This window comes from Clostridium phoceensis, assembly GCF_001244495.1.
Taxonomy (GTDB): Bacteria; Bacillota; Clostridia; order Oscillospirales; family Oscillospiraceae; genus Lawsonibacter; species Lawsonibacter asaccharolyticus.
In genome coordinates this window covers 1,510,948-1,568,618 of record NZ_LN866274.1, presented here as the reverse complement: position 1 = coordinate 1,568,618, position 57,671 = coordinate 1,510,948, and the positions used below count along the sequence as shown (strand labels likewise).

48 protein-coding genes (2 of these 48 only partly in view) are annotated in these 57,671 nt (G+C 60.1%); 24 read left to right on the top strand and 24 right to left on the bottom strand.

Going from position 1 to position 57,671, the window contains the following annotated elements:
* From BN1969_RS08375 to BN1969_RS08360, 4 genes are all read left to right on the top strand, one after another.
* Nucleotides 1-351: the end of an ABC transporter permease gene (locus BN1969_RS08375; RefSeq protein ID WP_050623889.1), read on the top strand. 1,788 nt of this gene lie to the left of the window's left edge; only the last 351 of its 2,139 coding nucleotides appear in the window; its start codon lies beyond the left edge, outside the window; its stop codon occupies nucleotides 349-351.
* A gap of 211 nt (nucleotides 352-562) precedes the next feature.
* Nucleotides 563-2,764: a hypothetical protein gene (locus BN1969_RS08370; protein ID WP_050623888.1), complete on the top strand. Its 2,202-nt coding sequence runs from the start codon at nucleotides 563-565 to the stop codon at nucleotides 2,762-2,764.
* 166 nt (nucleotides 2,765-2,930) lie between these two features.
* Nucleotides 2,931-4,115 (top strand): nucleoside recognition domain-containing protein, encoded by a 1,185-nt coding sequence (locus BN1969_RS08365; protein WP_050623887.1) that lies wholly within the window; start codon nucleotides 2,931-2,933, stop codon nucleotides 4,113-4,115.
* Nucleotides 4,116-4,146: 31 nt separating this feature from the next.
* Entirely contained in the window at nucleotides 4,147-4,359 is a 213-nt protein-coding gene (locus BN1969_RS08360; protein ID WP_050623886.1) for a hypothetical protein, read from the top strand.
* A gap of 225 nt (nucleotides 4,360-4,584) precedes the next feature.
* Here the strand turns inward: BN1969_RS08360 and BN1969_RS08355 are convergent, their stop codons facing one another.
* Together BN1969_RS08355 and hprK are read right to left on the bottom strand one after the other, a co-directional pair.
* Nucleotides 4,585-5,532, bottom strand: a complete 948-nt coding sequence (locus BN1969_RS08355; protein WP_050623885.1) for an ROK family protein — start codon at nucleotides 5,530-5,532, stop codon at nucleotides 4,585-4,587.
* A gap of 1 nt (nucleotide 5,533) precedes the next feature.
* Nucleotides 5,534-6,487, bottom strand: coding sequence for an HPr(Ser) kinase/phosphatase (gene hprK, locus BN1969_RS08350; RefSeq protein WP_242850303.1), 954 nt, complete (start codon nucleotides 6,485-6,487; stop codon nucleotides 5,534-5,536).
* Between the two features lie 312 nt (nucleotides 6,488-6,799).
* Between hprK and rpmB the strand changes: the two genes are divergently transcribed.
* Nucleotides 6,800-6,988 (top strand): 50S ribosomal protein L28, encoded by a 189-nt coding sequence (gene rpmB / locus BN1969_RS08345; protein WP_050623883.1) that lies wholly within the window; start codon nucleotides 6,800-6,802, stop codon nucleotides 6,986-6,988.
* A gap of 54 nt (nucleotides 6,989-7,042) precedes the next feature.
* Here rpmB and BN1969_RS08340 read toward each other — a convergent pair whose 3' ends face one another.
* The 5 genes from BN1969_RS08340 to BN1969_RS08325 form a co-directional block, all read right to left on the bottom strand.
* Complete coding sequence (locus tag BN1969_RS08340) at nucleotides 7,043-7,471, bottom strand: CBS domain-containing protein (RefSeq protein ID WP_050623882.1); 429 nt, start codon at nucleotides 7,469-7,471, stop codon at nucleotides 7,043-7,045.
* Between the two features lie 209 nt (nucleotides 7,472-7,680).
* The gene (locus BN1969_RS17910; protein ID WP_242850302.1) at nucleotides 7,681-7,791 is read right to left on the bottom strand and encodes an HIT domain-containing protein; all 111 of its coding nucleotides are present in this window, start codon (nucleotides 7,789-7,791) and stop codon (nucleotides 7,681-7,683) included.
* Between the two features lie 120 nt (nucleotides 7,792-7,911).
* Nucleotides 7,912-8,250 carry a histidine triad nucleotide-binding protein gene (locus BN1969_RS08335; protein WP_050623881.1) on the bottom strand — a complete coding sequence of 113 codons (339 nt, stop codon included), beginning with the start codon at nucleotides 8,248-8,250 and terminating at the stop codon, nucleotides 7,912-7,914.
* Nucleotides 8,251-8,579: 329 nt separating this feature from the next.
* A complete protein-coding gene (rpmF, locus tag BN1969_RS08330) occupies nucleotides 8,580-8,765 on the bottom strand; it encodes a 50S ribosomal protein L32 (protein ID WP_050623880.1) in 186 nt (61 codons plus the stop codon).
* Nucleotides 8,766-8,826: 61 nt separating this feature from the next.
* Nucleotides 8,827-9,327, bottom strand: coding sequence for a YceD family protein (locus BN1969_RS08325; RefSeq protein ID WP_050623879.1), 501 nt, complete (start codon nucleotides 9,325-9,327; stop codon nucleotides 8,827-8,829).
* A gap of 230 nt (nucleotides 9,328-9,557) precedes the next feature.
* Between BN1969_RS08325 and BN1969_RS08320 the strand changes: the two genes are divergently transcribed.
* From BN1969_RS08320 to BN1969_RS08300, 5 genes are all read left to right on the top strand, one after another.
* Nucleotides 9,558-10,526, top strand: coding sequence for an RluA family pseudouridine synthase (locus BN1969_RS08320; RefSeq protein ID WP_050623878.1), 969 nt, complete (start codon nucleotides 9,558-9,560; stop codon nucleotides 10,524-10,526).
* 269 nt (nucleotides 10,527-10,795) lie between these two features.
* Complete coding sequence (locus BN1969_RS08315; RefSeq protein WP_050623877.1) at nucleotides 10,796-12,004, top strand: ABC transporter ATP-binding protein; 1,209 nt, start codon at nucleotides 10,796-10,798, stop codon at nucleotides 12,002-12,004.
* Complete coding sequence (locus tag BN1969_RS08310; RefSeq protein WP_050623876.1) at nucleotides 11,991-12,848, top strand: ABC transporter permease; 858 nt, start codon at nucleotides 11,991-11,993, stop codon at nucleotides 12,846-12,848. Before BN1969_RS08315 ends, BN1969_RS08310 begins: the two co-directional genes overlap by 14 nt.
* Nucleotides 12,845-13,708, top strand: a complete 864-nt coding sequence (locus BN1969_RS08305) for an ABC transporter permease (protein WP_050623875.1) — start codon at nucleotides 12,845-12,847, stop codon at nucleotides 13,706-13,708. Before BN1969_RS08310 ends, BN1969_RS08305 begins: the two co-directional genes overlap by 4 nt.
* 58 nt (nucleotides 13,709-13,766) lie before the next feature.
* Nucleotides 13,767-14,852: an ABC transporter substrate-binding protein gene (locus BN1969_RS08300; protein WP_050623874.1), complete on the top strand. Its 1,086-nt coding sequence runs from the start codon at nucleotides 13,767-13,769 to the stop codon at nucleotides 14,850-14,852.
* 393 nt (nucleotides 14,853-15,245) lie between these two features.
* On the opposite strand, the gene BN1969_RS08295 is transcribed toward BN1969_RS08300, so the two are convergent.
* Nucleotides 15,246-17,339 (bottom strand): LTA synthase family protein, encoded by a 2,094-nt coding sequence (locus tag BN1969_RS08295; protein WP_147577046.1) that lies wholly within the window; start codon nucleotides 17,337-17,339, stop codon nucleotides 15,246-15,248.
* Between the two features lie 489 nt (nucleotides 17,340-17,828).
* On the opposite strand from BN1969_RS08295, the gene BN1969_RS08290 reads away from it, so the two are divergent.
* The 4 genes from BN1969_RS08290 (at nucleotide 17,829) to BN1969_RS08275 (ending at nucleotide 21,585) form a co-directional block, all read left to right on the top strand.
* A complete protein-coding gene (locus BN1969_RS08290; RefSeq protein ID WP_050623872.1) occupies nucleotides 17,829-18,368 on the top strand; it encodes a DUF8052 family protein in 540 nt (179 codons plus the stop codon).
* Nucleotides 18,369-20,114: a carbon starvation CstA family protein gene (locus tag BN1969_RS08285; RefSeq protein WP_050623871.1), complete on the top strand. Its 1,746-nt coding sequence runs from the start codon at nucleotides 18,369-18,371 to the stop codon at nucleotides 20,112-20,114.
* A gap of 171 nt (nucleotides 20,115-20,285) precedes the next feature.
* On the top strand, nucleotides 20,286-20,942 hold the full coding sequence (locus tag BN1969_RS08280) for a lysoplasmalogenase family protein (RefSeq protein WP_050623870.1): 657 nt from the start codon (nucleotides 20,286-20,288) through the stop codon (nucleotides 20,940-20,942).
* Nucleotides 20,929-21,585, top strand: a complete 657-nt coding sequence (locus BN1969_RS08275; RefSeq protein ID WP_050623869.1) for a TIGR01906 family membrane protein — start codon at nucleotides 20,929-20,931, stop codon at nucleotides 21,583-21,585. The genes BN1969_RS08280 and BN1969_RS08275 overlap by 14 nt, the downstream gene beginning before the upstream one ends.
* 65 nt (nucleotides 21,586-21,650) lie before the next feature.
* Here the strand turns inward: BN1969_RS08275 and BN1969_RS08270 are convergent, their stop codons facing one another.
* The 6 genes from BN1969_RS08270 to tsaE all read right to left on the bottom strand — a co-directional run bounded on the left by BN1969_RS08270 (nucleotide 21,651) and on the right by tsaE (nucleotide 25,858).
* A complete protein-coding gene (locus BN1969_RS08270) occupies nucleotides 21,651-22,529 on the bottom strand; it encodes a B12-binding domain-containing radical SAM protein (RefSeq protein ID WP_050623868.1) in 879 nt (292 codons plus the stop codon).
* A gap of 3 nt (nucleotides 22,530-22,532) precedes the next feature.
* Complete coding sequence (hisC, locus tag BN1969_RS08265; protein WP_050623867.1) at nucleotides 22,533-23,600, bottom strand: histidinol-phosphate transaminase; 1,068 nt, start codon at nucleotides 23,598-23,600, stop codon at nucleotides 22,533-22,535.
* Complete coding sequence (locus BN1969_RS08260) at nucleotides 23,597-23,839, bottom strand: DUF951 domain-containing protein (protein ID WP_050625440.1); 243 nt, start codon at nucleotides 23,837-23,839, stop codon at nucleotides 23,597-23,599. Before BN1969_RS08260 ends, hisC begins: the two co-directional genes overlap by 4 nt.
* A gap of 203 nt (nucleotides 23,840-24,042) precedes the next feature.
* Entirely contained in the window at nucleotides 24,043-24,678 is a 636-nt protein-coding gene (upp, locus tag BN1969_RS08255) for a uracil phosphoribosyltransferase (RefSeq protein ID WP_050623866.1), read from the bottom strand.
* Nucleotides 24,679-24,695: 17 nt separating this feature from the next.
* Nucleotides 24,696-25,406, bottom strand: coding sequence for a tRNA (adenosine(37)-N6)-threonylcarbamoyltransferase complex dimerization subunit type 1 TsaB (gene tsaB, locus BN1969_RS08250; RefSeq protein WP_050623865.1), 711 nt, complete (start codon nucleotides 25,404-25,406; stop codon nucleotides 24,696-24,698).
* Nucleotides 25,407-25,426: 20 nt separating this feature from the next.
* On the bottom strand, nucleotides 25,427-25,858 hold the full coding sequence (gene tsaE, locus BN1969_RS08245) for a tRNA (adenosine(37)-N6)-threonylcarbamoyltransferase complex ATPase subunit type 1 TsaE (RefSeq protein ID WP_050623864.1): 432 nt from the start codon (nucleotides 25,856-25,858) through the stop codon (nucleotides 25,427-25,429).
* A gap of 246 nt (nucleotides 25,859-26,104) precedes the next feature.
* On the opposite strand from tsaE, the gene BN1969_RS08240 reads away from it, so the two are divergent.
* The 5 genes from BN1969_RS08240 (at nucleotide 26,105) to BN1969_RS08220 (ending at nucleotide 32,256) form a co-directional block, all read left to right on the top strand.
* Nucleotides 26,105-27,295 (top strand): FtsW/RodA/SpoVE family cell cycle protein, encoded by a 1,191-nt coding sequence (locus BN1969_RS08240; protein ID WP_050623863.1) that lies wholly within the window; start codon nucleotides 26,105-26,107, stop codon nucleotides 27,293-27,295.
* Between the two features lie 33 nt (nucleotides 27,296-27,328).
* Entirely contained in the window at nucleotides 27,329-28,927 is a 1,599-nt protein-coding gene (locus BN1969_RS08235; RefSeq protein ID WP_050623862.1) for an ATP-binding protein, read from the top strand.
* Between the two features lie 6 nt (nucleotides 28,928-28,933).
* Nucleotides 28,934-29,617 carry a response regulator gene (locus tag BN1969_RS08230; protein ID WP_050623861.1) on the top strand — a complete coding sequence of 228 codons (684 nt, stop codon included), beginning with the start codon at nucleotides 28,934-28,936 and terminating at the stop codon, nucleotides 29,615-29,617.
* A gap of 241 nt (nucleotides 29,618-29,858) precedes the next feature.
* Nucleotides 29,859-31,112, top strand: coding sequence for a sodium/glutamate symporter (locus BN1969_RS08225; protein ID WP_050625439.1), 1,254 nt, complete (start codon nucleotides 29,859-29,861; stop codon nucleotides 31,110-31,112).
* A gap of 148 nt (nucleotides 31,113-31,260) precedes the next feature.
* Nucleotides 31,261-32,256, top strand: coding sequence for a TAXI family TRAP transporter solute-binding subunit (locus BN1969_RS08220; protein WP_242850301.1), 996 nt, complete (start codon nucleotides 31,261-31,263; stop codon nucleotides 32,254-32,256).
* A gap of 47 nt (nucleotides 32,257-32,303) precedes the next feature.
* Here BN1969_RS08220 and BN1969_RS08215 read toward each other — a convergent pair whose 3' ends face one another.
* From BN1969_RS08215 to BN1969_RS08185, 7 genes are all read right to left on the bottom strand, one after another.
* Nucleotides 32,304-33,710, bottom strand: a complete 1,407-nt coding sequence (locus BN1969_RS08215; RefSeq protein ID WP_077138732.1) for an alanine/glycine:cation symporter family protein — start codon at nucleotides 33,708-33,710, stop codon at nucleotides 32,304-32,306.
* A gap of 9 nt (nucleotides 33,711-33,719) precedes the next feature.
* Nucleotides 33,720-34,421: an RsiV family protein gene (locus BN1969_RS08210; protein WP_050623860.1), complete on the bottom strand. Its 702-nt coding sequence runs from the start codon at nucleotides 34,419-34,421 to the stop codon at nucleotides 33,720-33,722.
* 193 nt (nucleotides 34,422-34,614) lie between these two features.
* Nucleotides 34,615-38,100 carry a stalk domain-containing protein gene (locus BN1969_RS18220; protein ID WP_050623859.1) on the bottom strand — a complete coding sequence of 1,162 codons (3,486 nt, stop codon included), beginning with the start codon at nucleotides 38,098-38,100 and terminating at the stop codon, nucleotides 34,615-34,617.
* Between the two features lie 480 nt (nucleotides 38,101-38,580).
* Nucleotides 38,581-40,569: a stalk domain-containing protein gene (locus BN1969_RS08200; RefSeq protein WP_147577044.1), complete on the bottom strand. Its 1,989-nt coding sequence runs from the start codon at nucleotides 40,567-40,569 to the stop codon at nucleotides 38,581-38,583.
* Nucleotides 40,570-40,835: 266 nt separating this feature from the next.
* The gene (locus tag BN1969_RS08195) at nucleotides 40,836-43,343 is read right to left on the bottom strand and encodes a stalk domain-containing protein (protein ID WP_050623857.1); all 2,508 of its coding nucleotides are present in this window, start codon (nucleotides 43,341-43,343) and stop codon (nucleotides 40,836-40,838) included.
* Nucleotides 43,344-43,613: 270 nt separating this feature from the next.
* A complete protein-coding gene (locus tag BN1969_RS08190; protein ID WP_050623856.1) occupies nucleotides 43,614-45,578 on the bottom strand; it encodes a stalk domain-containing protein in 1,965 nt (654 codons plus the stop codon).
* Between the two features lie 384 nt (nucleotides 45,579-45,962).
* The gene (locus tag BN1969_RS08185; RefSeq protein WP_147577040.1) at nucleotides 45,963-48,143 is read right to left on the bottom strand and encodes a stalk domain-containing protein; all 2,181 of its coding nucleotides are present in this window, start codon (nucleotides 48,141-48,143) and stop codon (nucleotides 45,963-45,965) included.
* A gap of 362 nt (nucleotides 48,144-48,505) precedes the next feature.
* Here BN1969_RS08185 and BN1969_RS08180 point away from each other — a divergent pair, with 362 nt between their 5' ends.
* The 5 genes from BN1969_RS08180 to cysS all read left to right on the top strand — a co-directional run bounded on the left by BN1969_RS08180 (nucleotide 48,506) and on the right by cysS (nucleotide 54,657).
* Nucleotides 48,506-49,792: an adenylosuccinate synthase gene (locus BN1969_RS08180; RefSeq protein ID WP_050623854.1), complete on the top strand. Its 1,287-nt coding sequence runs from the start codon at nucleotides 48,506-48,508 to the stop codon at nucleotides 49,790-49,792.
* Between the two features lie 113 nt (nucleotides 49,793-49,905).
* Nucleotides 49,906-51,063, top strand: coding sequence for a CobW family GTP-binding protein (locus BN1969_RS08175; RefSeq protein WP_050623853.1), 1,158 nt, complete (start codon nucleotides 49,906-49,908; stop codon nucleotides 51,061-51,063).
* Nucleotides 51,064-51,074: 11 nt separating this feature from the next.
* Complete coding sequence (locus BN1969_RS08170; protein WP_050623852.1) at nucleotides 51,075-52,022, top strand: TIGR03943 family putative permease subunit; 948 nt, start codon at nucleotides 51,075-51,077, stop codon at nucleotides 52,020-52,022.
* A 471-nt stretch (nucleotides 52,023-52,493) separates the two neighbouring features.
* Nucleotides 52,494-53,147, top strand: coding sequence for a serine O-acetyltransferase EpsC (gene epsC, locus BN1969_RS08165; protein ID WP_050625436.1), 654 nt, complete (start codon nucleotides 52,494-52,496; stop codon nucleotides 53,145-53,147).
* Between the two features lie 61 nt (nucleotides 53,148-53,208).
* Nucleotides 53,209-54,657, top strand: coding sequence for a cysteine--tRNA ligase (gene cysS, locus BN1969_RS08160; protein ID WP_050623851.1), 1,449 nt, complete (start codon nucleotides 53,209-53,211; stop codon nucleotides 54,655-54,657).
* Between the two features lie 64 nt (nucleotides 54,658-54,721).
* Here cysS and BN1969_RS17900 read toward each other — a convergent pair whose 3' ends face one another.
* The 3 genes from BN1969_RS17900 to BN1969_RS08145 form a co-directional block, all read right to left on the bottom strand.
* Nucleotides 54,722-55,699: a hypothetical protein gene (locus BN1969_RS17900; protein ID WP_147577038.1), complete on the bottom strand. Its 978-nt coding sequence runs from the start codon at nucleotides 55,697-55,699 to the stop codon at nucleotides 54,722-54,724.
* Between the two features lie 509 nt (nucleotides 55,700-56,208).
* A complete protein-coding gene (locus tag BN1969_RS08150) occupies nucleotides 56,209-56,934 on the bottom strand; it encodes a TraX family protein (RefSeq protein WP_050623849.1) in 726 nt (241 codons plus the stop codon).
* A gap of 410 nt (nucleotides 56,935-57,344) precedes the next feature.
* On the bottom strand, nucleotides 57,345-57,671 hold the end of the coding sequence (locus BN1969_RS08145; protein WP_050623848.1) for a sensor histidine kinase. 1,668 nt of this gene lie beyond the right edge of the window; only the last 327 of its 1,995 coding nucleotides appear in the window; the start codon falls outside the window, past its right edge — the gene reads right to left on this strand; it ends in the stop codon at nucleotides 57,345-57,347.

Below are 57,671 nucleotides of genomic sequence, written 5' to 3'. Positions count from 1 at the left end.
GTGGTCATCCTCTTTACCCGCTGCATGACCATCGCCATGACCAACGCCCGGGTCTATGACGACCTGCGGCATCTGGGGGCCTCCAGCGCCTTCCTCCGCCGCACGGTAAAGGGGCAGATCTCCCGGGTGTTCTTCGTCCCCCTGTGCACGGGCACCCTGCTGATCTACGCCTTCTTCGCCATGATCCTGTACTTCAACAGCGGCAGCTTCACTCCCAGCGAGCTGGCCGGCCTGGCTAACTGCGCCCTGGTGGTCCTCGTCCTCTCTCTGTTCTTATATGGCATGTACCGCTTCACCCTGGGCCGGGTATGCTCCGCCCTTTCCATCCGGTCCTCTTCCCGGCCCCGCTGACCTCCTTCCCCTCTCTCATCCCATCCCATGCATTTTCCCCATCCATTTATCAAAATTTCTCACTGGAAAGCGGCAGTCAAAACAGCTATAATAAAGACGAAAGCGCAGGAAAAATTGTAAATTTTGTCTAATTGCTGTCTTTAGACTCCGCTGACAGCGATGCCCGCGCCCAGCACGCACCAACAAACGAGGGAATGAGGAGGAAATCATCATGCGCAAACGAGCTTTGTCCCTGCTTCTGGCAATGGCCCTGGTCCTGGGCCTGTCTGTGGGCGCCTCCGCGGCCTCCGCCGCGCCCACCGATCTCAACCGGTATCTGCTCTCCCACACCAGCAGGAGCGGCGAGACCCGCTCCCTGCCTATCGACCGCACTGAAGTCAATGAGCACCCCGTCATCGGCTATTACACCTACACCTTCCAGGACGGCGAGGCCGCCGGCCGCTCCTTCAAGCTCTATGTGGGCCAGCACGCCGCCCTCCGCGCCTACATCACCGTCATAGCCCTGCCCGACGGCATTGCGGACCCCTACGCCTTCCTTCAGGAGCAGGGCTGGCTGGAGCAGGCCGACACCTATGGCGAGCTCCTCTTTGTCCTGGAGCCCGGCCAGGGCGGCTGGGGCACCCCTGACAGCGAGGCCGCCTATCTGGAGGCCTGCCTGGGCGAGGTGATCGGCAACGACGCCGGCGGCACCCGCGAGACCGCCCCCGGCGGCGTGGTCCAGACCGGCAAGGTGACCCTCAGCGACGGCACCACCTGTTCCTTCTTCACCGGCCACTCCTGCAACTACTATGTAGGCTACGGCGAGGGCTGCGCGGTGCTGGAGTCCTGGACCGCCGAGAACCCCCTGTACGTCATCAGCCAGGCCTTCATCGGCGGCAAGAGCGTGGGCTCCGGCTATCTGGACGAGGCCGCTGCCCGCACCTATAACGGCTATAACGTGAGCACCTATCACCCCGGCTATAGCGATGAGGACTTCACTGCCACCCTGACTGACATGAAGAACGACGGTGCCATCGCCTCCGCGAATTTCATGACCAATGTGGATGTCCCTGTGCCCACCCTCTTCGCCGGCTATCCCCAGGGGGATGCCAGCGTCAGCTACTGGAAGAACGTCAATGACGCCTATGCTGTCCCCACAGTGGATGGGCTGTATCGTCAAAGCATCTCCTCCAGCTCCTGGACTACCCGCTATGCCAACCAGAACGCCAAGACGTGGGACCCCAATACCCGCTACGGCATCTCTCAGGTCCGGGTGGAGGACGGCGCTGACCTGAACGCCGCCCAGATCCGGGACTTCCTGGCCGCCTACACCCGCTACACCTATCAATTTGCTTACAGCAACAACCTGGCCTACCGTCTGGACTACTATCAGGCCACCAAGGCTGCCCGGACTGCCGCGGAGAGCGGCAAGGCCATCGCCACCTATACCTTCGATGGCTATGACGGCAGCGATGCCACTGTGGAGCTGCGGGCCCTGGAGTCCACCCGGGTCTCCGTCCCCGGTAGCTTGGTGGGCGGTACAGTGTACTCCTGCATCTCCGCTTTCAACGACTATGACAGCAACGGCGTCCTGGACCCCCGCGAGTCTCTGATTTACATCCCCGACTCTGTGAAAAACAACAGTGCTGAGGGTGCTCCTGTCCTAGTGGTCTTCCCCGGCATGACTCAGGCCGCCTCTACCTTTATGGACTGCTCCGGCTACTGGGCCGTGGCCAACGACGAGGGCTGCGTCCTGCTCATCATGGGCGAGTATTGCAACTCCAGCGCCGCCAGCCTGATTTATGGCGATGAAGAGGACAACGTCAACATGACCCGCTCCGCCCTGCTGCTGCTGGACCAGGTGGTCAGCAAGCAGGCTGGTGTCCAGATGGACCTCACCCGGGTGTACGGCACCGGCCATTCCTTGGGCAGCCGGACGGTCCAGACCCTGACCCACAACAGCGAGGCCTACTACTTCGCCGCTGTGGCCTCCACCTCCTTCAACAACACCCAGTTTACCGCTGACAGCATGATGCCCAGCTATCTGCTGGCCGGTCAGGCCGACATCGACAGCTTGGTGGCCGCTCCCTGGCTCTCCGGTGATAACAATTCCATCCATGACTGGGTCACCGGCGCGCAGAAGATGAACGGCCTGGATGTGACCTTCACCCCCAACGACCACACCAGCTTCCTGGCCGCCTGCTCCAGCTATGACGAGAGCGGCCGCTACTACACCTACACCTGGGCGGACAGCAACAGCATCCCCCTGGTCCAGTTCACCCGCACCCTGGCCCGGGAGCACAACTGCTACCCCGAGGAGTTCCGGCTGGCCTGGGACTTCCTGGAGCACTACCGCCTGGCCGAGGACGGCACCCGCTATTACAGCCCCTCCGCCTTTGCCAACAACGACGCTGTGACCATCACTAAGGGCTGAAGCCCCTTCTTCCAACTGAACTGCCCCGGCGCGGTCCTGAGACCGCGCCGGGGCAGTTTTCTCTCCTGTTTCAGAAAAAGGGCATCTTTTTTCTGCCCGCGCATATAGATCCATAAGGGACCGCGCACGTTCCGTGCGGCCCGCTCTGCGCCGGGAGGTGAGCCCCATGGGCCGTCTGTTCTCCAGAAGAAAATACCGGGACCTGATGCTGGGTCTGGCTCTGCTGTGCGCTGTTCTGGCCCTGATGCGCTGGCCCCAGGAGAGTATGGCCGCCGCCCGGGACGGGCTGGCCCTGTGCGGCAATGTGATCATCCCCTCCCTTTTTCCCTTCTTTGTCCTCTCCTCCCTGGTGGTAGAGCTGGGGATGAGCCGCTACCTGGGCCGTCTGCTGGAGGGGGTCATGGCCCCCCTGTTCCGGGTGGGGGGCGCCTGCTCCTCCGCCCTCGCCCTGGGCTTTGTGGGGGGCTACCCGGTGGGGGCCCGCACTGCCATCGCCCTATACGAGAACGGCCAGTGCTCCAAAACAGAGGCAGAACGGCTGCTGGCCTTCTGCAACAATTCAGGTCCCGCCTTTATCCTGGGGGTGGTGGGCACCGGGATCTTCGCCAGCAGCCGTGCGGGGCTGCTCCTCTATCTGGCACATATCGCCGCTTCCCTGTGCGTAGGCCTGCTCTTCCGCTTCTACCGGCCCGGCGAGGGACCCCGGCCGGGACGACATGCGGCCCCCCAGTTCCAGGCAGCCAGCTTCCCCGTGGCCTTCACCCACTCCATCACCGGGGCCCTGTCCTCCACCCTGAACATCTGTGCCTTCGTGCTGTTTTTCACGGTTGTCATCCGGATGCTCTTTCTCTCCGGCGTCATGGGCGCTCTGGCCGGCGGGACGGCCGCTCTGCTCTCCCCCCTGGGGCTGGATCAGGCATGGGCTCAGCGGCTCATCACCGGCCTGTTGGAGCTCTCCTCCGGGGTCTCCTCCCTCACCGGAGCGGGCACAGTGACCGGCCGGCTGTCCATGGCCGCCTTCATGCTGGGGTGGGCCGGCCTCTCTGTCCACTGCCAGGTGCTGGCCTTTCTGGGAGACAGCGGCCTGTCCCTGCGGACCTACCTCACCGGCAAGCTGCTCCATGGCGGCCTCTCCGCCCTTTTCACTGCCCTGCTGGTCCGCCGCTTCCCCCTGGAGGCGCCGGTCTCCTCCTACCTGGCGGAACAGGTGGAGGGCATCGCCAGCCTGGACTTTCAGCGTGCCCTAACCATCTCCACCGCGGCCGCCTGGGGCGTCTGGCTGCTCTTTGTGGCACTGGCCGTCTATATGGTGAAAAAAAGCAGTGGAAAACCCAGGCCAAAGAGAGTATAATGGTCCCAACAACGCATTGGGAGGGACCTTCATGGGCCTGTTTCAAAAAAAGATCGAACCCCGCTGCACCTACTGCGCCCGTGGGCGCGCCCTGAGCGAGGATCAGGTGATCTGCGACCGGAAGGGGGTCATGTCTGCCGGTTCCAGCTGCCGATCCTTCAAGTACGACCCATTGAAACGGGTCCCTCCCCGCCCGGCTAAGGCGGATTTCTCCAGGCTGAAGGACGAGGATTTTGTCCTCTGAACCTGGACGTTCTCAGGAGCCTGCCAGCCAGGCAATGGGCGGAGAGACTGTCATTCCCGAGGTACACGCCCTTGGAAATGACGAAATCAAACTTTTATTCCGTCGCCTGCGGGTGGCGGAATTCCTCACAGGAGAGCTTTTTCCACAAGCCGAGGCGGCCTCCGCATCTGCGGAGGCCGCCCTGTTCTTGTTCCACCGCTGCTCTCCCGGCCGGGAGCCGGGCCCTTACAGCATCTTGTACAGCATGGCAGCCCCTACCACTCCGGCGTCGTTGCCCAGGGAGGCTCTCTCCAGGCGCGGCGGCTTGGACTTGTCGAAGCAGCCCGCCAGCACCAGCCCCCGCAGGGGGTCCAGCAGCAGGTCGTCCTCTGCGTTGCTGATGCCGCCGCCCAGGCAGATGATCTCCGGCTGGAGGATGTTCACCAGGTTGATCAGGCCGATGGACAGCCCCTCAAGATAGCGGTGAAGCACCTTCTTTGCCGACAGGTCCCCCAGCCGGGCAGCCTGGAAGGGGATACGTCCGTCCACGCGGAAGCGGTCCCCCTGGCACAGCTCCCACATCACGCTGCCCGGGTCCCGCTCCATGGCCTCCTGGGCAATACGGATCAGGGCAGTAGCGGAGCCGTACTGCTCCCAGCATCCCCGGTTCCCGCAGCCGCACAGCACGCCGTTGGGCCGGATGATCATGTGGCCCACCTCCAGCCCGGACTGGGCGAAGCCGGTGTACAGCTTGCCGCCCACCACCAGGCCGCCTCCGATGCCGGTGCCCAGGGTGACCACCACTGCGGGGTCGCAGTCCTTGGCCGCGCCGGCCCAGTACTCACCGATAGCGGCGCAGTTGGCGTCGTTGCCCAGATAGACGGGCACGTCCCACTCCGCCTGGAACATCTCCCGGATGGGAGTGTTGTCAAAGGGCATGTTGGGAGTCTGGATCACATAGCCCGTCTTGTTGTCCACCAGACCGGGCAGGCCCAGGCCCACTGCCTTGATCTGATCTGCGGCGAAGCCCCCCACCTCCGCCGCCTGCTGGGCCAGCTGGGCGGACTGGCGGCACAGCTCTGCCGGGTCCCACGCCTTGTTCACCGGACGGCTCACCTTGTTGATGATCTTTCCCGCTCCATTGGTCAGTCCGGCCACCATGTTGGTGCCGCCGATGTCAAGCCCGATATACATCTCATTCATCTCCCACACCCATCTTCCGGGCAAAATGTTGATCCATTCTTCTGGTCAGCTCCAGCGCCGCGTTGTGGCCCATCTTGCGGTTGCGGTTGTTCATGGCCGCCACCTCCACGATGCTGGCCAGGTTCCGGCCCGGCTTCACCGGGATGGTCAGGGCGGGCAGCTGCACCCCCAGGATCTCGGTGTAGGTGTTCTCCAGGCCCAGGCGGTCATAGACTGCGGTGTCATCCCAGGGCTCCAGCTTGATGACCATATCGATCTCCTGATTCATCTTGATGGCCCCCATGCCGAACAGGCGGCGTACATCGATGACCCCGATGCCCCGCAGCTCCATGTAGTGGCGGATCAGCTCCGGGGCGGAAGCCACCAGGGTGCCATGGTTGGTCTCCTTGATCTCCACCGCGTCGTCCGCGATGATGCGGTGGCCGCGCTTGATCAGCTCGATGGCCACCTCGCTCTTGCCCACGCCGGACTCTCCCTGGAAGAGCACCCCCTCGCCGTAGATCTCCATCATCACGCCTGACCGGGTGATCCGGGGAGCCAGATGGTTGTAGAGACTGCCGATGAGAGAACTCATAAAAGCCGAGGTCTGCTCCTGGGTGCGCAGCACGGTGCGCCCGTATTTCTGGGCCATCTCCATACACTCTGGGAACGGGTCGATGCCCCGGGTATAGATCAGGGCAGGCACCGGGTAGGAGAGCAGTCGGTCAAAGCTCTCCCGGCGCCGCTCTTCACTCATGCCGCTGACATAGGTAGTCTCGGTCAGTCCCATCACCAGCAGGCGCTTGGTGTCAAAATGCTCAAAAAAGCCGGACAGCGGAAGTCCGGGGCGGTTTACGTCCAGGGTCCGCAGCGGGATATTCTGGTAGTCCTCTCCCTCGTGGAGGAGCTCCAGGTGGAATTCCTTGATGATCTCGCCCAGACGGACGCTGTTTTGGGTCTCTGTCACAGGGTGCACCCCTCTCCTATATTCTGGTTCTGGATTAGTATAGCTCATTTCCACCCGGCACGCAAGAGAACAGCTGTTTTTTCTTGTCCTATTTTACACAGGCAGGAGATGCTGCCCTCTCCTTTTTCGTCAAAACTGCCAGAGCGTGCCCGTAAAATTTCCAGGGGCGGCCGGCCACAGGCTGCCCCTGCCCTTCCACTCCTGAGAATAAGCGGAGTTTTTGAAAAAAACTCTTGCATTTTCACGCAACATCTGGTATTATATCAGTCGATGCTTCTATAAGCGTACTCTCATAGCGAGGAGGTAAGCAACATGGCTAAATGCGAATTCTGCGACAAGGGCGTCACCTTTGGCATCCAGGTCTCCCACTCCCACCGCCGTTCCAACCGTGTCTGGAAGCCCAATGTGAAGCGCGTGAAGGCGATCGTGAAGGGCACTCCTACCCACGTGTACGTCTGCACCAGATGCCTCCGTTCCGGTAAGGTCACCCGCGCTGTGTGATTGGAATAAGGCTGACAAAAAACCTCTGTACCACACGGTACAGAGGTTTTCTCTTTACACCGGGGATGCCTCCAGCTCCTCCAGATCTGTCCGCTCCACCAGGAAGGCCATGAAGGAGCGCCGGGTGACGATCCCGCAGAAGCAGTTCCGGTCGTCCACGATGGGGATGAAGTTCTGCCGCAGAAGCGCCTGGGCCACCTGATCCGGAGTGGCCCGGATGCCCAGCGGCGGGCAGAAGTCCGGGCGGAGAAGGCCCCCGATGCGGTACTTCTCGTGAGCCTTCCTGTCGGTGGTACCCACGGCCAAAATATGACGCAGGAAGTCCCCCTCTGTGATGCTGCCCAGGTATTCTCCCTGGTCATTCAGCACCGGGATGGCGGTGTATCCATGCTGCCGCAGCAGCTCCAGTCCCTGACGCACCGTGTCCCCTGTATGTAAAAACACGGTCAGAGCCTTGGGAGTCATGATCTTGATGATATTCATATTGGTCTCCTTGCAGTTTCGTATCGATACCCAGCCTGAGAAATCTCCCCAGCCGTTCTCCGCATCTCGGCCTGCGGCCTCTTTCCTTCTATCATAAAGGAAACGGCTCCCTTTTGCAACTGTTCTCTGTAGGATATTCTAAAAAGGGCCTGGGCGGCTGTGCACAGCCGCCCAGGCCCTTTTTACAAAGATCCGTCTCGGGGCTCCTCTCAGCCCGGAGGCCAGGTCATATCCCGGCCGGACAGTACATGGAAATGCAGATGCTTTACACTCTGCCCCGCCTGCTCCTCCCAATGGGGCTGGCCCCATTGGGAACCCATATCTTTATCCTCGGACGGAGTAGATCCGCCCTCCGGGTTTCTCCGCCGCGATGCGGCGGAGAAACTGCGGCGCAAAGGCGCCGCCCCATCTTCGATGGGGCCCCGGGGAGCAGGCTCCTCTCAGCCCGGAGGCCAAGTCATATCCCGGCCGGACAGTACATGGAAATGCAGATGCTTTACACTCTGCCCCGCCTGCTCCCCGATGTTGGAGACGATGCGGTAGCTGTCCAGTCCCAGCTCCCTGGCCACCTTGGCAATGACCTCAAAGATGTGGGCCACCGCCCCGCTGTTTTCCGCCGTCACCTCGGCAGCGGAGGCGATGTGGGCCTTGGGGATGACCAGGAAGTGGGTGGGCGCCTGGGGATCGATGTCATAGAAGGCGAAGCACTGCTCGTCCTCATACACCTTGTTGGACGGGATCTCTCCCGCGACGATCTTACAGAACAGACAATCGGACATTGGGGGACCTCCTTTGTTTGTCATATAGGACCATTGTACCGCATTTCCCCGGGATTTCAAGAAATTTTTCATTGCTCAGCACCCTTTTGTTGTCCCCAGAGTCTGGATCCTCCCAGTTTTCCCCATAGAAAACTGCCTCCCAGCAGGATCTCATCTCTTTTGACGCTTGTCCGGTCCAGCGTCTCCACGGGATCTGTTTCTTCTCTTTCAGGCGTACCACTCCTTCCAAACTTTCCTGCCTTCTCCCCGATGCAAAATCCAGGGGGAAATTTTGTTGGAGCCAGCAGGACAAAAAAAGACGCTGTGTTTGCACACAGCGTCTTTTTTTATTACTGGGCTTCGACCTGGCCGAACTCGCGGCCATTATAGGTCAGGCAGGACTTGCACATCCGGTGGGGCAGCCGATAGGCACCGCACTTGGGGCAGGTCACGATACCGGGAGTCTCCAGCTTCCAGTGGGAGCTGCGCCGCTTATCGCGTCTGGCCTTCGAAACTTTTCCTTTGGGAACCGCCATTGGTGACACCTCCTTCGGTTTACGTGCCCTGCGTTTCTCCCGCAGGCACTTCTCGGACTACTCAGTTTTCATCATCCAACAGCTGCGCAAGCGCCGCCAATCGTGGATCCACTTCAGGTCTGCACCCGCACGGACCCAGGTTCAGGTCTGCTCCGCACTTGGCGCACAGCCCTTTGCAGTCTTCTGAGCAAAGGTTCTTTGTATCCATCGCGAGGACGAAAGCCGTGGTCACCAGCTCGTCCAGATCCACCTCGCTGCCCTCCAGGAGCACGATCTCGTCGTTCTCCTCGTCCTCCAGCTCATCGGCCAGGAGGCAGTCCAAAGGCACCGCCTTTTCCCGGGAAAATTCCTTCCCGCAGCGGTCGCAGGCCAGGTCCAGAAGGGAGCGGGCCGTGCCCGTCAGCTCCAAGGCCCCGGCGTGGTTGGTCACGGTGCCCGCGGCCTCTACCGGCCGGCTGATGGGATGGGAGCCATAAAACTCCAGCTGGGACAGGTCCAGCTGAAATTGGAAGTCCTTGGACGCGCCCGGAACGTGGATGATGTCCTTCAGATCCAGCCGCATATGGAACCTCCCTCCGGGGTATGGACCCCATACTCGCAGAATGGTACAGCGAGTATTATAAACAAATCGGGGAATAATGTCAAATACTTTTTTGCATTTGAGGAAAAAATTTTTTTGCGGCGCCCCGCCGGCCCGCCGGGCGAAATCGGGATTGACAAAAAAACAAGAATATGGTGGAATGGTGGCAGGATATCACACGCTCAATACTGTGGAAGGGACCGACTTGCCCCATGAAGGAATTTATCGTTGGAACGAACGACGCTGGACAGCGCCTGGACCGCTGGCTGGCCAAGACCCTCCCCCTCCTCCCCGCCCCGCTGGCCCAGAAGTACATCCGTCTCAAGCGGGTCAAGCTCAACGGCAGGGGGGCAAAGCGGGACGTGCGTCTGGTCCAGGGGGACTTGCTCCAGCTTTATATCAACGACGAGTTTTTCCAGACCCCCACACCGGAAAACGCCTTTCTCTCCCTCTACCAGCCCAAACTCACGATCCTTTATGAGGATGAGCACATCCTTCTAGTGGACAAGCGCCCCGGCCTGGTGGTCCACCCCGACGAGACGGAGCGGGTCAACACACTCATCACCCACATCCAGGCCTACCTCTACCAGAAAAAGGAGTGGTCCCCCTACCAGGAGGGGGCCTTTGCCCCCGCCCTGTGCAACCGTATCGACCGGAACACCGGGGGCATCGTCATCGCCGCCAAAACGGCGGAGGGACTTCGGGTGATGAACCAGAAGATCCGGGACCGTGAGCTGAAAAAATACTACCTCTGCATAGTCCACGGAACTCTCCCGCGCCCCGCGGGCCGGCTGGAGGGCTACATTCTGAAAGATGAGGCAAAAAAACAGGTCACCGTGAGCAGTCGTCCCAGGCCGGGGGCCAAGACGGCCGTCACACTGTACGAGACCCTGGCCGTCCGGAACGGGCTCTCCCTGGTGCGCTGCCAGCTCATCACCGGGCGCACCCACCAGATCCGGGCCCAGTTCGCCGCCGCCGGGCACCCCCTGCTGGGAGACGGCAAATATGGCAGCGAGCGGCAGAACAAGCGCTACGGCCGCAGCTATCAGGCCCTGTACTCCTACCGGCTGGAGTTCTGCTTCACTACCGACGCCGGGGCGCTGGCTCCTCTGGACGGACAGCAGTTCCAGGTGGAGCAGGTGGACTTCGTGACGGAATATTTTCCCGGCTTTTCCCTGTGATCCCCGCCGGTCCGCCGGGATCTCCCCTCACTCCGGCGCACCCCCAGTTTTCCTTGCTCCGGCCGGGCTTTCCCGGTTTTCCGGCGGGGGGATTTCACCGAGATTTTCGACAAAATCCATTGACATTTTATCGGTAAGCGGATATAGTGTATCTCGCTATCTGTGAATCCCCGCCGGGACCTCCAGCTGTCCCTCTGCTGCGGACAGCGGCGGGAATGAGACCGAGGGAGCTGACAAGCTGTAAGTTGAAAGGAAATGGGGGAGGATACATGTCCAAGGAGTTGATCCGCCTGGTGGACTGCACCATGGCGTTTGACGACGAGGTCGTGCTCGATAACATTACGCTGAATATCCATGACAAGGAGTTCCTCACACTGCTCGGTCCCAGTGGATGCGGCAAGACCACCACTCTGCGCATTATCGGTGGTTTCCAGACGCCCACCGCTGGCGACGTATTTTTTGACGGTGTGAGGATCAATGCTGTCCCGGCGCACAAACGGGCCATCAATACAGTATTTCAGAGATACGCTCTGTTTCCCCACCTGAACGTCTTTGAAAACATCGCCTTCGGCCTGCGCATCCCCAAGGCGAAGGAGGAGCGGGACGAGAAGGGAAAGGTCATCCGTCGTCAAAAAGTCAAGCTCACTGAGAAGGAGATCCAGGAGCGGGTCATGGAGATGCTGGATGTCGTCAACCTGAAGGGGTTTGAGAAGCGCTCTGTGTCTTCCCTGTCCGGTGGACAGCAGCAGCGGGTGGCCATTGCCCGCGCCCTGGTGAACCGTCCCAAGGTGCTGCTGCTGGATGAGCCTCTGGGGGCGCTGGATATGCGGCTGCGCAAAGACATGCAGAACGAACTTAAGCGCATCCAGCAAGCCATGGGCATCACCTTCATCTATGTCACCCACGACCAGGAGGAGGCCCTGTCCATGTCGGACACGGTGGTAGTGATGGACAAGGGGCAGATCCAGCAGATCGGCACCCCGGAGGACATCTACAACGAGCCTCAGAATGCCTTTGTGGCCGACTTCATCGGCGAGTCCAACATCATCGACGGCATTATGCGCACCGATGGCGTGGTGGAGATCTTCAACCGCCGTTTCCAGTGCCTGGACAAGGGCTTTGCCCCAAACGAGCCGGTGGACGTGGTCATCCGCCCCGAGGATGTGGACATCGTGCCAGAGGAGCAGGGCCAGCTGAAGGGGACCGTCACCTCCGTCACCTTCAAGGGGATGCAGTATGACATCATCGTGGACTTCTATGGCTTCAAATGGCTGATCCAGACCACGGACCTGTCCCCGGTGGGCAGCCGTATCGGCATCAAGATCGATCCCGACGGCTTCCACGTGATGAAGAAGAGCCATTACTCCGGCATGTTTGGAGACTACTCCTCTTACAGCGAGGAGTATGACGAGATCAGCGACGCCGCCTATGACCCCGAGGAGGCAGAGGGGGAGGAGGCCGGAGATGAAGCGGAATAAGCTCTCCCTGTTTTCCATCCCCTATGTGGTCTGGATGGCCATCTTTGTGGTCATCCCCATTCTGATGGTGGTGGTCTATGCCTTTTCTTCCGCCGGAGGCGGCTTCACCCTGGACAACTTCGCCCGCATCTGGGACTACGCGGTGGTCTTCACCCGGTCCTTCAAGCTGGCCCTCATCGCCACCGTGATCTGCCTGTTGGTGGGCTACCCCATTTCCTGTTTCCTGGCCCGGGAGGGAGCCGGCTTCCAGCGGGTGGCCATGATGCTCATCATGCTGCCCATGTGGATGAATTTCCTGCTGCGCACCTACGCCTGGATGTCCATCCTGGAGAACACCGGCCTGCTCAACCGTTTTTTTGACGCTATCGGCCTGTTCGACCTCATCAACGGCCTCTTTGGCACGGAGATCGAGTATTTCAAAATGATCAACACCCAGGGCGCGGTGGTGCTGGGCATGGTGTACAACTTCCTGCCCTTCATGATCCTGCCCATCTACTCGGTCATCGTCAAGCTGGACCACCGGCTGATCGAGGCCGCCCGGGACCTGGGGGCCGATTCGGTCACGGTGTTCCGCCGTGTGACCCTGCCCCTGTCCCTGCCTGGGGTCCTCTCGGGCATCACCATGGTGTTCGTCCCTGCGGTGTCCACCTTCGCCATCTCCCATCTGCTGGGGGGCGGCAAGCATCTTCTGCTGGGCAACCTGATTGAGATGCAGTTCAAGGGCTCGGCCTATAACCCCTATCTGGGCTCCGCCGTGGCGCTGGTGATGATGGTGATCGTGGTCATCTGCATGTCGGTAATGAATCGCTTCGGTGAGGGCGAGGAACAGGCGGTGATGCTATGAGCCGTTCCGCCTCTCTCTTCCGCCGCCTCTCCATGGCGCTGGTCTTTGTGTTCCTTTACGCCCCCATTCTGGTACTCATCGTCTTTTCCTTCAACGACTCCAGCAGCCGCTCGGTATGGGCCGGCTTTACCCTGGACTGGTATCGGGAGCTGCTTCGGGATGACCTGATCCTGGACGCCTTCTACACCACCTTGGCAGTCTCCGTCCTGGCGGCGGTCATCGCTACCGTGGCGGGTACCTTCGCCGCCATTGGCTTCTACAACATGAAGCGGCGCTGGCGCGGCCCCCTGATGACCATCAACAATATACCCATGGTCAACGCCGATATTGTCACCGGTGTGAGCATGTGTCTGTTCTTTGTGGCAGCCTTCTCCCTGTGGGGACAGGCTGCGGAGTGGATCAACGCCAGTCTGGGCACCGATCTGCCCACCAAGCTCTATCTGGGCTTCGGCACCATGCTCATCGCCCACATCACCTTCAACATCCCCTATGTGATCCTGTCCATCATGCCCAAGCTGCGGCAGATGGACAAGAACCTGGTGGACGCGGCCCAGGACCTGGGCTGCACCTGGATGCAGGCTTTCTGGAAGGTGGTGGTGCCTGAGATCAAGCCGGGCATCGTCAACGGCCTGCTCATCGCCTTCACCATGTCGGTGGACGACTTTGTCATCAGCTACTTCACCGCCGGCTCCACCACCGCCAACCTGGCCATGCGCATCTACGCCATGACCAAAAAACGCATCAGTCCGGAGGTCAACGCCATCTCCACCCTGCTGTTCGCCACCGTGCTCATCCTGCTGATCGTCATCAACCTGCGGGAGGCCAGTCAGGAGAAGGCGGCCAGGAAGCTCCGCCGCTGATTTTTGCGGCCTTCAGCCGTGAAAATAGAAAACCATAGAATATTGGAGGAATGATCCATTGAAAAAAGCATTTTCCCTCATTCTTACCCTGTCCCTGTCCGCCGGCCTGCTGGCTGGCTGCTCCGGCTCCGGTACCGAAAAGCGGGTGGTCAACGTGTGCAGCTGGGGTGAATATATTGATGAGAGCCTCATCCAGCAGTTTGAGGAGGCGACCGGGATCGAAGTCAACTACCAGACCTCTCCCAGCAACGAGGAGCTCTACTCCTCTCTCACTCTGGGCGGCACCAGCTACGATGTGATCGTCCCCTCGGACTATATGATCTCCCAGCTCATCGAGGAGGACATGCTCCAGCCTCTGGACTACGACAAGATCCCCAACTTTTCCAAAATCGCCGACCGGTTCAAGAACCTGTCCTATGACCCGGAGAATCTCTATACGGTCCCCTACACCTGGGGCACCCTGGGCATCATCTACAACAGCACCATGGTGGACCAGCCCATCACCAGCTGGGACGCCATGTTTGACCCCCAGTATGCCGACCAGGTCCTGATGATCAACAACTCCCGGGATGCCCTGGGCATCGCACTGATGGATCTGGGCTACTCCGTCAACACCGACAGCGAGGAGGAGCTGCGGGCCGCCTACGATCTGCTTGCTGAGGCCAAGAAGGCCGGTGTGTATCAGGCATGGGTCATGGACGAGGTCTTCGACAAGATGGAGGCCGGCGAGGCCGCCGTGGCCACCTACTATGCCGGCGACTACCTGAGCATGCTGGAGAACAATGAGGACCTGGTCTACGTGGTCCCCGAGGAGGGCTCCAACTGGTTCGTGGATGCCATGTGTATCCTTAAGAACGCAGAGAATGTGGATGAGGCTCATGAGTGGATCAACTTCATGGCTTCCACCGATGCCAGCCTGAAAAATATGGACTATATCTGGTACGCCTCCCCCAATCAGGAGGCCCTGGATTCCTATCCCGACTACTACGAGGAGACCTATGGCGAACCCCTGGACATGGAGCGCTATGAGATCATGGCTGCCCCCCAGGAGGTTCTGGACCGCTGCGAGGCCTATCTGGTGCGCCCGGTAGACACCCGCACCCTCTACAACGACCTGTGGACCGATTTGGGCATTCTCTCCTGAGCTCAGCTCCCTTCAAAAAAACCATTGGACCCAGCCGGAAGGCTGGGTCCTTTTTCTTCCATAGCAATTTACAATTCGTTCACGCTTTGTCTCAAATTTCTTGATGTTTTTCCCTCCTGGTATGGTATTCTATGGGTGGTCGGAGCGATCCGGCTTTCCCCTTCCAGAATCCACGGAGGGCTCCATCCCCTCCCAACCCCGAGTATGCGGCCCGTTCTCCCCGGGCTGCGTCTCACCTCCGGCGCACGGCGGTGCGCCCACTGTCTCCCGCACGGACAACAGCCTGCCCGGGAGACAGACCAAAGACTCTCCGGCCCCCATCTATGGTCCGGTTCCCATCATACAAAATGCCCGGCCCGCTCAACGCATTGAGTGGGCCGGGCATTTTGGGATTCAGTCCAGCCAGCCGGAGTCCGGCTGGGGCTCCCGATGGGCACTGAACAGGGAGCCTTCCTCCCTGGGCGGCCCGTTCAGGGCCACCCGGTAGTAGTCGTGGTCCAGGATCATGGCCGAATAGGCCACCCGGTTCTGCACTTCGGCGATCTGGCTCTGCACATACGCCTCGTCCGGCGGGGAGCCGTCCCAGGACCGGAACTCATCCAGCACTGAGTTGTATGCCCCCTCCTCTGTCAGGAAGCTGTAATTCGAGAAGATCACCAACCCGGGCTCGTCAGACAGGATATCCCGCCCCGCCATCAGCCGCGAGTCATACTCCAGGCCGAACAGGTTAGCCAGGGTGGGCATTACATCCAGGCTGGAGCAAAGCTTCTCCACCCGCACCGGCTCCTCCATCTGGGCGTTCCACAGAATCAGGGTGTTCTGGAATATCTCAAAGTTGGGGTCCACTTGACGGCCCAGCAGCTCACTGTACTCCTCGTCGGTCAGTCCGTAGGGGTAGTGGTCGCCTGAAAGGACGATGACGGTGTCATCCAGCCTGCCCGCCTCCTCCAGCTGGGTGAGCAGGCTCTCCATGGCCAGTTCCAGCTCCATCTGACAGGCCAGATATGCCTTGGGCCCCTCGCTGTACGGCAGGCCAGCCACCTCGTCCCAGTGCCTGCGGGACATGGCGTTCTCCTCATAGGTGTAGTTCAGATGGCCGCTCACCGTCAGGCAGTAGACCATAAACTGCTCCTCGTCCACGAACATGGGAACGATCTCTTCCATCATCTCCAGGTCAGAGGGAGGCCAGATCTCTTCCAGTTCTAACCCGTGCCCCAGGGCATAGTACTCATAGCCCATGTTGGGGAAGGACTTATCCCGGTCATAGTAGGTATAGAGGTAGTCGTGGAAGGCCATCGTCCGGTAGCCCAGCTGGCTGAACTGGTTTCCAAAACCGAAGGGCATGTAATTTCCTGCGGACTGGGAGTAGCTCCACACCCCGGACTTTGGGATGAGCCCCGTGGTGGTGGTGTACTCCCCATCCGAGGTGGACACCCCCCACAGAGGGGTGTAGAAGTGGTCAAACACAAAGCCAGAGTGGGCCATCTCATAGAGCACAGGAGTGCGCTCCGGGTCCATGGCCAGGGTACAGAACCCCTCTGCCACGATCCAGATCAAATTCTTTCCTTGAAAATAGCCCGTCCACTCATTTTTTGCTGTGGGCACCTGCTGGGAAAAATAGGTGTGCATCTGGAGCAGGTCCTCGTCTGTCTCCTCCGCTATCAGCCGGTCGAAATCGATGTCCAAGATGTGATAGTCCGCGGAGAGATACTCCGCGGACTCCACCTCTACCGGCTCACTGGCCGGCCGGTAGAGGTGGAGCGCCTGCCCCTTCCGGAGGCTCTGGTCCTCCGGGGTGATCCCGAAGAGCACTCTGCGCAGCTCCAGCTGGTTCTGGGTCAGCATCCCAAAGTTCTGCACCTCCAGTTCCGGCACCGCCGCCTGGAGATAGATGAAGCGCAGGGACATGGAGCCCCCGCCGCAGCACATCACGATGCCCATGGCAGCCAGCTGGACCACCGCCGCCAGCAGGGCCCACCGTACCCCCATCCTTCTGGACATGGGGCCCTCCTCCGGGATCAGACGCCGGCGGAAGACCACCGCCAGTCCGAAGGGGACCGCCATCATGGCGATGGGGAACCAGTTGAGCAGGATCTCCCCAACCGCCATGTCTCCGAAAGCACCGGCCACCATCCCCATCTTAGTCAGGGAGAAAGCTGTGAGGAAGGTCTTGAACAGGTGATAATAGATGCTCTGGGCTCCCATCCACACGGAGAGCAGCAGGGTCATTGCCGGCAGCAGCACCCGCCCCTTTCGTGGGGCGACCCCGCCGCACAGCAGTCCCAGCAGGATCGCGATGGGCAGGGTGAACAACAGGGTGAACAGCGCCCCCACCGGCGTGACGGCGTGGAAACAAAACAGCTTCAAAAACAGTTCTTCATAGTAGATGACCCCAGCAAAAAACAGGGACGGGACCAGCAGCCGCCGCCAACGGCTCCATCTGTTCTCCCCCGCCGGGCCTATAGCAGTCATTCTTTCCCAACTCATGTAGACAACCTCCGCTCGCGGGACTCACTTTTGGGAAGAGCGCCCTGTCCGTCTCCGCGCCTCCCCCTCTCTCCGGGGGCCGGCGCGGCCTGGCGCATGATTTCCCATTGTACTCAATCCCGCACCCGCTGTCAAATCCCCGGAACGTCTCCCCTCTCCCCACGCCCTCCATATTTCCCCTATAAAAAACGGCGGTAATCCTGCACAGCGCTGTCCCTTTTTTTCTTTTTTCTCCCATCCCGCGGTTTTCTGCACAATTTCTTCTCCTTCTTCTTTATTTTTTTGTTTATTCTATCTTAATCAAAAGAATTTGATGGAGGATCTTCATTTCTTTCCTCCCTTTTTGAAGAATTTCCTTGCAAAATATGTGGAAATCTGTTATCATGATTTTAACATTTTATTCATAATTTTGGGGTTTATTTGGGCGGGAGCGGGAATCGGTTTCCGCTTCTGTTCTGCCTATGGCGCCCCATGGAAATGAGGTCCCCTGTGTCTGAACTGCGCGATACCCTCCTCGCCCGCCTCTCGGAGGCATACACAGCCTATTTTGACGTAGAGCCCGTCCAAGACGGTTCCCCCCTGAAAGCACTGTGCGCCTATCACTCCCGCGGCTCTCAGTACGTACTGATCAAAAAGGCGGAGCTGTGGGCGGCGGAGACCCACGAATACCTCTACCTATACTCCCTCCCCCGGCTGGACTTCACCAGCCTGGTGGAGCTTCAGGCCCGCACGCTGGAGGACGGGATGCCACGCATCCGCCCCCATTCCCAGCATATGTGCACCTATCTGTCGGCCGTGGTCCTGTGTGATCAGGCCGACCCGGACGCTCTGGCCCAGCTTCAAAAGCTGAAGAAGCACCGGGACTTTAAGCTATCGCTCCATGGATGGATGGAGTTTCGTATAGCAGCGGTGGACCTGTCCACCGGCGACATCGCCACGAACCGCAGCGGCAAAGATCTGGGGAAGAGCCTGAGTGGTCTTGTGGCCCGCGAGATCCAGAAATTTAAGTTAAGGAGAGGAGAAACTTAAATGAATGCAGTGTTAGTTCTTTCCATTGGCATTGTCATTCTGATCGTAGGTTACATCTTCTACGGCGGATGGCTTGCCAAGCAGTGGGGCGTGGATGACTCCCGGCCCACCCCTGCCCATGAGCTGGAGGACGGCATGGACTATGTCCCCGCCAAGGCTCCGGTGCTGATGGGCCACCACTTTTCGTCTATCGCCGGCGCCGGCCCCATCAACGGCCCCATCCAGGCCGCCGTATTCGGCTGGATGCCTGTGGTGCTGTGGGTGCTGATCGGCGGCATCTTTTTCGGCGCCGTCCATGACTACGGTGCCCTGTTCGCTTCCATCCGCCACAAGGGCCAGTCCATCGGCGAAGTGGTCGCCCTGAACATCGGCGACCGTGCCAAGAAGCTGTTCCTGATCTTTTCCTACCTGACCCTGGTGCTGGTGGTGGCCGCTTTCGCCTCCATCGTGGCCAGCACCTTCCAGGCCACCTATGTGGACGGCGTGCTGGACACCGCCGCCTCTGCCACTAACGCGTCCGTGGCCATGATCTCCCTGCTGTTCATTGTCATGGCCGTCCTGTTCGGCTTCTTTGTCTACCGCCGCGGGGCCTCCCTGGCAGTGGCCACCATTGCCGGCTGCGTGGGCATCGTGATCTGCCTGCTCATCGGCCTGAACTGGCACCCCATCTATCTGTCCAACTCCGTGTGGATGTGGATCATCGGCGCCTACATTCTGGTGGCCTCTGTGGCTCCCGTGTGGATCCTGCTCCAGCCCCGTGATTATCTGTCCTCCTTCCTGCTGTACGCCATGATGGCCATCGCCGCTGTGGGCGTCATCGGGGCCGGTCTCACTGGTGCGGACGCTGCCCACATGGATATGCCCGCCTTCACCGGCTTCTATGACAACTTGGCGCCCACCGGCACCTCCCTGGGCTATGTCTTCCCCGCCCTGTTCGTTACCATCGCCTGCGGCGCCATCTCCGGCTTCCACTCCCTGGTGGGCTCCGGCACCACCGCCAAGCAGCTGGATCACGAGCGGGACGCCAAGCCCATCGCCTACGGCGGCATGCTCATCGAGTGTGCGCTGGCCCTGGTCTCCCTGTGTGCTGTGTCCTTCATCTGGACCGAGTACGCCTCCGGCGAGATCGTCACCCCCACCCAGGTGTTTGCCACCGGCATTTCCCGCATGATCGCCTCCATCCCCGGTCTGGCGGGCACACAGGCCACCGTCAGCTCCCTGTTGGTGCTGACCGTATCTGTCTTCTGCCTGACCTCCCTGGATACTGCCACCCGTCTGGCCCGCTACATGTTCCAGGAGTTCTGGCTGAAGCCCGGCCAGACCTATAAGGAGGCCACCGGCTTCAAGGCCATCCTCACCAACCCCGTGGTCGCCACCGCCATCACCGTGGTGCTGGGCGTGGGTCTGGGCATGACCGGCTACTCCAAGATCTGGCCCCTGTTCGGCGCCGCCAACCAGCTGCTGGCCGCTCTGGCCCTGCTGGCCGTCTGTGCCTGGCTGGGCAACATCGGCAAGAACAACAAGATGTTCTACATCCCCATGATCTTCATGCTGATCGTCACCCTGACTTCCCTGGCTCAGACCATCAGCACTCAGGTGGGCAAGATCACCGCCGGCGCTGCCACCGACTGGGCCCCCTATGCGCAGGCCATCCTGGGCGTGCTGCTGTTCATCCTGGCTATCGTGCTGGCTGTTGAGGGCTGCATGACCATCTTCGGCAAGAAGAAAAACACCGCCGCGAAGTAACCTTCCATCCTGCTTCACGACATCAGCAAGGACCGCAGTGCCTTTTCCGGGCGCTGCGGTCCTCTTCTGTTGACAAGGATTGTATTTTTTTCTCATTCGTGCTACACTGAACGGGACAGCCTTTGCGGAAGGGAGGAGAACATTCTGATTGAGCGGCTCTGCCGGTGGAGCGTGCCGGCTTTTTTGCTGCTGGAGGGGGCGCTCTACCTCTCCTTCCTGGCCCTGGACCTGCTCTCTACTGGTCCTCTGAGCACCGCCCTGAAGTATGCCGCCCTGCTGCTGTGCCTGCTCATGGCCCTGGCGGGGGCTTCCCGGGGCGGAGACCGCCTGGTGGCCGCCGCGCTGGCCATGACCGCAGCGGCCGACCTCTTCCTGCTGGTGCTGGACCGCTGGTACCTCCTGGGCATCCTCCTCTTTTACGGGGTCCAGGTTGCGTATATGGTCCGCATCTGTAAGGCCAACGGAGGCCATGCCCTGCTCATTCCCAGGTTCCTTCTGTTCTCCCTGCTTCTGGTGGCCCTGTACCAGCTGGAGCTCTTCACACCGGAGACCGCAGCCGCGGCCCTCTACTTCTCCCACTTCCTCTTCAACGCCCTGCTGAGCCTGTCTCTGCGGGACGCCGGGGGCCGCCTCTTCTCCCTGGGACTGCTCCTCTACCTCATGTGCGACATGCTGGTCGCAGTCTCTCAGTTCCCCAGCCTCTTCCCTGCCCCCCTCTCTTCCGTGGCCCAGGTAGGGATGTGGCTCTTCTACCTCCCCGGGCAGGTGCTCATCGTCCTGTCCGGTCTGGTCATCCCTTCGGGAGGTGTCCCTGATGAAACAGAGTAAGATCCTGTCCGTCCTGCTGGCCGTCCTTATGGCCTGCCTCGTGCTCTCCTCCTCTGTGGCGGTCCCCATCCTCTGCCGCCCTTTCTATTACGCCCATATCGGCCCTCTGGGGCTGGTCCAGGCTACCGGCCTGACAGAGGAGGCGATCCGCCAGGCCTATGACGAGATGCTGGACTTTTGCCTGGGCGCCCCGGAGTTCTCCACCGGCGCGCTGTCCTGGTCACAGTCCGGCCGGGACCATTTTGCCGATGTGCGGGTCCTCTTCCTGCTGGATCTGGCCGTGCTGGCCTTGTCTGCCGCCCTCCTGCTCCTCTGGTTCCTGCTGGGCCGGCGGATGGGCCTGGTGCCCCGCCCCCTTCTGGGCCGGGGCCCCGGCTTCTGGGCTGCCGCGGGGCTGGGCATCGTCTTCGCCGTGGTGGGCCTGCTGGCCTCCCTGGACTTTGAGCGGGCTTTTGTGGTATTCCACGCCCTGTTCTTCCCGGGGAAGGACAACTGGCTCTTCGACCCGGCGGTGGACCAGATCATCCTGATCCTGCCGGAGGTCTTTTTCCGCAACTGCGCTCTGCTCATCGGGGGGCTGATCCTGCTCTGGTGCGCCATCCTTATCGGGACGGACCTGTGGCTGGGACGCCGCCGCCGCTGAACCGATAAAGACCGCCCCGCCGGAACCAAAGGCTCCGGCGGGGCGGTCTTCACTTTCGGGACATCTCAGATCCCCCGATTCAGGGTCTTGCGCAGGCGGATCTTGCCTTCCAGCGCCTGGTCGATCAGGGAGAGGAACTTCTCCCGGTCCTCCGGCAGCCCCCCCTTCAGGGGCAGGTAGTTGGAGGCGTGGTTGCTGGTGAAGTGGAGGGGGTCCACATCCAGGTGCTCCAGCAGAAGGTGGCACTCCTCCAGGATCTGGTCCGGGGTACACACCTGAAAGCGCCCGGCCAGCACGTCCTCCCCCAGCGGGGTGCCCGCCGCAGGGGCAAAAGTCATGGCTGAGAGGTGGCGGGGCTTCATTTTGTTGATGATGCCGGCGGTGGACAGGACGTGCTCCTCCCAGTCGCCCCCCTGGCCGGTGAGGCCCAGGATGACGATCGCCCACAGGTCGATGCCCGCCGCCACCAGGTTCTGGCCCGCCTGGAGCATCTCCGCGGCGGTGCAGCCCTTTTGGATGGCCTGGAGCACTGCGTCGCTGCCGCTCTCCACCCCCAGATAGGCCCGGGTCAGTCCGGCCTCCCGCAGGGCGCGCAGTTCCTCCGGTGTCTTGCTCAGGGTGCTCCTGGGGCCGGCGTAGGTGGTCACCTTCTGGAGCTTAGGGAAGGCAGCATACAGCTTCTCCAGGATCTGGAGCAGCTGCTCCGTCCTCATCACAATGGCATCCCCGTCCATGAGGAAGACCCGCTCCACATTGGGCCCGTAGTAGCTGCGGGCCATGTCGATGTCCTCCAGGATCTCCTCCACCGGGCGGACCCGAAACTTCTTCTCCTTGTACATGGCACAGAAGGTGCATTTGTTGTGGGAACACCCGATGGTGCACTGGAGCAGATAGCTGCGCCACTCCCCTGGGGGACGGTACAGCAGGTCACTGTCGTATCGCATGGGTCACTGTCCTTTCAAAATCTCTTCCATAGCCCGGCACATGGCCTCCATCTCCTCGTCTGTCCCGATGGACACCCGCAGATGGTCCTGTATCCTGGGGCGTTCAAACCGGCGCACCAGCACGCCCCGGTCCCGCAGCCCCTGCTGGAGCACCCGCCCGGAGTGGTCCGGGTGGGCGATGAACAGGAAATTGGAGCTGGAGTCATGGACCTGGAAGCCCATCTCCCGCAGCCTGTGGGTGACCCACGTCCGGGTCGCCATGATCTTGCCCCGGGTCTCCTCAAAATATGCCGTGTCCCGCACGGCCGCCTCCCCTGCCGCCTGGGCCAGCCGGTCCAGGGGGTAGGAGTTGAAGGAGTTCTTCACGCAGTTCACCCCATCGATCAGGTCCTGGCTGCCCAGGGCGTAGCCGATCCGCATCCCCGCCAGGGACCGGGACTTGGACATGGTGCGGACCACCAGCAGGTTGGGATACTGGTCGATGAGCTCCACAGCGGACTGGGCCCCGAAGTCGGCGTAGGCCTCGTCTACCAGCACCGCCGCTGCCGGGTTGTCCTCCACGATCCGCCGGATGTCAGACAGAGGCAGGGCCCGGCCCGTGGGTGCGTTGGGGTTGCAGATCACCGCGCCGCCGTTCCCCCTCAGAAAGCGCTCCACCGGCAGGGTGAAGTCCTCGTTGAGGGGGATCTCCTCATAGTCCAGCCCGAACAGCTCGGTATAGACCGGATAGAAGCTGTATGTGATGTCTGGGAACACCACCTTCCGCCCGGGGCTGAACAGGGCGTAAAAGCACAGCCCCAGCACCTCGTCTGAGCCGTTGCCGCAGAACACCTGCTCCGGCTCCACGCCATAGTGCTCCGCCAGCGCCCCCCGCAGCGCGGCAGACTCCGGATCAGGATAGAGCCGCAGGCGCTGATCCGCCTCCCGCCGGATGGCCTCCAGCACCCGGGGAGAAGGGGGGTAGGGGTTCTCGTTGGTGTTCAGCTTGATGAACGTCCGGTCCTTGGGCTGCTCCCCGGGGGTGTAGGGCACCAGTCCCTGAATCCGGCTGCTCCAGTATCGTTGATTCATGCCTCTTCCCCTCCTCCTTGGCCGCCCTTTGCCGGGCGCGCCTCCAGTTTGACCTCCGTGCCGTCCCGATACACCTTTCGGACACTTTTCTCCGCCTTGTTCCGGGGAAGCATCACCTCGTGTCCGCAGCCCAGACAGCGCATCCGAAAATCCATGCCCACCCGGAGGACCAGCCACTCCTGGCTTCCACAGGGGTGAGCCTTCTTCATTTTCAGCACATCTCCCACATGGATGTCCATCACATGCTCCTCCATTCCGGCCTCTCTCTGGCTCGGGCCGCTTCCTTTTGCAGTTTTTTACTATTATAGAGGAATTCCGCGCCCCTGTCAAATCCTCCCTCGCCGTCTCCCTTTCATCCCCAGCACCCCAGAAAATGACAACAGTGCAGAGGCGGCGGACCCTTCCTGCCAGAGGGGCCCGCCGCCTTGCCTGTATCCGATACTTATTTAGTGCCGAAAATTCGGTCGCCCGCGTCGCCCAGGCCGGGGACGATATAGCCGTGGTCATTGAGCTTCTCGTCCACCGCGGCCACATAGATGTCCACATCGGGATGGGCGGTACGCACTGCCTGGATGCCCTCAGGGGCGGCCAGGATGTTCATCAGCTTGATGCTCCTGCACTCATAGTTTTTCAGGAACTGGATGGCCGCCACGGCGGAGCCGCCGGTAGCCAGCATGGGATCCAGGACGATGACGTCCCGCTCGGCGATGTCGTGAGGCATCTTGCAGTAATACTCCACCGGTGCCAGGGTCTCCGGGTCCCGGTACAGGCCGATGTGCCCCACCTTGGCGGAGGGGATCAGCGTCAGGATGCCGTCCACCATGCCCAGCCCGGCCCGCAGGATGGGAACAATGGCCAGCTTCTTCCCCGTCAGGCACTTGAAGGTGCCGGTGGCCACGGGAGTCTTGATCTCCACATCCTCCAGAGGCAGATCACGGGTAGCCTCATAACACTCCAGTGTAGCGATCTCGGACACGATCTCCCGGAACTCCTTCACACCGGTGCGCTCGTCCCGCAGGATACTCAGCTTGTGCTGGAGCAGCGGGTGATCCAAAACATGGACTTTGCTGTCAAACATCTGAAACGCTCCCCTTTTTATTTTGATTTAGCTTCCCGCTCCAGCCGCTCCCGCTCCGCCTGAGACAGGCGGCAGTACACGGGGGCCAGCTCCTCTCCGGAGACCAGTCCGCCTGAACGGACCAGCTCCAGCGCCGCGCGGGCCACACCCCAGGCGCTCTGCATCCGCAGATGCTCCGGGGCCATTTTCAGGGTGATACCCTGCTCTGTTAAAGTATTATAGCACAGCCTGGCCCCGTCTCCAACTACAATTTTCTCTTTTTCCACCTTTTTCAGCTCTTCCCCCAGCTGGTCCAGGCCGATGGCCCGGTCGGGCGTCAGCCGCTGGAGGCCCTCCCCTGCGGCCAGGAAGAGGGCGTTGTACACCTGGCTGCGCCGGGCATCCATGGCGCACACGATGACCCGCCCCTCCAGGTGGGCCAAAGGCCAGGCCATGGACTCCAGGGTGGAGCAGGGGGCGCAGGGCTTGTCCTCCGGCCAGGCCAGCCCCTTCGCGGTAGCCACGCCGATGCGCAGCCCGGTGAAGGAGCCGGGGCCGGCCGCCACGGCGATTACCTCCACCTCCTTCAGGGACGCGCCGCAGTTCTTCAGCATGCTGTCCACCAGGGGCAGCAGGGTCCGGCTGTGGGTCAGCCCGCTGTTCTGCCAGCTCTGGGCCAGCAGGGTCCCGTCCTGGCACAGGGCGGCGGAACAGGCCGCCGCCGAGGTCTCAAGGGCCAGTATTTTCATCGTCGATCTCCCCTCTCTGCTCAAAATCCGGCGGGGACAGGCTCCACCGAGATCACCCGCCTGCTCTCCTCCCCGCCCCGGCGGATGTCCACCCGGACAGTGTCCCGCTCCAGCGCGTCCGCCACATTCTCGCTCCACTCCACGGCGCACACGCCGCCCCGGGCCAGGTAGTCCTCCCAGCCGATGTCGAACAGCTCGTCGGAGGAGGTCAGGCGGTACATGTCGAAGTGGAACAACGGCAGCCGCCCCCCTTCATACTCGTTGACAATGGCAAAGGTGGGACTGGTCACCCGATCCCCGATCCCCAGCCCCCGGGCGATGCCCCGGGTGAATGCGGTCTTGCCCGCCCCCAGGTCCCCGGTAAAGGCCACTACATCCCCCGGGGACAGGGTCCGCCCCAGCCGTTCTCCCAGCTCCTCCGTCTCCTCGGGGCTGTTGGTCACAAATTCCATGCTCGCTCCTCTCCCCGCGGACATCGCGGCTCCACGTTCTCGCCTCCGATTATAACACAGGTCCCCCACGCTTTTCCAGTGATGTTTCCGCCGTCCTCATGCTTTTCCCGCCCGCAGCTCCACATGCCGGGAGGAAACGCGGTCCCAACCGCCCTTTTTTCAGAACTGTCAGTTTACTTTTTCACACAAAGGCGGTAAAATAACAATTTGAAAGAAAATATTTCCCCCTACTGAAGAGGTGACAACGTGACCACCCTGTTTTCCCCCATCCGGGAGTTTTTCAAGAAGGGCGATGTGCTCCTTCTGTTCCTATGTCTCACGGCCAGCGGCTACGGCCTGGCCCTGATCTACAGCGCCACCCGCTATCTCGATAATAATAATCGGAACGTGATCGTCCAGGCCGTCGCCATCTGCATCGGCGTGGTCATCTATATCGTCCTCACCTTTGTGGACTTCCAGCTGTTCGTGGAGAAGTGCTGGAAGTGGCTGGTGGCCTTTGATGTGGGCTTCATTCTCCTGCTCCTGACCCCCCTGGGAAAGGAATCGGGGGGCAACCGGAACTGGCTCGCCCTGGACCGGATCATCCCCCACTTCCCCTTGGATCTCCAGCCCAACGAGATCGTCAAGATCCCCTTTATCCTGCTTCTGGCCTGGCAGGCCGCCCGCATCCACCAGCAGGAGCGGGACATCAGCTCCCCCTTCTCCGTGGCCCAGCTCACCGGTCATACCCTGCTGATGGTGGGGCTGATCGCCGTGGTCTGCGGTGACATCGGTATGTGCGTCATCTATCTGTTCCTCTTCGTCACCATCTCCTGGATGGCGGGGGTGAAGGCTCGATGGTTCGCTCTGGGCGGGACGTGCTTCGTGGGTGCCATTCTTGGGGCCTGGTTCACCATCCTCCAGAGTGACCGCTTCGCCTATATCCGCAATCGGTTTATGGTCGTATTGGACCACAGCCTGGATCCGCTGGGGGCTGGCTTCCAGCAGAGCCGTTCCCTGCTGGCCATCGGCTCGGGCCAGCTCACCGGCCAGGGATACCTCAACGGCACCCAGACTCAGGCATCATACAGTGCCGCTCTCCCTGCCCGACAGACCGACTTCATCTTCTCCGTCTGCGGGGAGGAGCTTGGCATGGTGGGCTGCCTCCTGCTGCTCCTGGTCCTGGCCCTCATCATCCTGCGGTGTTACTGGGTGGGCCGGAACGCCAGCTCCCCCTTCTCCGCCTATGTATCCATGGGGATCGCCGGGATGCTGCTGGCCCAGGTATTCTTCAATGTGGGCATGTGCCTGTACATCCTGCCTGTCATGGGGCTCACGCTCCCCTTTTTCAGCTATGGCGGCTCCTCCATCATCACCCTTTACACCGCCATGGGCATCGTCTCCAGCATCCGGGCCAGGACCCTCCCCAGCTGGCTTCGGGACCGGAACCAGCTCTGACCCTGGCCGACCCTCGATCGCGGAGGTGACTCCATGCTGCAAAAGATCAAAAGCCTCTCCCTGGAGCGGCAGCTCTTCCTCAGCTTTTCTGCTGTCTCCGCCCTGCTCCTGATGCTCTCTCTGGGGATCACCCTCTATTTCGATATCGCCCGCCAAAGTCAGAGCATCGACTCCACCATCTCCAGCACCGCCGCCTATGTGGCCTCTATGGATGGCGTGGCGGAGATGCTGGCGAATGGCTATCCCACCCAGGAGGTCACCGGGTCGCTGGATTCCCTGCACCAGAATTTTCCTGGCATTGACATCATTGCTGTCTATGACCGAAACGGTCTGCGCTTTTACCACACCAGCCGCCTGGAGACCGGCGAGACCTTTGTAGCCGGGGAGGAGACTGCCATCCTGTCCGGCTCCCCGCCCTATATCACCACCGGCTACGGCACCCACGGCAACCAGCGGGTGGCTTTCCATGCGGTCCGGGACGGGTCTGGCTCCATCATCGGCTTTGTCACCGTGGCCATCTTCCGGGCCGACATTCTCCAGCGCAGCCTCAATCTCGTGCTGCTCTTCTCTCTGGTGCTGGGCGGCATGTTCGGTGTGGCCCTTCTGCTCGCCCGTGGAATCGTCCATCTGCTGAAGGGCTCCCTCCGCGGGCACCACCCCAAGGAACTGCTGGACCTCTACTTACAGCAGGACGACCTGCTCAACTCCATCGAGGACGGCCTGGTGGCCACCGACCTGCGGGGGCAGGTGGTCTTTGCCAACGACCAGGCCCGGACCCTGCTCCAGTGCGGCTCCCCCCCCCTGGAGGGACAGCCGCTGACCCGCTTCTTCCCGGAGACGGGCTGCATCCAGGTGGCCCGCAGCGGGCAGGCGGTGCACAACCGCTCCTGCGTCATCCAGGAGCGCCAGATCCTGGCCAGTGAGGTGCCCATCCTGGGGGAGAACGGCTCCCAGGGGGTGCTCAACGTCTTCCACGACAAGACGGAGATGCGCAAGCTGTCCGACGAGCTCTCCGGCGCCCGCTACATGCTGGACACCCTGCGCTTTTTCAACCACGAGTTCATGAACAAGCTCCACATCATCCTGGGCTATCTCCAGACCGGCGAGAGCCAGAAAGCTGTCCAGTTCATCATGAACACCAGTCTGGTCACCAGCCAGTCCATCCGGGAGACGGCGGACTGTATCCGGGTGTCCCACCTGTGCGCCCTCATCATCGGGAAGATGATGCACGCCGCCGAGCTGGGCATCCTGCTCACCGTAACCCACGACAGCTTCTGCCGGGAGGAGGACCTGCTCCTCTCCCCGGAGGACTATGCCACCATCCTGGGCAACCTGTTGGAAAACGCCATCGACGAGCTCAGCCGAAGCCACAGCGAGGTGCGGGAGATCAAGCTGTCCATGTACTGCCGCCCTGACTGCAATCTGGTGGTCTGCGAGGACACCGGCGGCGGCATCGCCCCCGACATCCTGCCCCACATCTGGGACAAAGGATTCTCCTCTAAGGGGGAGGGGCGTGGCTTCGGCCTATATCTGATCAGCCGGCTGGTGGACGAGCATGGAGGCTGCATCGAGCTGGAGACCGAGCCCGGGGTAGGCACCTGCTTCACCCTGACCTTTACCAGAGAGGAGTGAGACCGGATGTACCAAGTCATTATCATCGAGGACGACCCCATGGTGGCCGCCATCGACAAGCAGTACGTGGAGGCGGACAGCCAGTTCCGTGTGGTCCGCACCTTCAAGAGCGGCGGAGAGGCTTTGGCCCATTTGCCGGAGCTCAAGGCGGATCTGATCATCCTGGACTACTACACCCCGGGCATGAACGGCACTGAATTCGTAGACCAGCTCCACACCCTGGGGGAGAGCCCCTTCATCATCGCGGTCACCTCCGCCAACGACACCCATATCGTCCAGGGCCTGCTCGCCCGGGGGGTGCTGGATTATCTTGTCAAGCCTTTCCAGTTCCCCCGCTTCCGTCAGGCGCTGGACCGGTTCCTTCAGGCCAGGCGGCTGCTGGAGCAGGGGCCCGGCAGCATGGACCAGAGCGCCATTGACCAGCTGGTCCATCACCGGGAGGCAGTGCCTCCCGGTACGCCCTTGGACAAGGGCGTGAATTTCAGCACTCTGTCCAGGATCCGCCGCTTTTTCGATGAGAACCCGGAGCACTTCTTTACCAGCGAACAGATCGCCGAACATGTGGGCCTGTCCCGTATCACGGTACGCCGCTATGTCAACTACATGGTGGATCAGGGGGAGATCACCAGCTCCATCGATTACCAGACCGGAGGCCGCCCCTCCATCCGCTACCTGAGGCTACACAGCTGAATATCATCCCTATCCCTCCCGGCAGGCATCGCAGGACCGATGCCTGCTTTTTCCTTCCCGCTCAGCTTTCTTTCCGCACAGCCTGATTTTGGAGGCCTATTCAGTTACAATAGTTACAAAAGCCCTTCAATAATTACGATAAATTGACTTCTTCCCCTTGTCTTTATAGAATCTTTATCGTAAAAGGTGTGTGTCCGGCGGACTGCCGGGCAGGAAAGAAAGGAGAGAGATGTGTATGACTTTGGAAAAAATCCTTGGCTATTTCGGGACCTACACAGCTGGTGTGGATGGAGCGGTCAGCTCCTTTCAGTTCGAGTATCTCACCAGCCTTGGTTTCGCAGCTATTGTGATCTTTCTGGGCCACGCCATCGTCAAGCGCTCCGCGCTTCTGAAAAAATTTGCAATTCCCGCTCCTGTGGTCTCCGGCCTGCTGTTCTCTATCGCAGTCGCCATTCTAAAGGCATCTGGCGTGATGGCCTTTTCCTTCGATGTCAAGACCATCCAGGACCTGTGCCAGAACATTTTCTTTATGTGCGTGGGCTTCGGCTTCAGCTGGAAGCTGATCCGGCACGCCGGCGGCAAGCTGTGCATCATGATCGCTGTGGCCGCCTGCCTGCTGATCACCCTCCAGGACGTGCTGGGCGTACTGGTGGGCAACCTCATCGGGATGGACCCCTATCTGGCTCTTCAGTGTTCCTCCGCCTCCATGTCCGGCGGCGTGGGCACCGCCTCCGCTTTCGGCCCCATCTTCATCGATTGGGGTGCCCCTGAGTCCGCCACCACCGTGGGCGTCACCGCCGGCACCCTGGGCAACATCATGGGCTCCCTCATCGGCGGCCCTGTGGCTGCGTTCCTTATCAGCCGCCACCACCTGAAGGCGGACCCCAACGACAAGCCCGAGGCGGCCGCTGACGGCAAGATCAATGAACTGAGCAACAGCCGCATGGTCTCCATGTTCGGCATGGTCCTGCTGCTGTGCGCCCTGGGCATGCCCATCTACTGCATCCTGGACAACATCCCCATGATCGAGATGCCCAAGTTCATCGGCTGCCTGTTCGCCGGCGCCATCGCCCGCAATGTGATGGAGGCCGCCCACATCAAGTTCTATACCCCCGAGGTGGACGCCCTGGAGCATATGTTCCTGGAGCTCTATCTGGCCCTGGTGCTGATGACCATCGACATTACTGCTCTGGCTGACGTGGCTGGGCAGATGGGCATCATCCTGCTGCTTCAGGCAGCGCTCATGGCTCTGTTCGCCATCTTTGTCTCCTACAACATGTTCGGCCGCAACTACGGCGCCGCCGTCATGGCCGCCGGCAACTGCGGCTGGGGCTGCGGCTCTGGTCCCAATGCCGTTGCCAATGAGAAGGCTGTTATGGATCAGTACGGCTGGCACAATGTGGCCTGGGTGCTGTATCCCTCTTTCGCCGTCATTATCGACGATATCTATAACCCCATTTTCCTCTCCGTGTTTGGCGGCCTTCTTGCTCACTAAATCGATCCACCTCCCTCTTTACAATGGGACAGGGGCGCGTATCTGATACGCGCCCCTGTCCCATTGTATTTTGAGGTTGTAAAATCTTCCACATCTGTGGTATAGTAGAGACAGCAGCATGAATTCCATGGATAGGGAGGGTGGTCTCTTGGGGCTTTTTCGCAATAAGGCGGTCCTGGCATGTCTGACCGCCCTATGCCTCGCCTGCGGCGGCTGTGCATCGCAGCCCGAGGATATCTCACCGCTGGATGCGGACGGCCTGATCGTGCTCACCATCGGCACCGCAGACACCGGTGGCACTATGACCCCCGTGGGCACTGCCATCGCCCAGGTCCTGAGCACCGACCAGCTGAAGTTCAACATCAGCACCTCCACAGGCTCCTTCATGAACATTCAGAACCTTTCCTCCGGCGAGATCGACCTGGGGCTGGTGGCGGGCGACTCCGCCTATACCGCTGTCTACGGCACGGAGGACAGCGCCCCCACTAATGAAGACCTGCGGGCCGTTGCCGCTGTCTTTTCCAGCACCTCCAACTGGATGTCCCCCATTCGCACCGGCGCGTTTTATGTCCATGACCTGAAGGGGATGCGCATCGGCGCAGGCCCTCAGGGCTCCGCCTCCGAGCTGGCCACCTGGGCTGTGATCAACGCCCTGAGGCTGGATGGCGATGGGACTGTACTGGAAAACTGCAGCCTGGGGGCAGGTACGGACCTGATCCTCAGCGGCGACCTGGACGCCATCCATGGCTTTACCGGCGCCCCGGTGAGCGGGCTGGCTCAGCTCCCGGAGCGGGTCCCCTCCCGCCTACTGCGCTACACCCAGGAGGAGCTGGATCTGATCCTCTCCCAGAACGACCTCTACTACCCCGCCGTCATCCCCGCCGGCACCTACCCCGGGCAGTCCCTGGATGTAGACACCTTTGGGGTCAAGTGCCTGCTGTGTGTAGACGTCTCCATGGACGAGGAGCTGGTTTACTCCATGACCCAGGCCCTGTGGGAGTCTGCCGATATCATGGGGGAACTGTATCCCGCCATGTCTGTCCTGTCCGACCGGGATTTTCTGTGTGAGGACCTCCCCATCCCCCTTCACGACGGAGCCCAGCGCTTCTATGAGGAAGTCTGTCCGGAACTCGTCTCAAAGTGATCTTCCCCCTTGACAGGGGCCGCGGAAACTTCCGCTGCCCCTGTCTTTTATCCTCCGGTCCGCTCCCAGTCCCGCAGCTCCCGCAGCACCTGGGGGGAGAGGAGCAGGAGGGCCGTCAGATTGGGGATGGCCATCAGCGCGTTGCACAGGTCCACCAGCTCCCACACTGCCTCCCCCTCCCACACGCTCCCCAGCACCACACAGGACAGGAACACCAGCCGGTATGCGGGGACCAGCCGCCTGGACCCGGTCAGGTAGAGGATGCTCTGCTCCCCGTACCAGCTCCATCCCAGGATGGATGAGAACGCAAAGAGGAGCAGGCTCAGGGAGACCACCGCCCCACCCCAGGGCCCCAGCACGGAGGAGAAGGCTGCCGCCGTCAGCGGCGCCCCCAGCCGGTCAGGAGGCACTGCCCCCAACGCCCCCCGGACCAGGGCGTCCGCCGGGCCGTACACCCCGCTGACCAGGATGACTAGGGCGGTGGCGGTGCATACCAGCAGGGTGGAGACGCACACCTCCACGATCCCCCACATCCCCTGCCGGGCTGGACAGTCCACCTCTGCCGCAGCGTGGGCCATGGCGGAAGTCCCCAGCCCCGCCTCATTGGTGAACACCCCCCGGGCCACCCCGTACCGCAGAGCGGCAGCCAGGGTGTATCCCATTCCGCCCCCTACTGCGGCCTCCGGTCGGAGCGCCGAGCAGAAGATCAGTGCCATCGCCTCCGGGATCTGGTCGGCCCGGGCAGCCAGCACCGCCGCCCCGCCCCCCAGATAGAGCAGCGCCATCGCCGGGACCAGACCGCTGCTCACCCGGGCGATGCGTCCGATCCCCCCCACCATCACCAGCCCCGTCAGGACCGCGACGGCCGCCCCCACCGCCAGCCGGTCCCATCCAAAGGTGGCCTGGAGGGCGGCGGCAATGGAGCTGGACTGGACCATGTCTCCCCCGGTCAGGGTGGCCGGCAGGCATGCCAGGGCAAACCAGCCCGCCAGCAGCGGGCTTTTCAGGCCGTCCCGGATGTAGTACATGGGCCCTCCCAGCCACCCTGCGGGGCCGGCGCGGCGGTAGCGCACGGAGAGCAGCTTCTCCGCGCACCCTGTCATCATGCCCAGCAGGGCGGAGACCCACATCCAGAACACCGCCCCCGGCCCGCCGAACCAGATGGCGGTAGCCACCCCAGCGATGCTGCCTGTACCGATGGTGGAGGCCAGGGCGGTGGCCAGGGCCTGGAACTGGGAGATACCCCGCCCATTCCCCCGCCCCCGCCGGCGCAGCATGGCTCCGAAGGTGGTGCGGAGCCACAGGGGTATGCGGAAGAGCTGGAAAAAGCCGGTCCGCAGGGAGTAATACAGCCCCGCTGCCAGGAACAGCCCCAGCAGCCAGGGGGACCAGACGGCGTCATTCAGACGGGAGAGCAGCATGACCATCACCTCAAATAAGAGGTATGCGGCCATGCCCCAGCTTTATGTCTCTGAGGCTGTCCCTTCCCCCGCCGTCCACGCAGCCCCCGCCAGGGGCACCCGGAAGGAGGGCACCCCCTCTACCGCCGGGGCCAGAGAACACTGGGGATAAAAGAGCTCGATGCCCTCCGGGCGCAGGCAGAAGCGGCTGGCCCGAAATTTCCGCCTCGCCGTCTCCTTCCAGTCCGGGTCCAGGAGACAGCTCCCACTCCGGAGCTCCCCCTCCCCTGCCTGCCTGATCCCCTCCAGCAGCTGCCGCCGGCGGCTCCGCTCCGGCAGCAGCATACCCAGCGGAACCGGCGCGCCCGCTTTCCAGTCCCAGGTCACCCCGGAACAGGACAGGAGGGGCCGCCCGTCTCCCCGCACCTCCCGCAGCTCCATCCGGATGCTCAGCAGGTCCGCCCCCTCCATGGCTACCTCTCCCGTCAGCCCTGCCTGCCAGGGCCGGAAGACCCGGGACTCCTCCCGGCAGGCGGCCAGCCGCAGGCAGGCCAGGCAGTAGGTCTCCCGCTCCCAGCGCAGGCGGCAGGACCGGACTAGGCGCCGGTAGTAGCCCGTCATGCGGCGCACTGCCCGCCCCTTCCCCTCAAACTCCGGCCAGGCCAGGGTCTCCTCCAGCACCGGCTCCCCGCACAGAGTCAGGGTCTTTTTCTCCTCCCGCCACAGGACCGCTGGGGCCTCCCCCATCTGTTTTTCCCTTTTCATGCCAAACCGCCCCCATTTCTTTCCCTATCCTATGACGGGGCAGAAAAAACGGTCCCTTTCCCTAAAAGAGCGCCGGGCAGACCCGTAAGGGCCTGCCCGGCGCTCTTTTAGGGAGACGCTCCGCAGAGCGTGAGAGAGGAAGCAAAGTAATGCTCTTCCTTCCGCCGGCCTGCGGGACCGGCTCTATCTGCGCTTACACAGAGGCGAAAACGTCCTTCGCCCACTGGGCCACGCTCTCCGGGTACACCGTGTACACATAGTCCATGGTGTACTGATACTTCTCGTAGCTCTCCTCCTTGCCGGAATACTGGTAGGTCTCGCCGGCCTTCAGAGAGGTGCCCTTCTCCACATCCATGTAGGGCTGGCCCAAATAGTACCAAGCCACCACCTTGGTAACGGAGTGGTCGGTCTCGCCCCAATCCTTGAACTTCCAGGACTGGAGCCCGGAGGCCCGGACATGCTCCTCGATCCAGGACTCGCTCTTCCCGGCTTCCCGGTACAGGTCCTTCACGATCTCGATCACGTCCTGCTGGGCAGCGGGGTTGTCACCATCGGTCTCGCCGTTGAACATCCACACGGACACCTCGTTGTCGATCATGGCCTGGACCTCTTCCTCGGTCCAGCTCCCCAGGCTGCTGTTTGCCAGGGTGCCGTCCACCGCATCAGCGGATGCCATGCCGCCCAGGTTGCCGTTGCACTCCACATAGCCCGCCACCAGATCGGGGCGCTGGCGGATCACGTCGGAGGAGATCAGGGTGCCCTGGGAGTTGCCCACCAGGATGATGCGGTCCTTGTCCGCGTTCCAGTTCTCGATGGCGTAATCCAGCACGCCGGCGATCTCCTTGGCAGAATTCTCTACTGTGGAGGAGTGGACGTTGACACTCATAATGATGGCGTCAGGCATCTGGCGGTGCCACTCGGTCATCATCACGTCATAGACCACGTTGCAGCCCAGGTTGTTGGCTGGGGTGGTGCTGCCGTCAGTGACCTCCCAGTAGCAGACGCCGCCGCCGCACTGATAGTCGATGACGGGGTAGGGCTCCGCCCGGTTGGGGTCATAGTTGTCGGGGTAGATAACATGGACGGGGACCTCGCCCTGATCGCCCAGCATAGTGTAGTCTGCAGCTTTCCAGCCTACATCCACCATCTCCAGCTCCACCTTGTCCAGGTCATCGGCCAGGATGGTGGGCTCCCAGACGGTATCGGCGAGCATAGTGCCAGCGCCGTCAGTGGAGCGGATACCGGTGGTGATGTCGTCGCTGTTGACGCACAGCACCAGGTCCATATTCTCTCTCCACTGCAGGCCCTTTTTAATGGTGTTGGGGTAGATGGTGATACCCAGGGCATCAGTGGTCTGAGTATCGCCATAGTGGATGTTCCCCTCTGAATCCACATACCAGCTGGAGCTGGTGCACAGGGTTCCGTAAGTCTCACGGCTGCGGTCAGTGACCTTATCCGTCCCCTGATCGACGGTCAGGGTGACCACGTTCCCATCCACAGAGGCGCCGGTGATCTCCACCTCGCCGAACTCCGGATTATTGAAGCCCCGGTCATACAGGGTGTAGCTGTCGGCGGTGACGCCGGTCAGGTCAGTACCCGCGGCGTAGGTGATGTCCACTGTACCCACCTTGTAGCCATAGAAGTTAGCCACGGCTGTGGCCTGGATAGAGGTGATCTGGTCAGCGGCGGGAGCTCCGTCGGTGACGGAGGCGCCTTTCTTGTCCAGAGCCCACTCCTGATACAGTTCGTCGTACACGGTATACTTATAGCCCTGCTTGCTGCTGCCGGCGGCGCTGCCCCGGCAGTCCAGGGTATAAGTATCCCCGTCGCTCAGCTTGGTATTGTAGACGATCTGGCCGTCCACGACTTCCAGGTCGGGGCCATAGAAAGCGGCATCATCAAAGTACCAGCCGTTGATACGGGTGGTGGAGTGGTCGCTCTCACCCCAGTAGGCATAGATCTCAGAGGGATAACCGGTAAGACGAATGTTCTCCTTCGCCCAGTCGGCCCCCTTGAGTTCGGTCATGATCTGGGTGTACTGAGCGATGCTCTCCACGTTGTTGGAGTCCTGCTCTCCGTCGAAGGCCCAAACCTTCAGGCCGGTAGCAGCGATGGCGGCCCAGTCCTCCTCATCGTAGCTGTACCCGAAGGTACCATTCTGGCAGATATAGGCGTCAATGGTGAAGTCATACTTGCCCTCGGGCAGAGTGCTGGTCTCCTCCAGTCCGGCATCCTTCTTCTGGTTCTGGGGGTTGTAAGCCTGTCCAGCCAGAGCCTTAATGACCAAGGCGGAGGCCATGGTGCCTCTGGAGTTGCCCTGGAGTACGATGTTGCCGGTCACACCATAGGTGTCGATGAAATACTGCATCACATTGACATCGTCCACCACGAAATCATAGATATCGAAATACTCGCCGGGGCCTGCGCTGGAGCGGTCGTGGATGTTGACCACGATGGCACCCTTGTTGGCCCAGGAGGTGGTGGCGGAATCATACATGATGCCGGTGCCATCGTCATCGGTGCCGTCGGGCAGCTTCCAGTAGGAGATGCCCTGTCCCTGCAGGGTGAACACGATGCCGTTGGCGGGATCATAGTTGGCGGGGATATAGGCGTAGCCCCGGACATAGGCGTCCTGGGTGCCGTCAGTAGCTGCCGCGGCGGTAGAGGGAATCCGGATGCCCAGATCCTCAAAGGACTGGAACTTACCAGCGCCGAACTGGCGGTCCACCGTCTCCTTCCACAGCCCGCCGGCGTTATACTGGCCCTTGCCGTTGGCCAGGCAGGCGGCGGCGCTCTCAGCCTCGCCGGCGTGGCGCAGCTTCAGCTCCAGGCACGCGCGGCTCTGGTAACCCATGCCGGTGGTGTTGGCCTTGTACTCGCCGGAATCTTCCTTGCCGTAGTAGATGACGCCGTTCACATCCCGGTACCAGGCGCCGGTGGCATAGATGCCGAACACGTTGCGCTCACGGGGGCCTTCCTTCTGATCCCCAGTGTAGACCAGCTTGTTGTTGGCGGTGGCTGCAGAGCCGTCGTCAATCGTCAAGGTCACAGTCTGGCCCTGGACAGAGACACCAGCGATCTTGATCCGACCGTAGTCGGGGGACAGGGAGCCCCGGTCCTCCAGGATGTAGCTGTCGGCGGTGACGCCGCTGACATTGACACCCGGCTTATAGGTGACCTGCACCTCCACCACACCGGTGCCGTACATGGTCTCGTCGGTATAGGCCTGAATGCTCTGGATGTCCGCCACAGTCAGGTCGGAGCCGGTGGAGAGCGCAGCGGTGCGGGCAGCGCCGTTCCAGGTCAGACTCAGTCCGAAAGACTGAGCCAGATAGGCCAGGGGCACATAGCCCACCTCACCGGACAGATCGGCGGCGGTGTCCATAGTCATGCCGCCAGCTTCCTTGGACCCGTCCCGGAAAGTCAGGCTGGCCTCTCCCTTTACAAAGGTGACCTCCCCTTCCTTCTGCTGATAGGTCAGCCCCAGCTGGGGGCCGATGCTCACGGGGACCTGGGTCCGGTCCTGCCCGTCGATATAGGCGGGCGCTTCCAGCTCCAGTGCCGTCCCGTTCAGCGTGACCGTTACCGCCGTGTTGACAGCCTGGACGGTCAGGCCCAGGGAGAGCAACATGGCCAGCGTCAGCACCAGAGACAGGAGCCGTTTCGTTATGGTTCGCATAAATCGATGACCTCCTCTTTTCAGGATCTCCTGATTGGATAGAGCTCTTTTCTGCATTTCCTCTCTTCCCTCTGCTTTGCGCCCCTCCTTTGTCATTTTCGTCAAAAAAGACGCTCTATTTAGTTTTATTTTAATTTTGAATATCCAAAACGTCAATCCACATTTTTTTGAAAGATAAACATTTTTTCTTCTCCCCTTCCCCTTGGCCAAAATACGATATGGGGCAGACCCCAGAGGGACTGCCCCATATCGCTAAGGAGACGCTCCGCAGAGCAAGAGAGAAAGCAAATAGATCTTACACTCCTCTGGTCAAAGCCCACTCACTGAGATACAGGAGTGATTGTTCACGCCCCACTCGGCGAACTTGTAGTCCTTGTAGAAGGAGACCCGCAGATCGTCAGCCATTCATTTCTCAGAGTAGCCGGCGGGTATAGCGCTGCCGTAGAGTCCCCACGGACTTCAGTGCATAGGTGGGATCGGTCATGTTGTTTCCAGCGCCCACTCCTGGAAGTTTTCCCCATACACGGTGTATGCATGACCCTCCTTAGTACCGGAGCGGCTGGCTCCCCGGGCCTCAACGGTGTAAGTTCCGCCCGGCATCACCTTACTGTCATACACCAGCTGCCCATTCTCATCAATATGACAATCAGAGCCGTAATAGATCTCACCGTCTCCAAAGTACCAATAATTGATCCGGGTGGTGGAGTGGTCGCTCTCGCCCCAGTAGTAGAACAGTTCAGAGGGGAAGCAGGTGAGACGCAGGTTCTCCGCGATCCACTGGTCGCTGTACCCAGCCTCTTTGAACGCCTTGATCTGTTCCTCCACATAATCAATATTGTTGAAGTCCTGCTCCGCGTCAAAGATCCATGCCCGCAGACCGGTCTTTGCCACCGCCAGGCGGTCCTCGTAGGTCCAGAGCCCCTGCCCGCCATACAGGCCGTTGTTGCACAGGAACACGCCGATCTCGAAGTCATATACCGATTTATCCAGGGTCTTGGTACGGGGACGGTCACCCCAGTCGGCCGCATCCTGTCCGGCGGAGTAGGGCTGTCCGGCCAGTGCCTGGATGATAGTGCTGGCCGCCATGGTGCTGCGGGAATTGCCATGGATGATAATGCGGTCCCGGTCGATGTTGTAGTGCTCCAGGAGATACTTGATCACATTCACATCGTCCAGAAGATAGTCATAGTCCTCGCCGTTGCCGCCCATAATCGAGCGGTCATGGATCCCCACCACAATGGCGCCCTTTCCGATCCAGGAGGTGGTGGCCGCATCATACATGATGTTGGTACCAAAATTATTGGTGCCGTCTTCCAGGATCCAGAAGGAGGTACCATTGCCCGAGATGGTGACCACCAGAGGGACTTCCTCATCACCGGTGTAATCCTCCGGGACATAGAGGTAGCCGCGGACATACTGGTCCGGGACCACATCCTTGGCGTTCTTTGCAGTGGATTCCACCTGAATGCCCAGCTCCTCAAAGGTCTGGAAGCCGCCTTCGCCAAAATTGGCGTCAATGGTCTGCTTCCACAGACCGCCGGCGTTATACTGACCCTTTTCATTGGCCAGGCAGGCGGAAGCGCTCTCTGCCTCGCCGGTGTGGCGCAGCCTCAGCTCCAGGCAGGGCCGGGCCTGGTAGCCCATTCCGGTGGTGTTGGCCCTATACTCTGCGGTGTCCTCCTTACCGTAGTAAATGACACCATTTACATCCCGGTACCAAGCCCCGGTACAGTAAATGCCAAAGGCGTTGCGTTCCCGGGAGCCCTCCTTCTGATCTCCGGTATAGATCATCTTATTATTGGAAGTGGCTCCAGTGTTTTCCGCAATACTCAGGGTCACAGTCTGTCCCTGAACGGACACACCCGCGATCTCGATCCGCCCAAAGTCCGGGGACAGGGTCCCCCGATCCTCCAGGATGTAGGATTGCGCTGTCACACCACTCACATCCACTCCTGGACGGTAGGTGATCTCCACCGAAACCAGTCCTTGACCATAAAAGGTCATATCCGTATAAGCCTGAATACTGCTGATGTCTGCCACAGTCAGGCCGGCACTGCCGGTCAGAGAGACCGTCCTGCTGACTCCGTCCCAAGCCACCTGGATCCCGAAAAACCGGGCCAGATATACCAAGGGGACATAACCCACGCTGCCGGACAGGTCGGCAGCGGTATCCATAGTCATGCCGCCGGCCTGCTTCTCCCCATCCCGGAAGGTCAGGCTGGCCTCCCCCTTTACAAAGGTGACCTCCCCCTCCTTCTGCTGATAGGTCAGCCCCAGCTGGGGGCCGATGGTCACCGGCACCTGGGTCCGGTTCTGTCCGTCGATATACGCCGGGGCTGTCAGCTCCATGGCCGTCCCGTTTAGTTCAATGGACACAGGGCTGCCCACTGCCTGTACGGTCAGCCCCAACGACAGGATCATTGCCAGGGTCAGTACCAGAGCCAGGATGCGTTTTGTCACTGCTCGCACAATCGATAACCTCCTCTTTTCCTTTCCATGGTATTTCCGGGTCTCTCCTTATCCGCTCTGTTTGTGCCGCGCCTCCCTTGTAAGATCTCCCAAAAAATGCCCCTTGGATATGTCCAGTTTAATAACCAGTCTCCAAACCGTCAATCTCCATTTTTTTGACCTGTCCCCACTTTTTGTAGTCTCTGCCGCTTTTCATCTGTATGCCGGGCTTCCGGGACAAAATTTGGGGCGGAGCCTTTGGCTCCGCCCCGGAGGTCATCTGCCGGTCACTGGATCACGACCGCGTCGTCCTGTTCAAACCCGGAGGCACTGTAATAGCGGGTCACCGTGCCGTCGGCGGCGGTCTCCACCCTGTAATGCTCCAGGAAGTCCCACATCAGCGGCCGGAAACCGGGGATGCAGTTGTGGGCCTCGTACAGAGAGAAGATGTAGGTCATCACGGGGATGTCATCCTCATTGTACCACTTCCAGGTACGGTAGCGGGCGTTGTTGCTCTCCCAATCGCTCAGGCTGCCCTGGGCATCATCGTGGCCGCCGTTGAGGGCGTTTCCGCCGCTGTACACGATCACATCGCTCAGGCTGTCCTCGCCCAGGCCGTTGGCATCGGTGAAATAGGCGATCCAGTCGTTCATGTTGTGATTGGTCGCGCCCTTCAGGTTCTTGGCCGCGTCCCAGTAGATGTCGGCGCCCGCAGCGGCAGCCTCAGTGGAGCGCACCAGCACGCTGGTGTCGTCCTCGGGATAACTGGTGTCGGCCGTATAGCCGGGGATGCCCCGGTCGGCGTAGTTGCCTTCGCCCACCACCAGTCCGGCGGGGATGGCGTCGCCGCCGGAGAGACGGCTGGGCCCGCCGGCATTGCTGGAGATCACCGCGGCCAGCTGGGAGGCCCTGTTCTCCGCCAGCGCGATGGTGGCCACAGAGCCCATGGACTGGCCGGTGGTATAGATCCGGCCCATATCGAAGCGGCCGTCGTTCTTCAAATACTGGACCACCTTGTCGAAGATGGGCAGGTCATAGTCGGAGGATGTACCCTGGTTGTGGTTGGTACGGGTAGGCAGCGCCAGGGCAAAGCCCTCCGCCGCGGCGGTCTGCCACCAGGCAGTGGAATCCATGAACAGGTGCCCGGTCTGAGAACCGCCGTGCCATACCACCACCACGGGGATGTCCTTCGTCCCCGCTGTCTCCGGCACATAGAGCAGCACGTCTGTCACATATCCGTCGTCCAGGGTCAGGGCCTGGATGGTGATCTCAGCCTCCACCTCGTTCCCGTTCAGATCCGGGCCGCTGACGGTCCCCACCGCCCGCTTGTCCCGGGAGGAGAAGCGCTCCACCTGGATGTCGGTATAATCCAGCCGGTAGGTCAGGCCGTTGCCGTAGGAGATGGAGTTGTCATACCGGGTGTAGTCGGTCATCTCGTCCCGCAGAGCACGGGTGAAGTCATAAGAGACCGTGTCTGCGGCGGTCTCCAGATCCACCACCTTGGAGATCCGGCCCGCATACTCGGTGGCCCAGGTGTCCTCCTTCTGGCTGTACACCTGCCCGCTCACCGGAACGCTTCCCAGTGCTGTCACGCTGGCGTCTGCGCCGTCCGCCCGGTTGACCTGCTTCCAGTAGGTCAGGCTGTCGTCGGACTCCGCGTTGACCAGCCAGGTGGGAAGGGGCATATCACCCTTGGTCAGAAGGCCTGCTTCGCTCCCCTTGTCCGGGTTCAGGATCTGATCCAGCCGGTCCGCCATCTGATACAGGATCTTCTGGTTGCCGTTCTCGTCCACCCGCTCGTTGATGCCGTCGCCGTCCCGGTCCCGGATATCCCCGTCGGTCATGTGCTTCCATCCGTAGGACTCCTCTCCGGCCGCCCGGAGGTTCTCCAGGCCATAGGTCGTCCCGTTGAGATAGGCCTGGCTGATGATCAGATGGGGGTTCTCCGCAGCCCAGGCCTCCAGGGGGGCTGCGCCGACTCCATAGCCCACCAGATAGAACTCACCGAAGGTGGTGAAATAGGCGCCATTGCCGGAGTGATATGCCTTGGCGGCGGCAATATAGTCCTTCTCCTGCTCCACATCTCCCCACATATAGGTGGTCTGATCAGGCAGCAGGACGAACAGACACTCGCCGGTCTCATCCGCCACCTGCTTCCAGCCGCTGTCCACCAGGAACTGGTCCGCGTTCACCCCGTCGGGCACGGCGATAAAGTGGTAATAGGGGCGGATCACCGCTGTGTCGGGGATGTAGTAGCGCACCTCACGGCCGGCAAACTCACCGGTGAGGGATGCCTTGAAGTACCCGGTCAGAGGCAGCTGGTTGCTCTCGCTGTAATCGTGGGTCGGGGCCTCGATCTCCGCCAGGTCCCGGGCCTGGAAGCCCTCCACCGGCGTGGTCAGGGCCGCTGTCCGGGTCCCGCTGTTCCAAATCAGCTGGAAGCCGAAAGCCCGGGCCAGGTAGACCAGGGGCACATAGCCTACGCTGCCGGACAGATCGGCGGCGGTGTCCATGGTCATGCTGCCGGCCTGCTTCTCCCCATCCCGGAAGGTCAGGCTGGCCTCCCCCTTTACAAAGGTGACCTCACCCTCCTTCTGCTGGTAGGTCAGCCCCAGCTGGGGGCCGATGGTCACCGGCACCTGGGTCCTGCCGTTCCCGTCCACATAGGCAGGAGCGGTCAGTTCCAGGGCCCGTCCGTCCAAAGTGACGGTCACAGAGCCCTTTGCCTGGACCGTCAGGCACAGCGACAGCACCATGGCCAGCGTCAGCGCCAAAGATAAGATCCGTTTTGTCATCGCTCTCACGTTGGATGCCCTCCTCTTGTTTCATTTCTCCGGCGCCCCTTCCGCTCCTCTCTCCACTTTCTCTGCTGAGCCACCCCCTTTGTCCTATTTCTCAAAAAGGAGCGCCATGTATCACCTATCTTATTCAGATGTGAACAAAGCGTCAATCCACACTTTTTTGTTCTATCTTCATTTTTTCTCTAGACGTTCCGGAATTCATAGGCACCCACGTATTTCTGTAAAAATAGTGGGGATCTTGCATGCAAGATCCCCACTATTTTTTTACTTTTTGACCTCGATTTCCCGATCTGTTGACATCACCCAGTCGATTAAAGTATCCGCATAAACAGAATAACTGTACCCTTTCTTTAAATAAATTCCATTCTCGCCAAGAGTTCCGTTCAATTCATAAGATGTGGAATTAGGATTATCATACACGATCGTCCCATTTTCAATATGGCCCGGTCCATGGTAAATTGTATCCATCAGGTACCAATATACAAATTTCGTTGCGGAATGATCTGTTTCTCCCCAATAATAATTGTAGTCTGTAGCAATCCCCGAATGACGAACCATATCATTGATCTCAGTTTCAGTATAACCAGCTTCGGCATACAGTTCACGCGCCTGCTTAATCACATCAATATTATTCGTGTCCTGCTCTCCATCAATACACCAAACAGACAGTCCGTTTTCTGCAGCAGTCGCATAGTCCTCTACTGTATATGGACTGCTCTTAACACCCCAATCTCCGTTTATACACAGGAATGTGCTGATTCTTCCTGGATAAGCCTTGATAATATCGCTACCTGCCATAGTGCCTCGGGAATCTCCAGTCAGAATGACATGATTTTCTTTTGCTCCATAGTTCTCAACAAAGTAATCAATCAAGGCAATGTTGTCCTTTGCATAGTTGTAGCCTTCTTCATTCAATTTTGTCGCATCGCTCACGCTATTTACAAAGTCGCTATAATAGCGGTGAGACATGTAAACAACAATAGCATCAACACCTTTGTCATACCAATTGATTACAGAGCCATTAAAAAATGTAGCTCCATAGGGATTCGTTGCAACAATCTCTCCATTCTCCATAATATCCCACATTGCGGCACTGTTTCCAGGTAGGGACAAAATCAGGGGATACTCCTTGTTAGGATCGTACCCATCCGGAAATGCGGCATAGGCCATTACATAATCGCCTTCTATCCCGCTGGAGCTGGGAATTTGAATTCCTAATTCTTCCAAAGTCATAAACCCGCCCTTTGTATAGAGATGGGTTTTATTATTTTTGGTAAAGCTTCCCGTTGAGACATCTGTGAAATACTCGATCTCTGTGGGCCCCCATTTCCCACCAGAGATATAGTTTCCCTTCTCATCCGCCTGACAAAGTGCATCTTCTTCACTTTCGCCCTCATGCCACAGCTTCAACTCAGTATCTCGGTATTGGAATGCACGGGCCGCCTCCACAATGTCGCCATCGTTTTCACGATACCAGGAGAATGTAGCATGGGTCCCGTAGACATCATCTTTAGCCCGATTTCCAGTGGCATTGACTCCTGCATAGATATAGGCGTTCTCATCATTTGCGGTGGTGTCGCGGTCAATCGTCAGTGTCACAACCTGACCATGGACATCTACATCTTCAATCGGCAGTTCTCCAAAATCTGGGTACAGATATCCACGGTCAATCAGGTGATAGTCAGATGCTTGTACATCAGAGACATCTACGCCATCTTTGTATGTGATATCCACTCTGGTCACCGCAACCGCATAATAAGTCAACTCGGAATACGCCTGAATATTCTTGATATCATCTACTGTCAGTTCCGGAGCTTTGGTCAGCGTCACCGTATTATTTGAGGCAGACCATGCAACTCTATACCCAAAAAACTGGGCAAGATAGGCCAAAGGCACATATCCAACCTTCCCCGAAAGATTTGCCGCAGTATCCATTGCGGTGCTGCCTGCTGATTTTTCTCCATTCCTAAAAGTAAGGCTTTTTTCGCCTTTTATAAAAGTGACTTCGCCGTTTCCTTCATGATAGGTTATCCCCAGTTGGGGACCAATCGTAACTGGAACTTGAGTACGATCATTTTTGTCAATGTACGCAGGTGCGGAAAGTTCAATTGGATGCCCATCCAATATAACGGTTATGGAATTTTTTGCTTGAGCAGTCAGACACAACGACAGTACTATGGCCAGGGACATCGCGAGGGAAAGGATACGTTTGAAATACCTGTTTCTCATCATTTTTCCTCCTTTGTTCTATCCCAGTATATAGAGTCTTCCTATTTACGTAGTAAATAGGAAAGCTGGGCCCAGCTTTCGCACGAACAAAAAATTCAACCAGCTACATACTTATATTTTCCAAAAGTAAATGGTTGATATCTTAGAACTCTCAGCTCGCTTTTATCATGTATTCTATATAAATTTATGTCTATCTTTTAATGAAATTTTATCTTTTTTGCTCACTTATGTCCAATGCAAATATCACATTGATCCATTTAAAATCCACATTGTTCCTCTCCCTCCCTGATCTTGAAGCATCTCTCTGAAAAAATGGGGCAACAAACTGAGGGAGGGCGCGGCGGATGCCGCGCCCTCCCGGTCGCTTCTGTTCTCTTGTCTGACTCAGCCGATGGCCTGTCCCTGATAGGCGCGCACGCCTGTCTCAGTGTCCAGGGTGATCTGGCTGAACCACTCGTCCCACAGCAGCTGGTTCTCTGCCGGCAGGTTCACATGGTCCTTGCCGGTGACCCAGGCGTAGCGGAACAGAGGGATGCCGTCCTCATTCTCCCAGACGGAGTTGTTGTAGCGGCCCTCCACATAGGTCTCAGTGGCCCCGGTCTTACGGACCTCGACCACGTTGGAGGCGTCCGCCAGCCCGTTGCGGACCAGCCACATGTCCACCGCCTGGGTGGTCATGGTGTCGTCCTGGTTCAGGTCATAGCTCCACATGTCGTACTGGGCCATGGTCATGAACATGGGCACGGTCTGGGATCCCGTCTCCTCCCTGGCCATCAGGGGGCCAGAGGTGGCGCCCATGGCGGCGAAGCGGTGGGAAACCTCGGCACTGCCCAGGTAGTGGGTCATCATGCAGCCCATGGAGTGGCCGGTGCAGTAGATGCGGCCCTGATCCACCTGGGGATAGACTGCGATCAGCTGGTCCAGCAGGTCCTCGGCATACACCACGTCGGTGTAGCGCAGCTCAGGGTCCTCCACCTGCCACAGCGCGCGGTAGGCGGTGGGGTTGGCCTCGCCGCCGCCCAGGGTGGGGGGCACCGGCACCAGGGTGGACTCGGGGAACACCAGCATGATGCCCTCCTCATCGGCGATATTGTACCACAAGGTATTCTCAAAGAAATTGCGCATAGAGGTGGAGGCTCCGTGATAGGCGATGACCACGGGCAGCTGCTCGCCGCTGCCGCGGTAAGCCTCAGGGATATAGACCAGATACTGCCGGTCGATGCCCTGGGAGTCGGTGAAGCTTCGGAACTCCACTCCCATCTCCTCATAGTCCACCTTCCAGGAGATAGCGTTGGACAGCACACCGCCGCCGTAGCGGTAGAACTGGCCCATGAAGTCCCAGATCATGTCGGTGGTGGCAGGCAGGGCGTAGTCATAGTTCCCCTCTTCGGTGACCACGGCGGCCGCCAGGATCTCGCCGCCTTCAGGAGCAAAGCGCTCCACGGCGTTCTTGTCGTTGGCTGCGGCCTGCCAGTAGTCCGCCACAGCCTTTGCCTGCTCCGTCATGGTGCTTTCCACGATCTTGACGGGCACCGGCACCTCCTTGCGGGTGACGCCGTAGGTCTTGGTATCGGTATCAAAGGACACATCCCCGTTGGACGCCATGTAGCCGGCGTCAATGAGGCTGGCATCCAGGAACACCGCTCCGGCGATATTCAGGGGATTCTCCATGGCGTACTTCTGCAGGCAGGTACCCATGGCACCGTAGCCCACCAGGTACATGCTGGGACCGGGCTGGAGCCACTTGCCCGCCTTGGCGGCGCTGATGCCGGCATTGATGTATGCCTGCTCCTCCTCCAGAGTTCCCCAGGGAGTGCCCTGGGCGGGTTCCAGCACGAACAGGCAAAAGCCCTCCTCGTCCGCCTTGTCCATCCAGCCGCTGGTCTCCATGAAGCTCACGGCGTTCAGGCCCTCAGGGACGTTCATCACCACGAACATGGCGCCCTGGGGCGTGCCCTGGGGCACATAGAGCTTGGCGGTGCGGGCGGCATTGCCCACCTGGATGTCCATTTCCAGCACGCCCTGCCACAGCATGGGCACCACGTTGTCCTTGGTCTGATACTGGGCTGCCTGCTGGGCCATCAGGCTCTCCAGCTCTGAATACACCAGCTGGGGCAGCTTGGTCACAGCGGTCTCCTCCTCCGCGGCCGTGCTGGTGACCGCCGCAGTGCGGGTGACGCCGTTCCAGGCCACCTGGAAGCCGAAGAACTGGGCCAGATAGGTCAGGGGCACATAGCCCACCTCGCCGGACAGGTCGGCGGCGGTGTCCATGGTCACGCCGCCCGCCTCCTTGGCCCCGTCCTGGAAGGTCAGGCTGGCCTCTCCTTTGGTGAAGGTGACGCTCCCGTCACCAGTCTGGACCGTCAGCCCCAGCTGGGGGCCGATGCTGGCGGGAACCTGGGTCCGGTCCTGCCCGTCGATATAGGCGGGGACCTCCAGCTCCAGCGCCGTCCCATCCAGGGTCACCGTCACCTGGGGGCCGGCGGCCTGGGCCGCCAGACACAGGGACAGCGCCATAGCCAGGGTCAGCACCAGCGCCAGCGCGCGTCTTGTCATTGCTCTCATACTCTGCTACCTCCCTATTTCTCCCGGACCGCATGTGTAGTCCGGGGTGTCTGAGCGCCTGTCCCGGGGAAAATTTCTTCCACTCCGCGCCGGCTCACCGCAGAGCTTTGTCCATTCCGACCAAAAAAGGCGCTTTTTTTATTTTAATGTTTTTTTACCATTCTGTCAATGTTCTCCCGCCCTATCGTCTCCGCAGACTCATGGGCTCCATTTCTGCCGTTGTTCGGAAAAATACATGGGAAAAACAGCTTTTTCCCTTGCATCCCTCTTTTAGAGGAAGTATAATAAGAATGCTGTCATGTTGGCCGGATAAGGCAAATCCGCTGTGCGGTTGCGAATCCCGGTCCACGGAGGTAACAGATATGGTAAAAGCGATCGTAGGCGCCAACTGGGGCGACGAGGGCAAGGGCAAGATCACGGACATGCTGGCAGAGCAGTCCGACGTGGTCATCCGCTTTCAGGGCGGGGCCAACGCGGGCCACACCATCATCAACGACTATGGCCGGTTCGCCCTGCACATCCTCCCCTCCGGCACCTTCTATCCCCATGTGACCAACATCATCGGTAACGGCGTGGCACTGGATATCCAGAAGCTGGTGGACGAGCTGGGCTCCATCACCAGCCAGGGCGTCCCCGCCCCCAACCTGATCGTCTCGGAGCGGGCCCAGATCCTGATGCCCTACCACCGTCTCCAGGACAGCTACGAGGAGGAGCGCCTGGGCGGCAAGGCCTTTGGCTCCACCAAGAGCGGCATCGCCCCCTTCTACTCGGACAAATACGCCAAGATCGGCATCCAGGTCTGCGACCTGTTCCACGAGGACCGGCTGCGGGAGCGCCTGACCGCCGCCGTCTCCCTGAAAAATGTGCTGTTCGAGCACCTGTACCACAAGCCCTCCCTGGACGTGGACGAGCTGTACCAGCAGCTGATGGAGCTGCGGGAGCAGATCCGCCCCTATGTGGGGGACGCCGTCACCTTTGTTCACGACGCCCTGCGGGCGGGCAAGACCGTCCTGCTGGAGGGCCAGCTGGGCTCTATGAAGGACCCTGACCTGGGTATCTTCCCCCTGACCACCTCCTCCCACACCCTGGCCGGCTTCGGCTGCGTGGGGGCCGCCGTCCCCCCCACCGCTGTGGAGGACGTGATCTGCGTCACCAAGGCGTACTCCTCCTCTGTGGGCTCCAACACCGAGCCCTTCGTCAGCGAGGTGCTGGGCGAGGCGGGAGATGAGCTGCGCCGCCGCGGCGGTGACAAGGGCGAGTTCGGCGCCACCACCGGCCGTCCCCGCCGGGTAGGCTGGTTCGACACTGTGGCCACCAAGTACGGCTGCATGGTCCAGGGGGCCACCCAGGTGGCTCTGACCTGCCTGGACGTACTGGGCTATCTGGATGAGATCCCGGTGTGCACCGGCTATGAGATCGACGGGACAGTCACCGACCGCTTCCCCACCACCCCGGAGCTGATGCGGGCCAGGCCCGTGTTCACCACGCTCCCTGGCTGGAAGTGCGACATCCGGGGCTGCACCGACTACCAGGCCCTGCCTCAGCAGGCAAAGGCTTATGTGGACTTCCTGGAGTCCAGGATCGGCTATCCCATCACCCTGGTCTCCACCGGACCCAAGCGCAACGAGATCACCGTCCGGCAGAAGTAATTTCCCGGACTGCTATGCGCCGGATACCAGGCTCTGGTATCCGGCGCTCCCCCTTCCCCCTCTGTCCATCCGGCGGCCCTGCCGCCTTGTTTGAAGAAAGGATCTGTGTCACCATGACCAAAATCGACATTATCTCCGGGTTTTTGGGTGCCGGCAAGACCACGCTCATCAAGAAGCTCCTCTCCGAGTCCTTCCATGGCGAGAAAGTGGTCCTGATCGAGAACGAGTTCGGTGAGATCGGCATCGACGGCGGCTTTCTGAAGGATGCCGGCGTCCAGATCACGGAGATGAATTCCGGCTGCATCTGCTGCTCCCTGGTAGGGGATTTCGGCACCGCCCTCAAGGAGGTGCTGGATACCTATTCGCCCGACCGCATCATCATCGAGCCCTCCGGCGTGGGCAAGCTGTCCGATGTCATCGCCGCCGTGGAGCGGGTGCGGGACGGCGGTGCCCCCCTGGAACTGCACAGCTTTGTCACCGTGGTGGACGCGGTGAAGTGCAAGATCTATATGAAGAACTTTGGCGAGTTCTTCAACAACCAGGTGGAGCACGCCTCCGCTATCCTCCTCAGCCGGACCCAGAACATGGACCAGGCCAAGCTGGCCGCCGACGTAGCCATGCTGCGTCCCCACAACGCCAAGGCGGCTATCCTCACCACCCCCTGGGACCAGCTCACCGGCGCCCAGATCGTCTCTGCCATGGAGGGGGGCCACGACTTGGCCCGCGAGCTGATGGAGGAGATCGGACACCACCACGACCACAGGGAGGACGAGCCCTGCTCCTGCGGCCATGACCACCACCATGACCACGAGCATGAGCACGAGCACCACCACGACCATGACCACGGGGACTCCTGCTCCTGCGGCCATCACCACACCCAGGAGGAGCTGGACGCCATCCACGCTGAGCTGGGCTGCGAGGGGGCCTGCGGCTCCTGCGACCTATGCGACAGCTGCATCCACTCCACCTTCCACCACCATCACCATGCCGACGAGGTGTTCACCAGCTGGGGCCGGGAGACTCCTCGGAAGTACAGCCGGGAGGAACTCCAGGACATTCTTTCCGTCCTGGCCATGACAGAGGACTATGGCACCATCCTCCGCTCCAAGGGCATGGTCCCCGATCAGGACAGCGAGGGCTGGCTCCACTTCGACCTGGTCCCCGGCGAGTTTCAGATCCGGGAGGGCAGCGCCGACTACACCGGCCGCCTGTGCGTCATCGGCGCGGGCCTGGACGAGGCCAGGCTGGAAAAGCTGTTCCTGCTGGCGTGAGGTGAGGCTGCATGAAAGATCCCCGTATCCCGCTGTACCTCATCACCGGCTTTCTGGACAGCGGCAAGACCACTCTGCTCACCGACACCCTGAATATGGATTATTTTGCCGATGGGCAGCGCACCGTCCTGCTGATGTGTGAGGACGGCGAGACGGAGTATGATCCGGAGCAGCTGTCCAGGCTGAACACCCGCCTGGTCCCTGTCCAGGACCAGGCCCAGCTGAACACCAGCTTTCTCCAGGAGATCGACCGCCGCTATCAGCCGGAGCGGGTGCTCCTGGAGTACAACGGCATGTGGCCCATCCAGATCCTCCGGGACCTGAAGCTGCCCAAGACCTGGGGGCTCTACCAGGCCATCGACGTCATCGACGGCTCCACCTTCGAGATGTACCGCTCCAACATGCAGTCCATGGTCATCGACATGGTCACCGAGGCCGATATGGTCCTCTTCAACCGCTGCACGCCGGACATGCCCCTGTCCGGCTGGAAGCGCTCCATCCGGGCGGTGAACCGCATGTGCGAGATCGTCTTTGAGGACGAGAAGGGGGAGGAGCTGGAGGTGGAGGACATCCTTCCCTACTCCCTGGAGGCAGACACCATCGTCCTGGAGGACGAGGACTACGGCATCTGGTACTTGGACATCCAGGAACACCCAGAGCACTACACCGGCAAGACTGTGGTCTTCCGGGCCCAGGCCATGACCAGCATGAAGCTGCCCAAGGGCACCTTCATCCCCGGCCGCAACGCCATGACCTGCTGCGCCGAGGACATCCGCTTCTTTGGCTTCCTGTGCAAGTATGACCGGTCCCGCTCCCTGAAGAAGGGGGAATGGGTCATGGTGGCCGCCCGCATCCAGTGGGAGGAGTCCCCCGTCTATCAGGGGGAGGGCGTGGTCCTCTACGCCCAGCGGGTGGAGCGGGCCGACCGCCCGGACGATCCCCTGGTCTATTTCCGATGACCCTTTTCCCGGCGCCCCGGCGGGGCGTCGGGAAAATTTTTGAAAAGCCCTCCCTCCTCCTTGACACCCCTTCCTTCAGATGATAATATAATAAATCGTAAGCGCTGTGAACGGAAAAGTAGCATCCTCCACCGGTCGACAGAGAGGGAACGCCACCGACTGAGAGCGGTCCCAGTCCGCGGGATGTGAAGTGCGTCCGGGAGCGCGGCGGGTAATGCCGCCCGGTCTGGCCCCGATACCGGCCTTTGAGTGAAAAATGAGAGTGGAACCGCGAGCGATCGCCTCTTATGCCTGTGGGCATGAGGGGCGCTTTTGTTTGTGTCCAAGCTGCGAAAAGGAGGCGTTCCCCTTGCATCTTCCCTTTCCCCGGCTCCGGCACAGCCGCCGGAGCGCACCGCGATGTCCCGGGTGCTGTTCTTCCCGCCCACAATAAATGGGGAGACGGAATGGATCTCCCCCAAGGAGGACATCATGTTTCAGTCACTGAGTGAATTGCTGGGCGCCTATCAGAAGCGCGACCCGGCCGCCCGCAGCAAGCTGGAGATCTTTCTCCTCTACCCCGGCGTCCACGCCGTCATCTTCCACCGCGTCTCCCACTGGCTCTACTGTCACCACCTTCCCTTCCTGGCCCGCCTGAACTCCCAGCTGGCCCGCCACATCACCGGCATTGAGATCCACCCCGGCGCCAAGATCGGCCGCCGCCTGGTCATTGACCACGGGATGGGCATCGTCATCGGCGAGACCGCCGAGATCGGCGACGACTGCCTGATCTATCATGGCGTCACCCTGGGCGGCACCGGCAAGGACCACGGCAAGCGCCATCCCACCATCGGAAACAACGTGCTCATCAGCTGCGGAGCCAAGGTGCTGGGGCCCTTCCGGGTGGGTGACAACGCCCGGATCGCGTCCAACGCCGTGGTGCTCAGCGAGGTGCCGGAGGACGCCACCGCCGTGGGCATCCCCGCCCAGATCGTCCGCATCGCCGGACGGGTCACCCACTACGCCGATGACGTAGACCAGACCAGCGTGGAGAATCCCACCCTGGAACGGCTGGAAGCCCTGTCTCAGCGTGTGGAATTCCTGGAGAAGCTGCTGGATGACCAGTTCCTGAAGGAACGGGCATAGTTCTCTCACGATCCCGGGCGGCCCAGGCCGCCCTCACCGAAGAAAATGGAGGTTTTTTATCATGCTGTTATATAATTCCGCCACCCACAAGAAGGAGGAGTTCCAGACCCACACCCCCGGCCACGTGGAGATGTACACCTGCGGACCCACGGTGTACCACTTCGCCCACATCGGCAACCTGCGCTCCTACATCATGGAGGACGTGCTGGAAAAATTCCTGCGCTGGTCCGGCTATGACGTGAACCGGGTGATGAACATCACTGACGTTGGCCACCTCAGCTCCGACGCTGACACCGGCGAGGACAAGATGCTCAAGGGCGCCCGCCGGGAGCACAAGACCGTGATGGAGATCGCCCAGTATTACACCGACGCCTTCTTTGAGGACTGCCGAAAGCTGAACATCAAGCGCCCTGACACGGTGCAGCCCGCCACCGGCTGCATCGACGAGTATATCCAGATCATCACCCGCCTGCTGGAGAAGGGCTACGCCTATCAGGCCGGGGGCAATGTGTACTTCGATTCCTCCAAGCTGGAGCGCTACTACGTGTTCAACGACCACGATGAGGAGGATCTGGCGGTGGGCGTCCGGGATGGCGTGGAGGAGGACACCAACAAGCGCAATAAAAATGACTTCGTCCTCTGGTTCACCAAGTCCAAATTCGAGGATCAGGCCCTGAAGTGGGACTCCCCCTGGGGCGTGGGCTACCCCGGCTGGCACATCGAGTGTTCCGGCATCTCCATGAAGTACAACGGGGAGTATCTGGACCTGCACTGCGGCGGCATCGACAACGCCTTCCCCCACCACACCAATGAGATCGCCCAGTCCGAGTCCTATCTGGGCCACCCTTGGTGCCGCCAGTGGTTCCATGTCCACCACCTGAACACCAATTCCGGCAAGATGTCCAAGTCCTCCGGCGAATTCCTCACTGTCTCCCTGCTGGAGGAGAAGGGCTATGATCCCCTGGTCTACCGGTTCTTCTGCCTCCAGAGCCACTACCGCAAGGGGCTGGTGTTCTCCTGGGAGAACCTGGACAACGCCAGGGCCGCCTTTGACAAGCTCATCGCCCGCATCGCCGCCCTGGACCCCCAGGACGGATCTGTGGACGAAGCCGTTCTGGCGGAGTATAAAGAGAAATTTCTCCAGCAGATGGGCAACGACCTGAACACCTCCATGGCCGTCACCCTGCTGTACGACGCCCTGAAAGCCAAGGCCAGCGGAGCCACCCGGCTGGCCATCCTGGACAGCTTCGACCAGGTGCTCTCCCTGTCCCTGCTGGACAAGGCGGCTGCGGTGCGGGAGGAGCAGGCCAAGGTAAAGGCCGCCCAGGCCCAGGCGGGCTACACCGTCACCGGCGAGGGGGCCCCCGAGATCGACGCTCTGGTGAAGGCCCGGGGCGAGGCCAAGAAGGCCAAGGACTTTCCCGAGGCAGACCGCATCCGTGACGAGCTGAAGGCCCGGGGCATCGAAGTCACCGACGTGCCCGGCGGAGCGGTGTGGAAGAAAATTTAAAATATATTTGACAAGATTTGTAGCGGGCTGCAATATGCAGCCCGCTACAAGTAATTTTAGACACCTATAAGTACAAGGATGGATCATTCTCAATATTAGCTGAATAACCTAAAGGACATACAGCAAATACCTTACTTCCAAAGGAAAAGATACACTTTGGACAAAATTGATACCATGTATTATCAATAATCGTTTGCCGGCTTTCCTCCACCCAATCTCCGCTCCCTCTGTAAAACACTTGAAGATTGTTGTATCTAACATATCCAGGCAGCCCATCTTCAGAAAAAACAGGATACCAAAGCATGTCGCATTTATATTTTACATCAGTCTGTTTGCGCTTGATCCACGTTCTGCTTCTGTCTGGAATCAGGTAATCTCCTTTTTCGTATGACCCGATTGCGGAATCCACAGATGGTTCTTCTTGAAAAATGAAACCAGTAAGGGGAATACGGTCAACGTGTACACCGGTAACATTTCCGTCATCGTCATAAAGAACTTGCGCTTCTGTACTTTCTTCGTAAAGAACATCTTCGCAGTAATAATATGCCACATTTTTTTGATCAACTAATGCAGTATAATTCATATCATGTCCAATAACCCATCCAACTGGAAGCGCAGAAAGGAATATACATACAGCTGTAAAAAAATATCTTATGACGCTTTTCTTTCCAATTATTAAAATATAAATAAGTGATAATAACACTAGATAGATGACAGAAAAAAGTAAGACAAAAGAAAAACGATGAAGGATTCGGATTCTTAATAAGGCAAGTGTAGATATGGCACACATATAAATTCCGAGAACGATCAAAGGAATATTTCGTTTTTTAGATGCCCTAGATGATAGTTCGGGGGCTATAATTACGATTCCAATTCCAATAATGAATAAAATAAGTCCGAAAGAAGCGACGTTATATATTACATCAATTATGGTATTACCAATGTCAATAATTGTCCTTAATGCCGGAAATGCGAGTCCGGCAATTCCCAAAACAAAGACAGCCACCAGAAACATCGGAATCGAAAAGAAAAAGATAAGCATATTTGTCTCCTCACAAATCGAAGATTTAATACTTTATCCACTTGCAGAAATAAATCGTCTATACTCCTCCCCCTCTTGCGATTTTACTGGTATGCACATCGATTTGCTCTATATTGCATTTTTCACCGCACCACCCCTAGGGGGCTTTTGCCCCCGGGGCGGCGGGCGAAAAACAAAAACGCTGTGCAGGACAATGCCTACACAGCGTAAGAAGCGGAAGCTCCTCGATGCAACACGGGCGCAGGAATACAACGGCAAAAACCGCCCTTTACAAAAAGGCCGGAATGTCGTATCATATTCCATGCGGTGCGGCCGAATGGCCGTTGTGTAGGTGGTTCGAGCACCTGCGCAGGTTTATGGGTGTTACCAGCACCCATAAACTGCCGCATTTTTGTTTTTCAAGTCGATTATAGCAGGGAACGCCGTGCAATGCAAGAGGAAAAGCGACGTTCCGCGCCCCATGAATGTGAGAGAGCCGCCCGGCATCGCCGGGCGGCTCTCTGTTTTTCTTATATCCCCAGGGCCGTCCGCACCAGGAAGATGACCAACAAGTGGCCCGGATAGAAGGCGTAGAAGAACCATTTGGGGATCTTCGGCCCGAAATGGGTGGGCAGGAAGATCAGCGGCGCAGACAGGAGGGCAAAGATCTCAAAGCCGATGGCGTATCCCCCCACCACCAGGGCCGTTGGGTCCTCCAGGGACCCGCCCCAGAGAGCCGGGAGGTAGCTCAGCACATAGAGCAGCGCCCCCAGCCAGGGCTTGTTCCGGCACAGGTAGAAGATCAGGGTCAGGATGACGCCCGTGTTGGCGTAGTCCGCGTTCAGAACGTTGATGGCCAGCACCCCAAGGAGGAACCACCACCACTTCCGCTCCTTCACGCCGTAGATGGCCAGCAGGCTGAAAAACAGAGTGACAAAGATGTTCCAGCTGGTGAGCTCTTCCCAGAAGTTGTGGGGATGGAAGGCCAGGGCGAAGAAGGGCTGGGAGACCACCACAAAGAGCGCCAGCCGCCCCAGATACCGCCTGATGTCCCGTGTGTACATCAGGCCAACTGTCAGGCAGTAGCAGAAAATCGGGAAGGCCAGCCGTCCTACCCACCGGAATTCCGGGTGCTGGGGGAAAAAGACGGTCCCCACGTGGTCCACCACCATAGTCAGGATGGCGAACAGCTTCAAAAAGTTCGTGTCCAGGTTGGTCCTAAGCTTTGGCGTCTGTCTCTGTGTCTCTGCGTCCATGTTCGATACTCCTCCATTTGTGTTCTTCACCGCACCGGCCCCGGGGGCTCCCGCCCCCGGGCGGCGGGCGAAAAACAAAAACGCCGTGCAGGGCAAGCCTACACAGCGCGAGAAGCACGGGCTTCTCCATGCAACACGGACGCAGGAGTACAACAGCAAAACCGACCTTTACAAGAAAGACCGGAATGTCGTATAATATCCATGCGGTGCGGCCGGATGGCCGTTGTGTAGGTGGTGTCAGCACCTGCGCAGGTTTGCGGGCGTTGGCGCGCCCGCAAACTGCCGCATTTTTGTTTTTCGTGTTGATTATAGCAGGAAACCAGTTCCAATGCAAGAGGCAGGCACACACGCCCTTTTTCGCGCAGAGGACAGAAAGAGAGGAGAGGCGGATGCCTCTCCTCTCTTTCCGCTCAGCCCGACTGGGGCATGGTCACGGTGGCCTTGAACAGGTCCCCGTCCACCGCCAGCTCGAAGGTCCCGCCCTGGAGCTCCGTCAGGCTGCGGGCGATGGACAGCCCCAGCCCGGAGCCCTCGGTGGTCCGGGACTCGTCCCCCCGGACGAAGCGCTCCATCAACCGCTCCGGCGGCACGTTCAGCGGGTCCCGGGAGATGTTCTTGATGGACAGGGTCACCTGCCCCTTCCCCCGGACCAGCTCCAGATAGATGCGTGTCCCCTCCATGGCATATTTGGCACAGTTGCCCAGTAGGTTGTCAATGACCCGCCACAGATGGCGCCC

Bases quoted from the DNA above. Each gene is read 5' to 3' on its own strand.
- BN1969_RS08370 (WP_050623888.1), top strand. From the start codon at position 563: ATGCGCAAACGAGCTTTGTCCCTGCTTCTGGCAATGGCCCTGGTCCTG.
- BN1969_RS08365 (WP_050623887.1), top strand. From the start codon at position 2,931: ATGGGCCGTCTGTTCTCCAGAAGAAAATACCGGGACCTGATGCTGGGT.
- BN1969_RS08360 (WP_050623886.1), top strand. From the start codon at position 4,147: ATGGGCCTGTTTCAAAAAAAGATCGAACCCCGCTGCACCTACTGCGCC.
- BN1969_RS08355 (WP_050623885.1), bottom strand. From the start codon at position 5,532: ATGTATATCGGGCTTGACATCGGCGGCACCAACATGGTGGCCGGACTG.
- rpmB (WP_050623883.1), top strand. From the start codon at position 6,800: ATGGCTAAATGCGAATTCTGCGACAAGGGCGTCACCTTTGGCATCCAG.
- BN1969_RS08340 (WP_050623882.1), bottom strand. From the start codon at position 7,471: ATGAATATCATCAAGATCATGACTCCCAAGGCTCTGACCGTGTTTTTA.
- BN1969_RS17910 (WP_242850302.1), bottom strand. From the start codon at position 7,791: ATGGGTTCCCAATGGGGCCAGCCCCATTGGGAGGAGCAGGCGGGGCAG.
- BN1969_RS08335 (WP_050623881.1), bottom strand. From the start codon at position 8,250: ATGTCCGATTGTCTGTTCTGTAAGATCGTCGCGGGAGAGATCCCGTCC.
- rpmF (WP_050623880.1), bottom strand. From the start codon at position 8,765: ATGGCGGTTCCCAAAGGAAAAGTTTCGAAGGCCAGACGCGATAAGCGG.
- BN1969_RS08325 (WP_050623879.1), bottom strand. From the start codon at position 9,327: ATGCGGCTGGATCTGAAGGACATCATCCACGTTCCGGGCGCGTCCAAG.
- BN1969_RS08320 (WP_050623878.1), top strand. From the start codon at position 9,558: ATGAAGGAATTTATCGTTGGAACGAACGACGCTGGACAGCGCCTGGAC.
- BN1969_RS08315 (WP_050623877.1), top strand. From the start codon at position 10,796: ATGTCCAAGGAGTTGATCCGCCTGGTGGACTGCACCATGGCGTTTGAC.
- BN1969_RS08310 (WP_050623876.1), top strand. From the start codon at position 11,991: ATGAAGCGGAATAAGCTCTCCCTGTTTTCCATCCCCTATGTGGTCTGG.
- BN1969_RS08305 (WP_050623875.1), top strand. From the start codon at position 12,845: ATGAGCCGTTCCGCCTCTCTCTTCCGCCGCCTCTCCATGGCGCTGGTC.
- BN1969_RS08295 (WP_147577046.1), bottom strand. From the start codon at position 17,339: ATGAGTTGGGAAAGAATGACTGCTATAGGCCCGGCGGGGGAGAACAGA.
- BN1969_RS08285 (WP_050623871.1), top strand. From the start codon at position 18,369: ATGAATGCAGTGTTAGTTCTTTCCATTGGCATTGTCATTCTGATCGTA.
- BN1969_RS08275 (WP_050623869.1), top strand. From the start codon at position 20,929: ATGAAACAGAGTAAGATCCTGTCCGTCCTGCTGGCCGTCCTTATGGCC.
- BN1969_RS08270 (WP_050623868.1), bottom strand. From the start codon at position 22,529: ATGCGATACGACAGTGACCTGCTGTACCGTCCCCCAGGGGAGTGGCGC.
- hisC (WP_050623867.1), bottom strand. From the start codon at position 23,600: ATGAATCAACGATACTGGAGCAGCCGGATTCAGGGACTGGTGCCCTAC.
- BN1969_RS08260 (WP_050625440.1), bottom strand. From the start codon at position 23,839: ATGGACATCCATGTGGGAGATGTGCTGAAAATGAAGAAGGCTCACCCC.
- upp (WP_050623866.1), bottom strand. From the start codon at position 24,678: ATGTTTGACAGCAAAGTCCATGTTTTGGATCACCCGCTGCTCCAGCAC.
- tsaB (WP_050623865.1), bottom strand. From the start codon at position 25,406: ATGAAAATACTGGCCCTTGAGACCTCGGCGGCGGCCTGTTCCGCCGCC.
- tsaE (WP_050623864.1), bottom strand. From the start codon at position 25,858: ATGGAATTTGTGACCAACAGCCCCGAGGAGACGGAGGAGCTGGGAGAA.
- BN1969_RS08235 (WP_050623862.1), top strand. From the start codon at position 27,329: ATGCTGCAAAAGATCAAAAGCCTCTCCCTGGAGCGGCAGCTCTTCCTC.
- BN1969_RS08230 (WP_050623861.1), top strand. From the start codon at position 28,934: ATGTACCAAGTCATTATCATCGAGGACGACCCCATGGTGGCCGCCATC.
- BN1969_RS08215 (WP_077138732.1), bottom strand. From the start codon at position 33,710: ATGGCCGCATACCTCTTATTTGAGGTGATGGTCATGCTGCTCTCCCGT.
- BN1969_RS08210 (WP_050623860.1), bottom strand. From the start codon at position 34,421: ATGAAAAGGGAAAAACAGATGGGGGAGGCCCCAGCGGTCCTGTGGCGG.
- BN1969_RS18220 (WP_050623859.1), bottom strand. From the start codon at position 38,100: ATGCGAACCATAACGAAACGGCTCCTGTCTCTGGTGCTGACGCTGGCC.
- BN1969_RS08195 (WP_050623857.1), bottom strand. From the start codon at position 43,343: ATGACAAAACGGATCTTATCTTTGGCGCTGACGCTGGCCATGGTGCTG.
- BN1969_RS08190 (WP_050623856.1), bottom strand. From the start codon at position 45,578: ATGAGAAACAGGTATTTCAAACGTATCCTTTCCCTCGCGATGTCCCTG.
- BN1969_RS08185 (WP_147577040.1), bottom strand. From the start codon at position 48,143: ATGAGAGCAATGACAAGACGCGCGCTGGCGCTGGTGCTGACCCTGGCT.
- BN1969_RS08180 (WP_050623854.1), top strand. From the start codon at position 48,506: ATGGTAAAAGCGATCGTAGGCGCCAACTGGGGCGACGAGGGCAAGGGC.
- BN1969_RS08175 (WP_050623853.1), top strand. From the start codon at position 49,906: ATGACCAAAATCGACATTATCTCCGGGTTTTTGGGTGCCGGCAAGACC.
- BN1969_RS08170 (WP_050623852.1), top strand. From the start codon at position 51,075: ATGAAAGATCCCCGTATCCCGCTGTACCTCATCACCGGCTTTCTGGAC.
- epsC (WP_050625436.1), top strand. From the start codon at position 52,494: ATGTTTCAGTCACTGAGTGAATTGCTGGGCGCCTATCAGAAGCGCGAC.
- cysS (WP_050623851.1), top strand. From the start codon at position 53,209: ATGCTGTTATATAATTCCGCCACCCACAAGAAGGAGGAGTTCCAGACC.
- BN1969_RS17900 (WP_147577038.1), bottom strand. From the start codon at position 55,699: ATGCTTATCTTTTTCTTTTCGATTCCGATGTTTCTGGTGGCTGTCTTT.
- BN1969_RS08150 (WP_050623849.1), bottom strand. From the start codon at position 56,934: ATGGACGCAGAGACACAGAGACAGACGCCAAAGCTTAGGACCAACCTG.